This is a genomic window from Acinetobacter calcoaceticus, assembly GCF_051947995.1.
Classification (GTDB): domain Bacteria; phylum Pseudomonadota; class Gammaproteobacteria; order Pseudomonadales; family Moraxellaceae; genus Acinetobacter.
Genome location: NZ_JBLVVH010000010.1, coordinates 1 through 57,671 on the forward strand (window position 1 = coordinate 1; position 57,671 = coordinate 57,671).

Below are 57,671 nucleotides of genomic sequence, written 5' to 3' on the forward strand. Positions count from 1 at the left end.
ATAACCTTGCCAAGGTTGGGGTCGCGAGTTCGAGTCTCGTTTCCCGCTCCAAATTTAAAAGGCCCTTATCGAAAGATGAGGGCTTTTTTCTTTGTCTAAGGATTATGCTCCACGTGGAACATCAAAAATAATTAAGCGCTAATATTAGATTTTCCCACCTTGCATAAAAATTCTTAAAAAATAAAAAGGTGCCCCTCAGCACCGAGAAACACCTTTTTCCTTTCATTTTTGAATAAACCGCTATTCTGTCATCTTGGCTTGCAGTTTGACGCCTTGCTTGTTGTTCTCGGTTGCCAACGCCTGCTGACGGTGATCTCGTGGCATAAATGAAGTGGCAATAATGGCAACAACTGCCATCGAAGCAATATACAACATGATGAGATAAGGATTGCCGCCACCAACACTGAGTAGCTTCGTCGCAATCAGCGGTGCAAGACCACCACCGACGACACCTGCCAACTGAACCGAAATCGAGATACCGCTATAACGGATCTCTGCGGGAAACTGCCGTGCAAACAGTTGTGCCTGCGGTGCGTACATGAGCGGAAAGACCACACCGATTGCCAACACAATCGCCGTCCAGACCAGCACAGGATCTTTGGTATTGAGCATACTGAAGAAAGGATAACAATACAGTGCCAGCACACAGAGACCGAACATGAACATATTACGCTGTCCAACCTTATCGGACAGATGTCCACATAACGGCGTCATCACCATAATCACGGCGGCACCGCAAATGGTAGCAAATAGAATTTCCTGTCTGGCAATGCCCAGTTGTGTGGTGGTGTAGGCCAAAGTAAAGGTAGAGGCAATATAAAACCATGCATTCTCCGCCGCACGTGCCACAATAATGCTGATCAATTGCTTGGGATGCTGCTTGAATACCTGTAAGGCCGGCACTTTAACTTCTTCAGCCTGTTGTTTGACTTTTTCAAAGTCTGGCGACTCCGGCACTTTTACCCGAATGTACCAACCGACTGCCAGTAAAATAATGCTCGCCAGGAAGGGAATCCGCCAGCCCCAGCTAAACAGGGCCTGTTCAGGTAATAAAGACACCAGCCCCAAGGCAATCGAAGCCAGCATCAGCCCGCCGCCCGTGCTAGCCTGAGGAAGACTGCCCCAGAAGCCTTTTTTACCCTCTGGTGCATGTTCAACGGCCATGAGCACGGCACCGCCCCACTCACCACCCATCGCCAACCCTTGGATAAAGCGCAAGATCACCAAGCCAATGGCAGCCCAGTAACCAATTGATTCATAGGTCGGTAACAGACCGATCAGCACGGTGGGGATTCCCATCAGCATCAGGGTCAGCAACAGCATCGATTTACGGCCAATCTTGTCACCAAAATGGCCAAACACCAAGCCACCGAGTGGCCGTCCGATAAAGCCTACCGCGTAAGTGGCAAAGGCAGCGAGTACACCCGTCAACGGGTCAAGATTGGGGAAAAATAATTTATTGAAAATTAAGGCGGCTGCTGCGCCGTAGATAAAAAAGTCATACCACTCAATGGTGGTCCCCACCATACTGGAGATACCTGCCAGTCGATGAGATGACTTGTTAGGAGATGAACCGTTTCCATGTATTGTTTGCATCGTCATTTTCCTTGCTTGGATATTCTTGTTTTATATTTTTGTGCTGATGTTCAATCCTGATCACCAGCATGTTCAGAGGGTCGAGACTCCTTGCGATGTGTAGAGATGATAAAGCGCGAATTTAGCTTAGTTTTTCCAGTATTTGTTCCAGCTCTGGATTACGCTGTTGCCATTTGGGCTGTTTGTCTTTATCGACAATTAAGGCGCGCACACCTTCAATAAAATCACCATGTTCAAACCAGATATCCTGTAAATCCCGTTCCAGTTGCATACACTGCTGTAAAGACAGTCCACGCCCCAGATACTGTAATTTCAGGCTGGTTTGTTTGGCGATAAAGGAACGTTGCTGCAAAATATCCAGCAGCTTGCTGGCCCAAGTTTTGAACTTTTCCTCCTGTTCATGTGCAAGGCTATGCTCGATCTCATCCAGATGCTGAAAACCGAAATGTTTACGGATCGGCTCGACCAATTGCTGGAGTTCACTTTCAGCAGGACGGGTAATAAAGCGGGCAATGATCTGTTCAATATTGGCCTTGCTCAGGTTCGGTGCTGCAATCAACGCCGCCTGTAAGGCAGACAATTGCTCACTCGGCACATGGTAATCGATCAGATCAAGATAGAGCGCATCGCTGCTGCTGATCTGCTCTCCTGTGATCGCCATATACACGCCGATATCATCCAGCCGAGACAGGAAATGGGTTGCACCCACATCAGGGAAAAAGCCAATCGCGGTTTCAGGCATGGCGAATCTGGACTTTTCACTACTCACCACAATATGACACGCTTGCGCCAAGCCAAAACCGCCACCCAGCACATAGCCATCGAGGATGACAATCACGGGCTTTGGGTATTCGCGTAGCAGATTCAGCATTTTATATTCGGCGCTGAAATAGCCTTTATAATCAGCCGTTTCATTCTTATAGCTGTCATACAGATAACGGATATCGCCACCCGCACAAAAGGCTTTGGGACTATTCGATTTGAACAAAACCGCCTGAATGTCAGCATCACTGCGCCACAGTTGCAGTTGTGTGCAGATGCCCTCAATCATCTCCAGTGACAAGGCATTTAAATGCTTGACCCGATCCAAACTGATGACGCCTAAGCTGCCTTGTTGCTCAATCATTAAGTGATTTTCTGTATTCATTTTCTTGATCCCTTATTGATTTTTAAAGTTTGCCTGCCGTTTTTCCACAAAGGCCTGCATCCCCTCTTTTTGATCCGAAGTTGCAAAAATGGAATGGAACATACGACGTTCAAAACGCAAACCTTCGGTGAGATTGACCTCGAAGGCACGATTGATGGTTTCTTTTAGCATCATGTTGGCGGTTAAAGAGCGTGCTGCAATTTTTTCTGCGGCTTGCAAGGTGTGTTCAAGTAATTGTTCTTTGCCAAACACGCGTGCCACCAAACCACTTTGCTCTGCCTCGACCGCCCCCATTTGCCGTGCGGTAAAGCACATTTCCATGGCTTTGGCTTTCCCAATCGCGTGGGTTAAACGCTGTGTACCGCCAATGCCCGGTATGACACCTAAAGTCACTTCGGGTAAACCAAACTTGGCATTGTCGGCACAATAGATAAAGTCACACATCAGTGCCAGTTCACAACCACCACCCAGAGCATAGCCACTCACCGCTGCAATGAGCGGTTTACGGCGTTGTGCGATACGGTCTGCCAGATGGAAAAAGTCGTCGAAGTAGATATCTGGAAATGCCAGATCAGCCATTTCCTTAATATCGGCACCTGCGGCAAACGCCTTTTCCGAGCCTGCCAATACCATGCAGCCAATCTCACGATCTTTCTCTAACGCATCCAACGCCTGATTGATTTCACTAATCAATTCACTATTCAGCGCATTCAAGGCTTGCGGACGGTTCAGGGTAATCAGCCCAACCCCATGACGCTTTTCTAATAAAATACTGTTCCACTGCATGCTTCATTCCTTGCTTTGCTTTTATAGACTACGTGCGATCACTAAACGCTGGATATCGCTGGTGCCTTCATAAATCTGACAAATACGTGCATCACGGTAGATCCGTTCAATCGGGAAGTCTTTCAGATAGCCATAGCCACCAAATACCTGTAATGCATTTGAACAGACGCGCTCTGTCATTTCTGAGGCAAATAGCTTGGCCATTGAGGCTTCATTGAGACAGGGTTGCCCTGCTTCTTTGAGCCTTGCAGCGTAATGCACCAGTTGTCGGGCAGCTTCAATCTCGGTCGCCATACTGGCAAGACGGAATGCCAGTGCCTGATGCTCAAAAATTGGTTTACCAAAGGTCAGCCGTTCTTTGGCATAGCGGGTGGCTTCTTCCAGCGCCGCCCGTGCCAGACCGACTGCCTGTGCGGCAATGCCAATACGCCCCCCTTCCAGATTGGCAAGCGCGATTTTTAAACCTTCACCTTCTTTACCGAGCATCAGACTTTTATGAATACGCACATCTGTCAGGGCAATCTGGCAGGTATCCGAAGCATGTAAGCCAAGTTTTTCTTCCACCCGAATCACTTCATAACCCGCTGTCTCGCGTGGCACGAGAAAAGCGCTAATGCCCTTTTTACCCGCACTTGGATCAGTCACGGCAAACACGATAATCACGCCTGCATTATCACCCGAGGTAATAAATTGTTTGGCACCATTCAGAATGTAGTCATCGCCATCTTTTACTGCACGGGTCTTAATGGCTGCCGCATCTGAACCTGTATGCGGTTCAGTCAGGGCAAAAGCACCGATCATTTCACCTTGTGCCAAGGGTTTTAAAAAGCGTTCTTTCTGTTCATCGCTACCAAATTTTAAAATCGGCACACAGCCCACCGAGTTATGTACACTCATAATGGTTGAGGTCGCACCATCTGCCGCAGCGACTTCTTCAAGTGCCAACACATAGGCCAGATTACCTGTGTCAGAACCGCCCCATTGCTCAGGAATCAGCATGCCCATAAAACCGAGCTGCCCCATTTGTGCAAGGGCATCTTTGGGAAAGATACCATGTCGATCCCAATCACTGGCATTCGGTTTAATCTGTTCTTGGGCGAAACTTTTCGCCATATCACGAATTAAGACTTGTTCTTCGGTCAATTGCATCTTGTGTTCCTTACCCTGCCTTTGCTTGCTGTTTGGCAATTTCCTGATTACGTAATAAAAAGCGCTGAATCTTGCCACTTGGTGTTTTCGGCAGTTCAGTCACGAACTCGACCAGTCGTGGATAGGCATGTGCTGATAAGCGTTTTTTCACAAACTGGCTCAACTCTTCCGCCAATTGCTCCAGAGGTTGTATCCCCGCCGCCAGAATCACGAAAGCTTTCACCACCTCGGTACGGTCCGGATCGGGCACGCCGATGACTGCTGCTTCAACCACCGCATCATGCTCCAGCAAGGCACTTTCCACATCAAACGGCCCGATCCGGTAGCCCGAGGTCGTGATCACGTCATCACTACGCCCGACAAAGCTCATGCTGCCATCGGCATGTAACTCGGCGGTATCACCTGTGAGATAGTAGTGCCCGACAAACGGCGATTTACGACTTTCCTTATAGCCGCCAAACCACATCATCGGCGACTGACTGATATCCACGGCCAGAATTCCCGGCGTATCTGCGGGCAGTTCCTCGCCCTGTTCATTGACCACGGCAACGCGATAACCTGCGCTGGCAAAACCGGCTGAACCTGCACGAATGCTATGACTTAAACCATGATGATTACACACCACCATGCCGACTTCGGTCTGGCCATAATGGTCATAAATCGGGGCGTCCAGCACCTGCTTAAACCAACGAATCACTTCAGGATTCAATGGTTCCCCTGCACTGCTGACCACACGGAACTGGCCTTTTAACGGTGCCATCTGGGCAGGATCAGCCGCCATCATCATACGGTACGCTGTGGGTGCACCCGCCAAGTTGTTAATTTTATAATCTTTCACAATTTGGCACAGGCTATCGGTACTAAAACCGCCTTCATAGAACAAGGTGGCATGCCCCAAGAACAGTGGCCCGGTAATAGCATAGTACAAACCATAAGCCCAGCCTGGATCGGCAATATTCCAGAAGGAATCTTGTTCTCTCAGACCAATGGCATCTTGCATATAGCGACCAAACGCCAGCAAGGCTTTTAGCGGTACCTCCAATGGTTTGGCAGGCCCTGTGGTACCCGAGGTAAACATCAGCAAAAAAGGATCCTGAATGCTTCGCATCACCAGTTCACATTGATCAGGCTGCTGTTTGACTTCATCCCAAAAGTTAAAGTCACCTGACTTCAGCGGCGCACCTTGTGGATCAGCAACGGTGACAATTGCGGGACAATCTGCAATCTCATCCAGTTTGCTGCGGTTGGTCACATCGGTCACCACCAGCTTGCTTTGTGCCAGTTGCAGACGATGCTCGATTGCCTTTGGGCCAAAAGCCGTAAACAAAGGCTGATAGACAGCGCCAATACGCCAAGCCGCTAAAATCGTCACCAACAGTTCAGGCGTTCTCGGCAATAGACCTGAAATACGGTCACCCGCCTGCACCCCCTGCGACTTTAAAAAATTGGCAAATTGACTCGACCATTGTTGCAATTGACGAAAAGTATATTGTTGCTTACGACCGTCTTTACCTTGCCAGTACAACGCGATTTTGTCGCCTTGCGCATGTCGGTCACAACATTCATAACAGGCATTCAGTGCCTGCATTGAACCCGATAACATCTGTTTTGCGGTGCTTTCCAGATCAAAAGCCTGTACCATCTCTTTATAATTCAACATCGATATTCCCTCAGTCTGGTTTGATTGTTATTCATGACAGGGTTTGATTTTTTGATAAAAGCCATCCTTTGGCTTTCGTTTTTATGCCTCGGGCGGCAGGTATTGCTGGATAATGCTGGAAAAATCAAGGTGTGCATGACCACGCATGCACATTTGCTGATACAGCTGCTGCACCATTCCACCTAATACCACAGGTTGCTTCACCTGCCCGGCTGCCTCCACTGCCAAACCCAGATCTTTCAGCATTAACTGGGTGGCAAAACCATCCTGATAGCCCCGTGAAGCAGGGGCATTTTCACTGATATGTGGCCACGGGTTACAGACTTCCGAGCTCCAGCAACGACCGCTTGAGGTGTTGATCACGCCTGCCAAGGCTTGTGGATCAATACCGAGTTTGGCACCGAGTGCCATGCCTTCTGCCACCGCCGCCATGGAAATCCCGAGAATCAGGTTATTACAGATTTTGGCAATCTGCCCTGCGCCGACATCGCCACAATGCACCACGTTTTTGCCCATGTGACCGAGTACCGGTTTCACTTCATCAAAGGTCTGATCATTGGCACCGACCATAAAGGTTAGCGTACCCGCTTGTGCGCCAATGGTGCCGCCGGAAACTGGCGCATCGCAAATATGAATATTTTTACTTTGGGCAATGGCGGCAATGTCTTTGATGGTTTGCGGGTCAATGGTACTGCTGTCAATGCATAAGCTACCTGCTTTTAGCACTTCCAGAACCCCATTGTCACCTAAGTAAACGTCTTTAACATGCTTTGCTGCAGGTAACATGCTTATCACGACATCGGCTTGTTTCGCCGCTGCCTGCGGACTGTCGCAAACCACACCACCTGCCTCAGCAAAGTGCTGAATGGCTACGTCGCTGAGATCATAACCATAGACGGTGAGTCCGGCTTTGAGCAGGTTGTGGGCCATTCTGCCACCCATATTACCTAGACCGATAAAGGCGATATTCATCCGTGATCCCCTTAACGTAAACTGATGGTGGTATTAACAGCGCCAACTTCGTGGCTGTCTTCAAACCAGCGACTGGTAATGGTTTTGGTCTGGGTATAGAACTGCACTGCCTGTTTGCCATAAGGTCCCAAATCACCGAGCTTTGAACCACGGGAACCGGTGAAACTAAAGAACGGTACAGGCACTGGGATCGGAATGTTGATTCCCACCTGACCGATATCAATCAGGTTCTGGAAAGTCCGTGCAATCGCACCACTTTGCGTGAATAAACCTACGCCATTACCAAATGGGTTGGCATTGATCAGCGCAATCGCTTGTTCAAGCGTATCGACACAGATAATCGACAGTACAGGGCCAAAGATTTCCTCTTTATAAATGCGCATGTCGGTATTCACGCCACTAAAAATTGTCGCCCCGACAAAGTTACCTGCTTCATAACCTTGCACCTGAACCTCACGACCATCAAGCAGCAGTTCTGCGCCTTGCTCGACTCCGCTATTGATCAAGTCCAGTACACGGGCTTTGGCACGTTTTGAAATGACCGGGCCAATATCGGTATTCGGCTCATGCCCTGCATTCACTTTTAAAGTCTTGGCTTTTTCAACCAGTTCTGGAATCCAGTGCTTGCTGTCACCGACCATCACCGCCACTGACAATGCCATACAACGTTGTCCTGCTGCACCAAAAGCGGCACCCACCAAAGCATTCAGGGTTTGTTCCTTATTGGCATCAGGCATTACGGCGACATGGTTTTTGGCGCCCATCATCGACTGCACACGTTTGCCATGTTGTCCTGCAAGGTTATAGACATGCGTACCGACCGCAGTCGAACCGACAAATGAAATCGCTTTAATATCAGGATGGGTACATAGGCGATCCACCACTTCTTTACCGCCATGCACGACGTTGAGTACACCCGCTGGAATGCCTGCCTGAATCGCCAGTTCTACCAACATCATGGTCGACAATGGATCCTGTTCGGATGGTTTTAAAACAAAGGTATTGCCACAGACGATCGCCATCGGGAACATCCACAACGGAATCATGGCAGGGAAATTAAATGGGGTAATGCCCGCGCACACACCCAATGGTTGCTGCAAGGTATAGGTATCGACACCACGCGCCACACCTTCAACGTATTCACCCATTTGTAAGGTACCGACTGAGCAAGCATGCTCAACCACCTCCAAACCACGCTGGATGTCACCTTCCGCATCCGCCAGCGTTTTACCTTGTTCGGCAGTCAGTACCTGTGCAATTTCTTTCATGTTGGCACGAATCAGTTCTTGCAGTTTCAGCATGATACGCATACGCGCCTGAATCGGGGTTTGACGCCATGACGCAAAAGCGTCTTGTGCAGCCTGAATCGCAGCATCAACTTCCTGAGCCGTTGCAAAGGGTACACGACCAATCACTTGCTGCGTCGCAGGGTTGACAATATCTTGCCATTGCTGGGTTTCAGACTCGATAAAATTGCCGTTAATGAGTAATTTGGCGGTGTCCAACTGGATGTTCTGGATTGTATTCATAACCTCTCCATAGGTCGTATTTTTATTGTGTTAAATCATCGGAAATACACTTGGGTGGTACTTTCCTGATTGGGCTTTTATCTGAGACTAACAAAGAAAGCTTTGACCACCAATGCAAATTCATGCACGATTATTGTGCAAATATGCACAGGGAATACAATAACAATGAAAGTGGATTGGGATCATCTACAATTTTTTCTAGTTTTGGCAAGAACCAAGACCTTGACCAATGCAGCACGCGTGATAGGCGTCGAACATAGTACCGTCGCCAGACGGATTCAGGCCTTGGAGCAGACCTTAGGCACGACCCTGTTTAAGCGTGAAGCCACAGGTTATGAGCTGACGCTGGAAGGAATGGCGCTGGTCCCACGGGTCGAACAAATGGAACAGGCCTTTCTGCAAATTGAAAAGCCCGACCAGCCTTTGCAAGGACGTGTGCGAATTGGCACACCTGAAGGCTTTGGTACGGCGTTCTTAGCCCGCTTGCTGGCAGAGTTTTCGATCCAGTACCCCTTGCTCACCATCGACCTGATTCCGGTACCGAAAATGATCAAGCTGTCCCATCGCGAAGCAGATATTGTGGTGTCGATTGAGCGTCCAACCTCGGGGCCTTATATCATTACCCGACTCTCCGATTATTGTTTAAAAATTTATGGCAGCCAGCGCTATCTGGCACAAAACCCGCCGATTCGGGGTCTGGATGATTTAACCCAGCATCGTTTCGTCAATTATATTGATGATCTGGTGTATAGCCCGGAGCTGTATTGTCTGGAACGTTTACCTTTGAAGCTAACTGCCAACTTCCGGAGCAGCAGTATTCTGGCGCAACAGATTGCAGTCAGTGCAGGCGCAGGACTGGCCATTTTGCCCAAGTTCCTGGCCGACGATAAACCTGAGCTTGAAGCGGTATTACAACAACAGGTGCGCTTTACCCATACCTTCTGGATGCTGACCTTTGTCGATCTACAGCATGATCCGCGCATCAAACTGGTCTGGGATTATTTACGACAGCAGGCAGATCAATACCAACAGCTACTGGTGGACTAGCACGATTCAACCAGAGCATAAAAAAAGCCGATCGCTATAGATCGGCTTTCATCCACTCGGCAGGATTTATTGCATCACTTCACGACCGAGTTTTTTCATTCTTGGCTTATACAACAGCTGATAGGTTACCGCGAGCAGAATCACCCATAACGGACTGACATACAGTGCTTTTAAGGTATCCGGTTCCAACGCCAGAATCACCAGTGCAAATAGCAAGAAGGCAATCACCACATAAGACATGAAGACACCACCCGGCATCTTGAAGGTCGACTGCGCATGCAGTTCCGGACGTAACTTACGGTAGCGGATATAGCACACCATAATCAGGCTCCAGACACTGATGAACAGAATCACACACAGTGAACTGGCCAAGGTAAAGGCTTCAATGGTATTCGGTACAAAGTACTGCAGCACGGCTCCACCCATGATGAACACACAGGAAAAGATCAGACCGTTAGCAGGTACGGCGCTTTTGGATAAACGACCAAATGCATTCGGTGCCTGACCATCTTTAGACAGGCCAAATAGCATACGGCTGGTCGAGAATACGCCACTGTTCATCGATGACATCACCGAAGACAGGACCACCAGATTCATGATAATGGCTGAGGTGACAATCCCGGCATTCAGGAACAGTTCCACAAACGGACTCTTGTCCGCACGGATAATGTTCCATGGCGTGACCGACATCACCACCAGTAAAGCCAGTACATAGAACAGGATAATCCGGATTGGAATGGCATTAATCGCTTTTGGCAGGTTCTTATGCGGATCTTTGGTTTCCGCCGCTGTGGTCCCAATCAGTTCCACCCCGACAAAGGCAAAGACTGCGATCTGGAAACCTGCCAGAAAACCATCCAGTCCTTTAGGGAACATCCCGCCATGTGACCAGACATTACTGAGCGACGCAACCGCACCATGTGGAGCATGGAAATGGCTAAAGATCATATAGCCGCCGACACCAATCAGCCCGACAATGGCCAGAATCTTGATCAGGGCAAACCAGAATTCAATTTCGCCAAAGAGACGCACCGTCAGCAGATTCAGGAACAACACAAACAGAACACAACCGGCACTGATTGCAGCCTGCCCGATCGGGGTAAACATGGTCCCTTCGGGCAGCCAGAAGCTAAGATAATTGATCACGGCGGCCAGATCGGCGATCCCGACCAGTACCCAGCCCAGCCAATAAGTCCAGCCCATATAGTAGCCAGCCCATGGGCCAATCAGGTCATGGGCCATGTCGACAAAAGATTTATAGTGTAAATTTGCCAGCAACAACTCACCGAGTGCTCGCATCAAAAAGAAGAACATCCCGCCGATAATCATGTAAATAAACAGAATCGATGGGCCTGCCAGTGAAATGGTTTTTCCTGAGCCCATGAACAGGCCCGTACCGATGGCACCGCCAATTGCAATCAGTTGCAAATGGCGATTGGAGAGTTTGCGCTGCAAGTCATGGGGCGACTGTTCGCCTTCTGACTGTTGATGTGTAACCGTCATAACCAAAAGTTCCTTTTTACGTTTCCCTCATGAGCCAGCCTGTTATTGTTGTGCTATTGCTAGCCGTCCATTCCTGCGGGCTGACTCATTTTTAATTGCAAGAAAATACGTATCTCACTACGTTTTATCTACTGCAAATACGTTACTTTTCTTCTTTTTTTATATTTTTTAAGCAAAAATAAAGCGGATCGCTTTATTTTTGTGCTGCAACAACCGCAATTTCGATCAACCACTTTGGATTGACCAGATCTGCCTGAATGGTGGCACGTGAAGGCGCAACATGACCTTTTAACCAGTCAATCCAGATAGTATTCACCACAGGGAAATCTGAAAGATCCTTTAAAAACAGTTGCGCAGAGAGTAAGCGTGATTTATCGGTTCCTGCTGAAGCCAGTAACTGTTCGATGGTGGCAAGCACTTCACGGGTTTGACCTTCAATATCCAGATCGGCATTTTTAGGTACCTGACCGGACAAATACACCACTTTATTGAATACCGTTACCGCACTCATGACTTCGTTGGTGTTGATCTTTTGAATATCTGAATTTGACATGCTTATTTCCTTATTCCTGATAGATAAAATTGACACGTGCCGTCACACCGCACATCAGTTCATAACCAATGGTGCCTGAGGTCGCAGCGACATCGTCAATCGGTAAAATTGTTCCTGTGCTGGATTGGCCCCATAGCACCACTTCACTGCCCACCTGTGCATCATGGATCGGGGTCAGGTCCACCGCCAGCATATCCATGCTGACACGACCAATGGTTCGGGTTCGGATTCCGTTGACCAGTACCGGCGTACCTGTCGCTGAAATGCGTTGGTAACCATCGGCATAACCACACGCCACAATACCGATCCGGATTGGCTGTTCGGCCACATAGCTGGAGCCGTAACCGACACTTTCATTGGCATTGAGCTGTTGCACGGCAATGATTTCGCTGCGCAAGCTCATGGTTGGCGCAAGGCCCCAGTCCTGAATGCTATGTTTGGGATAATCAGGAGAACTGCCGTACAGCATAATACCGCCACGCACGTAATCCGATTGCAATTGCGTTTGATATCTTAAGATTGCAGCACTGTTACTGACCGATCTTTGGCCTGGTAAATCCTGAATCGTGGCTTCAAACTCGCTGAGCTGATAGTCAATGCCTTTCTGACCGAAACGATCACCATCGGCATCGGAAAAATGCATCATATGGGTCACTGAACTCACTTTCGCAGACGAGGACAATTGCTGCCAGATCTCACGATATTGCAGTGGCTTGAAACCTAAACGGTTCATACCACTGTTCATTTTCAGGAAAATATCAAACTGGGCAGGATACGGATGTTGCTGCAACCAGGCCAGCTGCTGCTCACTATGCACGGTAAAACTTAATTGATACTGCGCACAATCAAACAGGTCTTGCGGAGAGAAAATTCCTTCCAGCAATAAAATCGGGCCGGTCCAGCCTAAAGCACGCAGACGTTTTGCCTCCTCGAGATCAAGTAAGGCAAAACCATCGGCACTTTTAAACGCATCATAGACCCGTTCAATCCCATGCCCATACGCATTGGCTTTGACCACGGCAAAGACTTTGCTGTTAGGAACCGACTGCCTGACCACCGCCAGATTCTGGCGTAAGGCCTGGGCATGAATCACCGCAGTAATCGGGCGAGGCATACTAAACTTCCTTGTAAAGCGTGGTTATGCAGCGTGTGAATAACGCTGAATGGATAAACCGTCCGTACTGATCTCTGGACGATGGTTCATGACCAGATCACTGATCAACTTGCCAGAACCGCACGCCATGGTCCAACCAAGCGTTCCATGACCGGTATTCAGGAACAGATTTTTATATTTTGTAGCCCCAATAATCGGGGTACTGTCTGGTGTCATCGGACGTAAGCCTGTCCAGAATGAGGCCTGAGATAAGTCACCGCCCGGGAACAGGTCTTGCGTCACCATTTCCAGCGTGGCACGACGGTCTTGTTTCAGACCCAGATTAAAACCACTCAGTTCTGCCATACCACCAACACGGATACGCTGGTCAAAACGGGTCAGGGCAACCTTGTAGGTTTCATCCAGTACCGTTGATTGTGGTGCAAATTTTGGTTCCACAATTGGAATGGTCAGTGAATAGCCCTTAACCGGATATACAGGCAAATTCAGCTCAAGCGGTTTAAGGAAATCACGTGAATAACTACCAAAGGCCAGAACATAGCGATCCGCAGTCAGGACTTCGCCATTGACTACAACACCTTTGATCTGGTCGCCTTCAACAATCAGGTTTTCGACATTTTGATCAAACTTGAACTCTACGCCCAAGTCTTGCGCCAGTTTCGCCAAGGCATTGGTAAACAGATAACAATCGCCGGTTTCATCATTCGGTAAATGCAGACCACCGACCAGTTTATCGGTATGCGCTAAAGCAGGTTCAACACTCGCCAGTTCCTGGGCATTGAGTAAATCAAAATCAACGCCACATTCTTTCAGCACTTCAATATCACGTTGTACCGCTTCAAGCTGCGCTTCGCTACGGAACACCTGCAAGGTGCCTTTGGCGCGGTTTTCGTAGTTGATGCCCGTTTGCGCTCTTAAGTCACGTAAGCAGTCACGGCTATATTCTGCAACACGCATCATGCGCTCTTTATTGACTGCATAGCTTTGTGGATTACAGTTTTTCAGCATCTGTGCCATCCACTGCAACTGCCACATGCTGCCATCAATATTAATGGCTAAGGGCGCGTGATGCTGGAACATCCACTTGACCGCTTTAAACGGAATGCCAGGGGCTGCCCACGGCGTTGAATATCCTGGGGAGATTTGGCCTGCGTTACCAAAGCTGGTTTCTTTTGCAGGTCCTGATTGACGGTCAAGTACCGTCACTTGCGCACCTTGTTGTGCAAGATAATAGGCACTTGCCACACCAATGACGCCACTTCCTAAAACGATTACGCGCATCGTCGTTCCCTCACGCACACACTAGTTTATTTAACTAGTATATTTTTGGATCAATAGTTTTTTTCACTGATTTTATGGGTATAATCCAGGTAATTTGATGTTTTCGTCACGGAAAAATTAAAATAAAAGGGAATATATGATGCGTAAATTAGACCGTATTGATCGCCTGATTTTAGATATTCTGCAGCGGGAAGGACGTATTGCGATCAGTGAACTGGCTTCACGGGTCAACTTATCGACCACGCCCTGTTCAGAACGGGTCAAGCGTCTGGAGCGTGAAGGCATCATCATGGGCTACTACGCCCGCCTCAATCCGGAATACGTCGACCGAAACCTGTTGGTGTTTCTGGAAATCAAACTGTCGGCGAAATCGGGCGATGTCTTTGATCAGGTCGCACGTGATCTGGTGGATATTCCAGAGGTTCTGGAATGCCATCTGATTTCAGGGGAGTTTGATTATCTGGTGAAAGCACGTCTTAAAGAAATGAGTGCCTACCGTCGTCTGTTAGGGGATTTACTGAAAAAGCTACCTGCCTCGGCCTCTTCGCATAGCTATGTGGTGATGGAGGAAGTGAAAGAATCTTTATATCTGGATATGGGTGTCTAGCCTCCAAGCATACGCAATAAAAGCCCTTCGATCAGGGCTTTTATTCAGACAGCAATCCGATTAGTCATCTTCTTCGTCATAAATATAGCTCATACAGCCCCAGCCATCATATTCACCATTGAACTCCTGAGCAATCTTGGTCATCCATTCTTCCAGATCGGCAATATCTTCATATTCCAAGATCATATTCACATGGATATTCAGCACCCACAGATCCGACCCGTCTGAATGTTGCTCTTCTTGATAAAGGGAGATTTTTTGCTCTTGGTGTAAAAGGTGTAAGGCACATTTTTCAATTTGTTCCTGCGTCTCAAAAACAATCGAAAATTCAACTTCATGGGGTTCATTCAGGTCATTGCCATCTTCAACCATCTGCCACAGGACGTTGCCGTTATCATTATCTGGAAATTTGTCATAATCACGTGTCATATGCATATCCTTTGTTGTGTTTTGGACTTGATATTTGGCTATAGATTAACCGATTTTTATTTCAGTTTTTAGACGTGTTGATAACATTATTGTAGTGAAAAAATAAACAGCTTTCAGTGAATGATCTATTCGCTCACTCAAATACAATCGATAGCACCACCTGATCGAGGCAGCGAATCCCGTTTTCATAAATCGGCGCCGGATAATCTTTAAAAACATCCGCTTCAATATGTGACAGCCTAAAACCGCATTTTTGATACAGCGCCAACTGATCCAGACTGGAATTTCCGGTCTTGATCCATAAGGTATGAACCTTCAGCTGTTGAGCATACGCAATCGCATGCTGAATCAGTGTTTTAGCCAAACCCTGCCCTTGATAACCTGCATCTACAGCCAGATTTTTAATTTCAGCCTGAGCATCGTTTTTGCATAAACACAGCTGGGCAATGATCTGTGTCTGCTGATTGAGCAGCACAAACATATCTGAGTTAAATAGATAGGCCTCTATCGCCGCCCAATCCGGATCGGCCTCCAGCAACAAGGTTTTGAGTTGCCGTTGTTGTGTAGGCAGCAAGGTCTGCCAAAGCACCTGTTGAATCGAATACATCAGCTTGCCTGTTTTTTATGGTCTTTTAGAAGTTTACCTCAGAATGAATTTCAACCTGATGCTGCCTGAGTGGATGCTGAAAGGCCAGATAAGCGGCATGCAGTGCCATACGGGTTAAATGAAAGCGGGCAGGCTCAGGATGATACAGTTTATCGCCCATGATCGGATGGCCAATGTGCATCATGTGCACCCGCAATTGATGCGAACGCCCTGTTACCGGTTCCAGACGGACACGGCTTTGATCGGTTGCCGCATCATAATCGATACGCTGGAATAAGGTTTTGGCCTGCTTGCCGAGTTCAAAATGCACCATCTGGCGTGGACGGTTTTCCCAATCGGTAATCAGCGGAACGTCAACACTGCCCTCGGCCTGAATCTCGCCTTGTACCAGTGCTTGATAGTATTTCTTGACGGTTCGTGCCTGAAACATTTTACTGACGGCGACTTCTGCTTCTCGATGTTTGGCAAACATAAGTAAGCCCGAAGTTGCCATATCCAGACGATGCGTCACTTTGGCCGCAGGATGCTGTTGTAAAACCCGTAAATAGGCACTGTCCTGATGCTCGGGTAAACGTCCCATCACCGATAATAATCCCGCAGGCTTGTTCACCACAATCAGGTCCTCATCTTCATAGATGATTTCTAAGGGATGTTGTGGAGGAGCATATACAAAGTTGTCATTTAAAGGCATGAGAAAATAGCCAGGCAGGCACGAGGACGAAAACAGCAGCGATTATAGTGCTGCACAACAGTTTCGCAACAGGCTGATGTTATCAGCCAGAGCATTGAATGATTAAGAATGAACTTTGATACCTTTGCTTAAGTTATCTTTATATTTCTGTTCCAGCAAGGCAATGTCCCGGTTTAAAAAGGCGATCAGATAGTCTTTTGCCCGCGCCAGACTTAACTGTTTAAAGGCTATGCTCTCTTTGCTTTTACGGGTCACCAGTCCAAATAGGTCTTTTTTCGGCACAATCACCACAACATCGCTGTCCAGTTTAAATTCCAGTTGTTGTGATTTGGCATAGGCATCCAGCGTAATGGCAATAGTCTGACCGGTATCAAGATCGGTCACGATAAAACGGGTATCGGCACCGTTGAGCTGTAATTGACGAACCAGTTGCTGACGCCAGCTCATCTCGTCAAATTTAATTAAAATCGAGGCCAGGTCAAATGTCCCCATCGCATCGATTTCATTAGGATTGATCTGATGGGGATAGCGGATTTTAAGCTCAAACTGATTCATTCTTGTATTGACCTGTTCCTGTGATCATGTTTTGATTTTTAGGTATAAAGAAAATTATATCATTTTGTTTTTTAATATAAAAATATCGACTTATCTTCATAATGGCAGGATTACAGGATGGATATCACATTCGTTTTTGATTTTATTGATGCAGTTTTTATTATTTAGCGCTGATTATTATTTTCTATTTGGTTAAATTTTTTAGGGTATCAAGGGAAAACAGAGGTTGTTTACTTCAACACCTATGACTTTGTAAGCCATAACCTTTGCCTATAAACTTTTGATCTATAGCGTCCTAAGCCGAATCGAGACCTTTTGGGTACGTACACACTTGCTTTGTAAGCGTCGGTGCATGCTACTCTTTTCGATCCCTTTCACACCCTTGAGACATAGTTTAGGGAGATCACGGCGGGATTGTTTTCCTAAAAACTGCTATTTTTAACGCTCAATGAAATAATTTTGCATACTAAAAGATAAATCTTGAAATATTTCCCACTTCCAGTAAAAAACTACGATTTATATTCCGATAAATTCAAATTTACATGTGTATTTTTTCAAAAAGAGATTGTGATTTAGGCCCAAATCACCATAATCGCGGCCACAATCACTAGCCACAGACCTAAATGATCGGTTTTAGCGAGTTTCTCCTTAAAGAAAAAAGCCGAGATCAGCAAACTAAATAAGATTTCGACCTGCCCCAGCGTTTTGACAATGGCGACGGTCTGCATACTCATGGCACTAAACCAGCCGACCGAGGCCAGAAAACTACAAATACTCACTTTTAAGGTTAAGCCAACACGCTGCCACATTTGATACAGCGTCGGGCGGCTAAAAAATCCGAGATAGATCAGCAATACCATGCATTGAAAGCTGATCAGACTGCACAACACCCAAGCGGCACGATGCAGGAATGGCAACATGCTCAGTTCCAGACTGGCTTCACGCACTAATAAAGAGGTGATGGCAAAACAAAGCCCACTGCCCAGCCCAATCATCAGGGTTTTTAAGGACAGATCAGATTGTTGCTTACCTTTACTCAGTAAGAATACTGCAAGTGCCCCAATTACCACCCCGACCCAGCCCCATGTGCTGAGATGTTCCTGTAAGAACAGTACCCCGACCAAGGCGGCCAAGATCGCTTCACTTTTGGCGAGTCCGACACCAATGGCATAGTTCTTTTGCTGAAACAGTTTCACCATCAAGGCCGTGGCATAGATCTGGCTAATCCCTGCAATCACGATATAGAGCCAGAATTTATCGGAAAAATGCACCGATGCGATGACAGGCTGATGCAGATACAGAAAGGCCAAATAGCTAAAGGCAAAGATCGGTGAAAAGATAAAGCGAGCCAGTGTGGTGCCATAAACATCCACGCTGGTGCTGAGTTGTTTTTGAAATGCATTGCGCCAAGCCTGCATGAATGCAGCCATCAGGGTGAACAGAATCCAAGTGATCATCATAAGCTTGAACGCAATATTATCAGTGCCGCTAATTTACGCGGTTCTGACTGTTTTTTCGATAGTCGTCCGTGCTTAAAAACTTAAATCATTAAAGTCTTTTACTTTGGACAGATAGATCGGTGGCTGATTGATTTTGCTCCATGTTTCTTTAAATCTTGGATCTTCTTCTGGGTCTTGGCTTAAATTGTCACGAACAACTTTTTTACCCGTTAAAAAATTAATACTGGTTTGACTTTGAATCAGGGGGCCATGATTACTTGAATCATCATAACCAATCAGGCGTAGATCATTGCCTTCCAGACGGAACAGGTAACGCCAATAACCATAACGTCCATGCGAATAATAGACACTCAATAGATTATTTTTAATTTCAAACCATAGATCAGGTGGGAAATAGACCCCGCCATCTTCATTTTCCGAGCTAAAACAACTGAGGTTAGTCACAATCGGTTTGTATGTACCTTTTTGATTCAGCAATACAATCACACCACGGCGGTTGCGGTCTAAGCGCCCACGATATTCATCCTGTACAAAGGCTTTGGGATCGGTGGCTTTGACGATCAGTATCACATCCTTCAAACCATCTTTATTCAGGTCGCCTTCAATCGTTTCAAAGAGATGATATTTTGCAGGGAGATAGGCTTTATAGGTTACTTTATCTTTGCGCAGCTTCAGTTCTTCTGCTGTTGGCTGTGCTTGAGCAAACGTTGTTTGCGGCAATATGGATAGGCTTGAGCAAGCCAAGATCAGTGCAATACATTTCTTATTCATTGTTATTTCATCATTTAGGGCGTGATTACTGTTATGGCCTTTATAGGGAATGGCTGAGTTTCTGCTGGCGTTTTGCACGAATCCAGCGTGCCGTGACGATCACTAAAATGATCACTAAAACGGTAATCAGCACAGGCATGATAAAGGCGAGAATGGATAATAAGATCGAGCCAATCAGTTCACCGGTAGCCACCACAAAATTACCCAGCCCGCCTGTGGTTGCCGTCGAAACCCCACGTGCCGCTACGGTACTCATTTGCACCACACCTGCGGTTCCACCACCGACAATCAATGCAGCAGCCCAAGTGGCAAACTGCGACATTTCTCCACTGCTCACCGCCATCGTGGTCAGTGTACCTGCCACCACAGCCGCAGGTGTGGCAATGGTATCTAATAGGTTATCCACCCACGGCACATAGTAGGCTGCGATTTCACAAATGGTGGCAAAACCCAGTGCCATACACACCGATGGAAGTGCCAGCCATTCAAAGCCTTGGGCAGGTTGATACCATCCCATAAGGGTGGCAATACTCATCGCCAACAGCGGCACAAAGACACGAAAACCACAGGCTGCGCTGAGGCCCACGCCAATACAGAGTCCTAAAATTGTTTCCATCATGGATTACCTTTCTATGCCTATGACAGGTCTTGTTATTTAAATCTTATTTTTAAGGTAACAAAAAGCCCTATCAAGGGATAGGGCTTTTATTCAAACAGTGGGTAACTGTTTGGTATTTTGCGGCTTAGGCATTCTTACTGTTGAATTGATTGCCAAGGCATTTGGTACACGGAGGTAAACGATCAGTACCAATTTCTAAATAGGTGCGGTGTCCGCATTGAACACAAAAATAGAAGCCTGTTCCAGGTTTTTCGCCAGCAGTTACCATCTTTGCTCTCCATAGATTTTAGAAATGGTACATATACTATAGCTTGATAGTTTTGATTATTTATTGACCTTTCCGACGAGTGGTGATGGCGGAAAGGTGAAGGATGGAATGTGTACATTTTTTCTATACACGCGTTAGGAATTATGCGGATTGGCGACTTACCACTTTTTTCCTATGATGAGTTCATACAGGAACAGGATGTTCCGGAACATAAAATAATAATAGGTTCAAACATCAGATCGTGAGGTACGATGGGAGTCATATCTAGCAACCAAATATAGAAAAGCCCAACAGGATGTTGGGCTTTTCTATAATCATTTTAAGTAAAAATTTAAATCAATTGTTTTCTAATCTTTTATTACTTAAAGGGATATTTCCATTTTTTGTGGGGAGAGAGGGAAATTTAACTCGACCAACTGCTTCTAAAATAGATTTTCTACATTGTGTTGCAAATCTGGCATTCTTATTATCCTTTAAATATTTAGCCACTAAAAAAAGATCGGGGGTAAATACTAATGCAGTCGAGCCAACTAAGGCAGCAGAGCTACATTTATCAGTGAATGGATTAGGTCTTTCTTCTAAAGGAAGTAAGCGATAAGCATTTCCAAAGAGTACCGATTTAGCGGGTACTAAAACCTCTTCTCGTTGTAGATCTTCATGTATATTCAAAGATAATTGTCTCAACTTATCAATATTGATAGCCTTATTATCTTTTCCCTCAACCTCTCCAATTAGTCGCCCCTCTTCTGACTCAAAAACTGCATCAAATTCTGAATCAGCATCCTCATATTGAGACACAGAGAAGCCTAAAATTTCTAATGCATCTAATATTGCAAACTCTAAAGGTTTTCCTTTTTCAAATAATAAATTTCTTAATTTACTTAGCTGGTTTATTCTTTCTAAAACGGCTTCTTTTTCAGCAGATATTTTACTTAGTTTTTCCTCCAAAATAAGTAATTTATTATTTTCTATCTCTTCATTCTTTAATTTAAATTGATCAACCCTCGCCCAATCTGGTTCTACTGTTAAATCTCCGTCTTGCTTAACTGATTTTTCTAAGCTAACTATCTGTTTAATAAAATTATGAGAAAATTGTTGACCTATTACACTCCATTCTTCTTGTTCTTCATCAAAAAAGGAATCGTCTGAAAAATTTATATTAGGCAAACCTATTAAAGCTCCATTTGAATTACTTGCATTCAAAATAAAACCTACTGTTTTATCTCCATGTTTAGTTTGCAAACAAGGTACAACAGCTCCTTCAACTAATACTTGATATGAGGAATTGTCACCAAGGCTACTCCAATAGGTAGATACTACTTCTGATTTTTTAGGTGCTAATTTTATTTCTTTACCTTTCGAATTTGTAATTTTCAACTTAATAGGCAACATATCATAATTAGTATATGAAGTTACTATTCTAGTAGTTTGCCTATTTTTTCCAGTACCAGAATATTGTTTTTCTCCTGTTGCTATAAATACCTCTTGCAACTTATCTAAGAAAACAACAACTAACTTCCCATGATCCATTGCTGTTTTTATTTCTCTTTTCCAGTGCTCTGTTTTAGATTTAAGAGTAAAGGAATCATAATCCGAAAGGCTTTTTTTCCCTTGAAAATAATCTCCTCCCCTAAATAAGTAATCACTAATATCAGGCTGGATTAAAATTATATCCCAATCTAACAACGAAGTTTCTGAATTAAAATCACAATATTCAGCATCATCTCCATACAAAGAAAAGCCAATTGTTAAAATTTTCTTTTTAGCCATATTCTATATCTTTAAAAAAAACCCTACTCTAAAGTAGGGCTTTTATTAAAGATAATCAACAAGATTAGTACATTATCAAGCCACTTGACCTTCTAAAAAGTCTTGAGCAAAACGCTGTAATACCCCGCCCGCTTCATAAACAGAAACTTCTTCTTCTGTATCTAGGCGACATGTTACAGGTACTTCCAGAATCTCTTCCTTACCATCCGCTGTGGCACGTTCAATCACTAACGTTAACGTCGAACGCGGTGCAATATTACCAATTACGCTATACAGCTCAGTACCATCTAGCTTCAAAGTTTTGCGGTTTACACCCGGCTTAAACTCAAGCGGTAAAACCCCCATACCGACTAAGTTAGTACGGTGAATACGCTCAAAACCTTCGGCAACAATCGCTTCAACACCTGCAAGACGAACACCTTTAGCCGCCCAGTCACGGCTTGAACCCTGACCATAATCCGCACCCGCCACAATGATCAACGGTTGCTTACGGTTCATGTAGGTTTCAATCGCTTCCCACATCCGCATCACTTCGCCTTCAGGCTCTACACGCGCTTTTGAACCCTGCTTAATGGTTCCATCGGAACGAACCACCATTTCATTAAACAGTTTCGGGTTGGCAAAGGTCGCACGCTGTGCGGTCAAATGGTCACCACGATGGGTTGCGTATGAGTTAAAGTCTTCTTCAGGTACGCCCATTTTGTGCAGGTATTCACCCGCAGCCGAATCCATCAGGATCGCATTCGATGGCGACAAGTGATCGGTGGTGATGTTGTCACCCAAGATCGCCAACGGACGCATATTGGCTAAGGTACGCGGTGCCGCCAACGCCCCTTCCCAATATGGTGGACGGCGGATGTAAGTACTTTGCGGACGCCAGTCGTATAACGGACTTTCGGCTTGTTCAACTTCGCCCAAGTCAAACATTGGAATATAGACTTTACGGAACTGTTCAGGCTTCACCGCTTCTTTGACCAATGCATCAATTTCAGCATCCGACGGCCAGATATCTTTCAGGTAAATCGGGTTACCGTCTTTGTCATGACCTAACGCATCTTTTTCAATGTCAAAACGAATGGTTCCTGCAATTGCATAGGCCACAACCAAAGGCGGAGATGCAAGGAATGCCTGTTTTGCGTATGGATGGATACGGCCATCGAAGTTACGGTTACCCGAAAGTACCGCAGTTGCGTACAAGTCACGATCAATGATTTCTTGTTGAATCACGGGATCAAGTGCGCCTGACATACCATTACAGGTGGTACATGCATAAGCGACGATACCAAAACCAAGTTTCTCAAGATCTTTGAGTACGCCCGCTTCTTCAAGATATAGCGCAGCCGCTTTTGAACCCGGTGCAAATGAGGATTTCACCCAAGGCTTGCGTACCAAGCCCAGCTCATTGGCCTTACGTGCCAACAGACCTGCTGCCACGGTATTACGCGGGTTAGAGGTATTGGTACAAGAGGTAATGGCCGCAATAATGATTGCGCCATCAGGCATTAAGCCATCAGTACGGTTTTCAACTACACCGGCAATGCCTTTCTCTTTCAAGTCAGCCGTAGAGACACGTGCATGCGGGTTTGATGGGCCGGCAATATTACGAGTCACGGTTGAAAGGTCAAAACGCAGGACACGTGGGTACTCAGCTTGGGTCATATCCGATGCCCAAAGCCCGATTTCTTTGGCATATTGCTCAACCAAAGCCACTTGCGTATCTTCACGACCAGTCAGGCGTAAATAGTCGATGGTATTCTGGTCGATATAGAACATCGCAGCCGTAGCGCCATATTCTGGGGTCATATTCGAAATCGTAGCACGGTCGCCCACCGACATGCTGTCAGCACCTTCACCGAAAAACTCGAGGTAAGCACCAACAACACGCTCTTTACGCAAGAACTCAGTCAATGCCAAGACGATATCGGTTGCGGTAATCCCTGCCTGACGCTGACCGACAAACTCAACCCCGATGATGTCCGGCAGACGCATCCAAGATGCGCGACCAAGCATCACGTTTTCAGCTTCCAGACCACCGACACCGACTGAAATCACGCCAAGCGCGTCGGTATGCGGGGTATGAGAATCTGTACCCACACAGGTATCCGGGAATGCCAAACCATCACGGTTTTGGATCACTGGAGACATTTTTTCCAGGTTGATCTGATGCATGATACCGTTACCCGCAGGGATCACGTCGACATTTTTAAAGGCGGTCTTGGTCCACTCAATAAAATGGAAACGGTCTTCATTACGACGGTCTTCTACTGCACGGTTTTTCTCAAAGGCATCCGGATCAAAACCACCATATTCCACTGCCAATGAGTGGTCGACGATCAACTGGGTTGGCACTACTGGATTGACTTTAGAAGGATCACCGCCTTTATCGGCAATCGCATCACGCAAACCAGCCAAATCCACCAGTGCGGTTTGTCCCAAAATGTCGTGACAGACCACACGTGCCGGATACCACGGAAAATCGAAATCCTGGCGGCGTTCGATCAACTGAGTTAAATAGGCCGTTAAATTCTCGGCATCCGCTTTACGTACCAGCTGCTCAGCCAGTACTTTCGAGGTGTATGGCAGCTTTGCGTATGCGCCTGGCTGAATATCTTCAACGGCTTGACGCACGTCATAGTATTCGAGCTGGGTACCTGCCAGCGGTTTACGATATTTTGTGTTCATTAACCACGCTCCGCCAATGGTTTGAATTCAAGGTTTTCAGGGCCGGTATAGTTGGCGCTTGGACGAATGATCTTGCCGTCCTGACGTTGTTCAATAACGTGTGCAGACCAGCCCGCAGTACGTGCAATCACGAATAATGGCGTGAACATTGCCGTTGGTACGCCCATCAAGTGATAGCTTACTGCACTGAACCAGTCGAGGTTCGGGAACATGTTCTTCACTTCTTTCATCACCGCTTCTAAACGTTCAGCGATCAGATACATCTTGGTATTTTCTTGTGCTTCAGCCAGTTCACGCGCCACTTGCTTGATTACTTCGTTACGTGGATCAGACACGGTATACACCGGGTGACCAAAACCAATCACGACTTCTTTATTTTCAACACGTTTACGGATGTCGGCTTCGGCTTCATCGGCATTGTCATAGCGTTGTTGAATCACGAATGCCACTTCATTGGCACCACCATGTTTAGGGCCACGTAGCGCACCGATCCCGCCTGTAATGGCTGAATACATGTCTGAACCTGTCCCTGCCACCACACGTGAAGTAAAGGTAGATGCATTGAACTCATGCTCTGCATACAGAATCAAAGAGGTGTGCATGGCTTGAATCCACTCTTCCGATGGCGCTTCACCATGCAGGAGATGCAAGAAATGCGCAGCAATCGAGTCATCATCGGTTTCAACTTCGATACGACGACCGTTGTTGCTGAAGTGGTACCAGTACAACAACATTGAACCCAAGCTAGCCATCAATTTGTCGGCGATGTCTTTTGCGCCTGCTTCGTTGTGGTCTTCATGTTCAGGCGTTAAACAACCTAAAACTGATACACCGGTACGCATCACATCCATTGGGTGTGCAGATGGTGGTAGTTGCTCAAGTGCAGTTTTCAGTGCTGCAGGTAAGCCACGGAATGCCTTTAATTTTGCTTTATAGGCTTTGAGTTCGGCTTTGTTTGGCAATTTACCGTGTACCAACAGGTGTGCCACTTCTTCAAACTGGCTTCCTGCTGCAAGGTCGAGAATATCATAGCCACGGTAGTGTAAGTCGTTGCCGCTGCGGCCTACGGTACAGAGTGCGGTGTTGCCTGCCACTTGTCCGCTAAGGGCAACTGATTTTTTTGGTTTGAAGCCTGTTGTTGTTTCATTACTGCTCATAAGATTGTCCTTTTTATATCCTTAGGTGAATTTCGTAGCGGTGTCTTACCGAACTCTCATCTTATTTGAGGATAAGCCTTCGGCCGGACTTACTTTTGATGGATCAAAAGTAAGCAAAAATCCTTTGTTGGCCTGACGGTACTTCCTGAGCAATTTCAAAGGATCGCTTTGAAAGCAGCGTAAGGCAGCCCAACGTGGCGGCATCCATGCCGCCTTCACGATCATTAATACTTTCATGAAACTGATAAAAATACTTTTTTATCTCTACTAGAAAGTCTTAAATTCGTGAAATCCCTCTCCCTCTGGGGGAGGTTAGGAGGGGGTAAAATTATTTATTCTTCGCAAAAGTTCCATCAAGATATTGTTCAAATGCATGGTAATTAATGCGTTCATACAGTTCTTGGCGGGTTTGCATGGTATCGACCACATTCTTTTGCGTGCCTTCTTTACGCAAAGTCTCATAAACATTTTCTGCGGCCTTGTTCATGGCACGGAATGCAGAAAGTGGATACAGCGCAATGCTGACATCGGCAGAAGCCAGTTCTTCCGTGGTAAATAATGGCGTAGAACCAAATTCGGTGATATTGGCTAAAACAGGCACCTTGGTGGCATTTGCAAATTGCTTATACATCGCCAATTCCGTGATCGCTTCCGGGAACAGCATGTCTGCACCCGCTTCGATATACGCGCCGGCACGGTCAATCGCAGCCTGCAAGCCTTCAACTGCAAGTGCATCGGTACGCGCCATGATCACAAAGCTGTCATCGGTACGTGCATCAACTGCGGCTTTAATACGATCGACCATTTCTTGCTGGGTCACGATGGCTTTATTCGGACGATGACCGCAACGCTTAGCACCCACCTGGTCTTCGATATGCATGGCAGCAGCACCAAACTTGATCATCGACTTGGTAGTCCGTGCGATATTAAAGGCAGAAGCACCGAAACCAGTGTCAACATCGACCAATAATGGCAGGTCACAGACATCGGTAATGCGGCGTACATCGGTCAATACATCATCAAGGTTACTAATGCCTAAATCAGGTAGGCCCAAAGAACCCGCCGCAACACCACCACCAGACAAATAGATGGCCTTGTAGCCTGCGCGTTTTGCCAATAACGCATGGTTGGCATTGATCGCGCCCACCACCTGTAATGGTTTTTCATTTGCGACCGCGTCGCGGAATAGCTGACCAGCTGACTGTTTAGCCATGTTGTTGTTCTCCTTGATTTTGCAGCAATGTTTGCTCAACAATTTTGTAGGATGCATTGATGTGACGGTGCATCAGCATTTCAGCCAGCTCACCATCACCTTCGGCAATCGCATCTAAAATGCGGATATGTTCGTCCCAAGCTTTGCTCGGGCGATCTGGGGTATTTGAAAACTGGATTCGATACATGCGGATGAGATGATACAACTCATCACATAACATTTTTTCTAGGGTTTTATTGCCACTGCTTTTGATAATGCAGTAATGGAAATCGTCCTGACCTTCTTGCAGATAATAGCCTTTACCTGCTTTAAAGTTTTCATCTTCGGCATGCATTCGCAATACATCACGCAAGGCCAGAATCTGTTTTTTATCAATATGCTGCGCGGCCAGTTTACAGGCCAAACCTTCTAATGACGCACGAATTTGATAGAGCTCTTGAAACTGTTGCAGTGACAATGACACTACACGGGCACCGACATGGGCCGTTCGTTCCACCAGTTTCTGCCCTTCCAGCCGATGAATCGCCTCACGCAATGGACCTCGACTGATGCCATACATCCGTGCCAGCTCAGGCTCTGAAATCTTGCTGCCCGCAGGAATCTGTCCCAATACAATCGCCGACTGAATTTGCTTGAATACGTGTTCCGTCAGGGTCATTCCCTGACTGGTGCTGAGGGCTTGAGGAACAAGGATATCTTGCATATTGTCGACAATCTCTACGGTTTTGATGATTTTATAACGAGGTAAAAGAAAAAATGCAATAGGATTGTCGACAATAAATTAGACTGATGCTTTCAATCCTACTGTATTAGCCTGATTTAACGGCGCATCAATGCATTGCCAAAAAACCCATATAAAAACAGATAAAACAATAACTTAAACTCAACTCTATGCCTCATTTAGCCCTGCAAGCCAATCGACTGGGCAGCCTTAGACTGTTCATGCTACGACCATGGTATGACAGCCTGATTGTAGACAATCTTTATAATGTTCACATGGCGACAAATTTTGTAAGTAAATACTGCACCAAAATGTAAATAACAGCGTGCTTCATGCAGTCTTTATTGATACATTATTGGGCATCGAAGGTTCCGCTTCTGAAGCCGACCTCCCCAGACATCTATGCACTTTGTTGAAGAAAAGGACATTGTTAATGTTTCAACATATCCCACCTTATGCAGGCGATCCGATCCTATCACTCATGGAACAGTTCAATGCTGATTCGCGTGCTGAAAAGGTAAACCTCAGTATTGGTTTGTACTATAACGAAGACAGTATCGTTCCTCAGCTTGATACCATTATCGAAGCGCAGAAACGTATTGCTCCTAAAAACACCCAAACCAAGCTTTATTTACCAATGGAAGGTTTCAAGCCTTACCGCGATGCGATTCAAGCCTTATTGTTTGGTGCAAATAGCCCTGCAATTCAACAAGGTCGTGTTGCAACGATTCAAACGCTTGGTGGTTCAGGTGCATTAAAAGTCGGTGCAGACTTCTTGAAAACCTACTTCCCGAATTCAGAAGTTTGGGTGAGCCAGCCAACTTGGGATAACCACGTTGCCATCTTCAATGGTGCAGGCATCAAGAGCAACTTCTACCCGTACTTCGATGCTGAAACACGTGGCGTTGATTTTGACGGGATGTTGTCTACGTTAAAAACATTGCCAGAGCAAAGCATTGTGTTATTACACCCATGCTGCCACAACCCAACAGGTGCAGACTTGAACCCGGCACAATGGGATCAAGTGATTGTGGTATTAAAAGAACGTAACCTGATTCCGTTCCTCGACATCGCCTATCAAGGTTTTGGCGATGGTATGGAACAGGATGCTTATGCCATCCGTGCTTTAGACCAAGCCGGTCTGAACTTTATTGTCAGCAACTCGTTCTCTAAAATTTTCTCACTTTACGGTGAGCGCGTTGGTGGTTTGACTTTCGTATGTGACGATGCTGAAGCAGCAAAATGCACATTTGGTCAGTTGAAAGCAACAGTACGTCGTATCTACTCTAGCCCACCAACAACAGGTGCGTGGTTGGTTGATCAAGTGTTAAATGACGCTGATCTCAATCAACAATGGCAAGGCGAAGTCAAAGAGATGCGTGAGCGTATTATCAAAATGCGTAGCATCTTGAAAGATGAATTGACTAAAGCGTTACCAGACCGTGACTTTAGCTACCTTGTGAACCAAAAAGGCATGTTTAGCTATACAGGTTTAACGGCTGAGCAAGTAGACATTCTTCGTGAAGAATATGCAATCTACCTGGTACGTAGTGGTCGTATCTGTGTTGCTGGTCTGAACATGAATAACGTGTACAAAGTTGCCAAAGCAGTGGCTGAAGTTTTAGCAAAATCTGCTGCAACCGCTTAAGTTGTAACACCTAAAAAAGGCGCTTCAAGCGCCTTTTTTATTGCCTGTTTTATTTCCTGTTTTATTTAAAGTCAGGACTTGGCCTTGCCCCAATACTTCAATTTAGAGGTCTGTCCAATCCCGACATTAAAACAATTATTCGGATCAAGTTTCTGGTAGAAATTGGCCAGTGCAGGCTTGGCAATATACATATGACCGACATTATGCTCGGCAGGATATTCCGCACGGCGGGCATCGAGTAAATGCCACATTTGATGTTCCATCGCTAAAGGATCATTGCCCTTTTTCAGAATGTAATCCTGATGAAACACGTGACAGAAAAAGTGTCCATAATAGAGCTTATGAATAATCTGCTGCTCCATCTGCGCAGGCAATTGCTCGACCCATTCACGATCGTTACGACGTAATGCAATATCTAGCGCCACAATATCTTCCACTTCATCCCGATGGGTATCACGATAACGAATCGCTGCACCAGCCACCGCAAAGCGATGCAAAAAGGCTTTACGTCCTTCCTCAGCATCACAAAGGAAGAAATTGCCTGATGAATGCACTGCAAAATAGTCATGTAAAAATTGCTCGGTCTGGGCCTTGCAATTGTTTTCAACGCGCAACATCAAATGATGCTCATAACGATCGCGATATTCCGTCATCCGCTTAGGTAGATGGCTCGGTAACAAGGACGTGAGCGCTTGTAGAATATGATCGGTCAGCCCTTTGATTTTAAACTTTTCTAAAAAGCCATCGATCTTATCCTTGAGCGCAAAGGCTTTGGGTACATTGGCGGTGCCGAATTTCTCAATAAACAGGAAGGTATCTTTACCGTATTTTTCACCAATATGATACGCATCACGATGAATATATTCGCCTGCAATTGGCAAGCTTGGCAATGAAGTCAGTAAATAACGGCGAATTGCAGTCAGGTCATCAGCATCATTGCTGCCAATATAAAACACACTGCTTTCTACCTTTTCATAGGTATCCAGACGCACCGCAAATACACAGACTTTGCCTGCCGAACCCGAGGCTTCAAACAGACGTGAAGGATCGGCATTAAAACGTGCCGGACTGTCGGCATCGACTTGAGTGACGTCTTGCGCATAGCGTTGATCGGATGCCTGCTTTTCAGCATCATCCAGAATATCTGTGGCTTGATAGCGTTGCTGTTCTAAACGGGTCAGGATTTCTTCAGGAGTTGAGCCCAAGTTGACGCCCAGATGATTTACCAATTCCAGCTGACCTTGGGCATTGACCTGTGCATACAGCGCCAGTTCGGTATAGGCAGGGCCACGACGAACCAAGGCACCGCCTGAATTATTACAGACACCGCCCAATACCGAAGCACCGATGCAGGAAGAACCAATCACCGAATGCGGCTCACGATCATAGCCTTTCAGCAGTCGTTCCAGATTGTCCAAAGTCGCCCCCGGCAAACAGATCACCTGCTTACCCTCATGAATCACCTGAATGCCTTTTAAACGACGGGTACTCATCACCAACACAGGTCGGTCATAATCATCACCATAAGGTGTTGAGCCACCGGTCAGCCCCGTATTGGCAGCTTGCATGATGACAATACAGTCCGCTGCAATCGCCGCTTGCAGCACCTGCCACTGTTCCAGCAAGGTCCCCGGGATGACCACTGCAAATACTTTGCCTTCACCAAAACGACGGCCCTGACGATACTGGCGAGTACTTTGATCATCACTCAGTACATGCTGACGTCCAACAATCTGCTGTAAACGATCAATCACCACTTTGGGAGAAAATGTTTGCATGGTGGCTCCTTTGGATCATCCATATAAAATCTAGCTATATCTTATGCATGCTCAAACTAGATCAGCACGGCAGGGTCTTAATGTTTATAAGTAATTATTTAAGTAGCTCATTCTTCAATACGAATCAGCCCTTTATTTACTATCGCGGAAGGCGGCAAGGATGCCGCCTATTCCGATTGCCTTGCGCTGCTTTCAAAGCCATGCTTTGAAATTGCTCAGGAAGTACCGTCATCGGAATAGAGGATTTTTGGTTACTTTTGATCCTTCAAAAGTGACAAATGCCTATACATCTGACATAAGCAAGTCACCCAATGAGGAGGCAGTGCCTACTGCATCACTGAGCAAATTATTCTTAAAAACCTTGTTTAATGGCTTGTACTAAACAATGTGCATTAATCTCCTGAATCGACTTGGCACCCGTCAATGTCATTGCCACCCGCATTTCCTTATCAATCAAATCCAGCAAGTTCGACACCCCTTGCCCACCCGCAGCAGCCAAGGCATACACAAAGGCGCGACCCAATAACACCGTATCCGCACCCAAGGCCAACATACGTACCACATCCAGACCATTACGGATGCCTGAATCTGCCAGAATCGCCAGATCGCCTTTCACTGCATCCGCAATCGCAGGTAAAGCGCGTGCAGAGGACATCACCCCATCCAGTTGACGTCCACCATGATTGGAGACTACGATGCCATCCGCACCAAAACGTACCGCATCCTTGGCATCTTCTGGGTCCAGAATGCCCTTGATCACCATCGGACCATCCCAGAACTCACGAATCCACTCCAGATCTTTCCATGAGATTGACGGATCAAAGTTAGACCCCAACCAGCCGATATAGTCTTCAAGCCCAGTCGGTTTGCCCAGATATTTGGAAATATTGCCCAAGTCATGCGGACGGCCACACATCCCGACATTCCATGCCCAATGCGGATGTAACATCGACTGCAGATAACGGCGCATCGCCGCATTTGGGCCACTCATGCCTGAATGCGCATCACGATAGCGTGCACCCGGCACCGGCATATCTACAGTAAACACCAGTGTTGAACAACCTGCTGCCTTGGCACGTTCCAAGGCATTGCGCATAAAGCCACGATCTCGCAACACATACAGCTGAAACCACATTGGACGCTGAATGGCAGGTGCCACTTCTTCGATCGGACAAACCGACACCGTCGACAAGGTAAATGGAATACCTTTTTTATCCGCTGCCACCGCCGCTTGCACTTCACCACGACGTGCATACATACCGGTTAAACCGACAGGTGCCAAAGCCACTGGCATGGACAAGGTTTCGTTAAACAGTCTGGTTTCCAGACTCAATGCCGACATGTCATTCAGCACCCGCTGACGTAAGGCAATTTCAGATAGGTCCTGTACATTGCGTTTTAAGGTGTATTCCGAGTAGGCACCCCCATCGATGTAGTGAAATAAAAATGGCGGTAACCGACGTTGTGCCGCAGCACGATAATCATTGCCAGAAGAAATAATCATTTTGAGTCAACTCTACTTAAACGTGTTGCACGTTTCTGGCGAGCTTCATCTTCATCCAGAGCACGTACATGATTAATCACAAATTCAATATGACCACACACCGCCTGGCGTGCAGCTTCGGGATCTTTACGATCAATCGCATCCATCACCTGAAAATGCTGCTCACTGAGCAAGTCGCCATTGACAGGATCGTTATAAACTTTCTTGCGTCCCAGTAAGACGTTGTATTGCAACAGGTCAAACAAGCCACGCATCATCTGGATCAGCACAATATTGTGCGAAGCCTCAGCAATCGCTAAGTGGAATTCAGCATCCGCCACAGCAGCCTGAGCCGAATCGCCTGCATTTTGATGGCGGCTAATCTCATCAAAATAATGATGGATTTTGGCGCGATCTTCAGCGGTTGAGCGTAATGCCGCATACCATGCGGTGCCGCCTTCCAGCAACAAACGGGCTTCTTGCACATCAAAACGGTACAATGGATCTTCTTCAATCAGGTTACTGATCGGATTCACAATCAACTGTTGTGACCATTGCTCTGGTAACTGTTGAATGTAAGTCCCGTCACCACGGCGGCTACTGAGCACGCCCTGACTATTCAATTGCTGGATCGCTTCACGTAAGGATGGACGAGAGACCCCCAAACTGGTCGCAAGCTGACGCTCGGCGGGCAAACGATCACCTTGTTTCATCTGGCGTTGCTCAATGAGTGCCTGTAATTTCATGACCACTTGATCGGAGATTCTCATCACATTTCCTTGAGTAGAGTTATGGAATCATCCACGGCAGCAGATAAGCCTGAACCGTGACGATGATGCCAACAAAGACTGTAAATATGATGCTATGTTTTACCGTGAAACGGAACAGGTCTGATTCTTTCCCCACCAGGCCCACTGCGGCACAGGCAATCGCAATCGATTGTGGTGAAATCATCTTGCCTGTTACCCCACCACTGGTATTGGCCGCCACCAGCAATACTTCCGGAATGCCGATTTGCTGAGCGGTAGTCGCTTGCAAGGCAGAAAACAAGGCATTGGATGAGGTATCCGAACCCGTCAGGAAGACACCAAGCCAGCCCAGGAAGGGTGAAAAGAAGGTAAAGGCATGACCGGTATGCGATAACGCCAAAGCCAGCGTCGCAGACAGACCGGAGTAATTGGCAATAAAGGCAAAGGCCAACACCATACCAATCGAATAAATCGGGGTTTTTAATTCATTCAAGGTTTCAGCAAAGGTGCTGACTGCTTCACGGGTTTTCATTTTCAGGAAAATGATGGTGATGAGGGCGGCAATGAAAATCGCGGTACCTGTGGCAGAGAACCAATCAAATTTATAGATCGCTTCATAGGCCGTGGTTTCAGGCACAATCGGCGCCATTTTTTCTACCAGCTTATGCAGATAAGGCACTTCGATTTTAACCATCCAGTCCGCCAAGGCTCCATCTTTGGCAAATAAGGCTTTAAACGGTTGCACACTCCAGATCGTCACCATCACGGTTAAAATCATAAACGGCGACCATGCTTTGGCAATCTGCGCAATGCTATAGCGTTGTGGCGTATGCGCTGCTGAGCTTGTATTTTGTGGCTCTACACCCTCAAAACGGAAAATATGCTTTGGCTTCCAGACGCGGAACAGTAAGGTCAGGCTGACCAGTGAAGCAATTGATGCCGTAATATCCGGTAGCTCGGGCCCCAGAAAATTAGAGGTTAGATATTGCGCGATTGCAAAAGCGCTACCCCCGACCAGCACCGCCGGCCAAGTCTCTTTCACCCCACGCCAGCCATCCATAATCGCCATGATCCAGAACAGCACAATAAGGGTTAAGAAAGGTAACTGGCGACCAACCATCTGGCTGATTTCCATAGTCTCGACACCCGAGACCTGCCCCGCCACAATAATCGGAATGCCCATTGCACCAAAAGCCACAGGCGCAGTATTGACGATCAGGCAGAGTCCCGCAGCATAAAGCGGTTTAAAACCTAGTCCGACTAATAATGCTGCGGTAATTGCAACAGGCGCACCAAAACCTGCAGCACCTTCCAGAAAGGTCCCAAAGGCAAAACCGACCAAGAGCATTTGTAAGCGCTGGTCTTCGGTAATCGATAAAATACTGAAACGAATGACATCAAACTGCCCGGTTTTGACGGAAATTTTATACAGAAACACCGCACCGATAATAATCCAGGAAATCGGCCATAAGCCGTAAAAAAAGCCATAAATCACCGAAGCAAATGCCATTTCAGCGGGCATCTGATAAAAGAATAACGCAATCAGCAGGGCAATGATGACGGTACAGGTCCCTGCCACACTGCCTTTTAAACGAAATACCGCCAAAGCCAAAAAGAAGAAAATAATCGGGATCAGCGCCACCGCACTGGATAGCCAGATATTATTGAAAGGATCATAAATTTGTTGCCACACATTTAGCATTCTCATCTCCTTGAAATGCTGGGCGTCATTTTGTTTTCACTTCGATCTTGAACGAATCTTTTTTATATTGGTATGACCAATATTCACTAAACCGGCAAATATCATCCATTTGCAATCTTTATGCATCTTAATTATATGAATTATCAGGATCAAGTCTACTAAAACAATAATAATTGGTATGACCAATAATAATTAAATTAAATCAACCTGTTTAGCTTGCACGCATTATTCCCCATTCGACTAAAGTCTGATAAATGATTTGTCTTTACGATCTCTATTCGAAAGCATACTCAACTTAAACCAGCCTACTCAGAACTATAAATATGACTTGCTGGCGATATCTGTATAATGTGTTCACAACTCAAATCACATCACCATGAATTGAACAATATGACTCAACTGACTTGCTTTAAAGCCTACGATATTCGCGGCAAACTCGGTACCGAACTGAATGAAGAGATTGCCTATAACATTGGTCGTGCCTATGGACAGATCTATCAGCCCAAAACCGTCGTGATTGGCTGTGATATCCGTTTAAGCAGTGAGAGTCTAAAACAAGCCACCATTCGGGGCCTGAATGATGCAGGCGTCAATGTGCTTGATCTGGGCATGACCGGCACCGAAGAAGTGTATTTCGCAGCATTCCATCTCGATGTACAAGGCGGGATTGAAGTCACTGCCAGCCATAACCCGATGGATTACAACGGCATGAAACTGGTACGTGAAAATGCACGCCCGATCAGTGCGGAAACAGGCTTAAAAGAAATTCAGGCACTGGCGGAATCAGGGCAATTCATTGAAGTTACAAATAAAGGTACTACGCAAAACTATAATATTTTGCCTGAGTTCGTTGAACATCTGCTCACTTATATTGACCCGCAAAAAATCAAAGCACTTAAACTGGTAGTGAATGCCGGCAATGGCGCAGCAGGTCATGTGATTGATGCGATTGAACAAAAATTCCAGCAACTCAACATCCCTGTGGAATTTATTAAAATCCACCATGAAGCAGATGGTACCTTCCCGAATGGTATTCCTAACCCAATTTTAATTGAAAATCGTGACAGCACCCGCGATGCTGTACTGCAGCATCAGGCCGATATGGGCATTGCCTGGGATGGTGACTTTGACCGTTGCTTCCTGTTTGATGAAAAAGGCCAATTCATCGAAGGTTATTACATTGTCGGTTTATTGGCACAAGCCTTCCTGATCAAACAGGCTGGCGAGAAAATCGTACATGACCCACGTCTGGTCTGGAATACCTTTGATATCGTCGATCAATATCAAGGTATCGCGGTGCAGTCGAAATCAGGCCATGCCTTCATTAAAGATGTGATGCGTGAACACAATGCGGTGTACGGCGGCGAAATGAGCGCCCATCACTATTTCCGTGATTTTGCTTATTGTGATAGCGGGATGATTCCGTGGCTACTCACCATTGCGCTACTGTCAGAAACAGGTCAATCGCTTTCCACGCTAGTTGAAAACATGATTGCCAAATTCCCATGTAGTGGTGAAATCAATTTTAAAGTCGCAGATACCCAAGCAACGGTACAAAAAATCTTTGACCATTATGCCGATCAAAACCCACGGGTAGACCGTACCGATGGCGTGAGTCTGGATTTCGGCGCGTGGCGCCTAAATGTCCGTGCCTCCAATACAGAGCCATTATTGCGCTTGAATATCGAAAGCCGTGCAGACAAAAATCCGCAACCGATGCAGCACTATGTCGATGAATTAACCGCGTTGATTCAGGGCTAATTTAGTCTAAATAAAAAAAAGGAGCTTTATGCTCCTTTTTTATTGCTGCCGAGAATCAGTTAAAGCCATTTGGATTTTGCTTTTGCCAGTTCCAGCTGTCCGCCAACATATCTTCCAGCGTATATTGCGGCTGCCAACCGAGCTCAGCTTGCGCTCGCGAAGCATCTGCATAAAATGCTGGCAAATCCCCGACTCTGCGCTCCGCAAATTCGGTTGGAATCTGAATCCCGTTCACTTTTTCAAAAGTTTCTTTAATTTGTAGAACCGAAATTGGTGTACCTGTTCCAATATTCCAGGCCCGGCAACCGTGATTGTTTAGCCGATTGGTGACCGCGAGCACATGGGCTTTCGCTAAATCCACTACATGGATAAAGTCCCGCTCACAAGTGCCGTCTTTGGTTGGATAATCATGACCAAAAATAGATAGTTTTTCACGACGTCCCACAGCGACTTGAGTCACATACGGCATCAGGTTATTCGGAATGCCTTGCGGGTCTTCCCCAATCTGTCCACTTTTATGTGCACCGACCGGATTAAAATAACGCAGTAAGGCAATCGACCATTTTGTATCTGCCAGCGCCATTTTTTCCAGCATCTGCTCAATGATCAGTTTGGTATAACCATAATTATTATTCGGCAAACTCAGCGGCATGTCTTCTTGATAGGGCGAAGGATTTAACTCACCATATACCGTTGCAGAGGAACTAAAGACCAAACGCAATACACCCGCTTTTTGCATCGATTTAAACAGTTGTATACTTCCCGCAATATTATGATCAAAATATACCAAAGGAATTTGCTGGCTCTCTCCCACTGCTTTTAAGCCCGCAAAATGAATTACGGCATCAATCTGATGATTTTGAAAAACAGGGTCCAGTTCATGGGGATGGCGAATATCACCCTGTATAAATACTAGGTTTTTATGGGCCAGTTTTTCGACACGGCGTAAAGCCTCTTCCGAGCTATTGGATAGATTATCGAATACCACTACCTCATGGCCTGCATCCAATAATTCTACACAGGTATGCGAACCGATATAGCCCGCCCCCCCGGTGACTAAAATCTTAGCCATCTGTTTTTCCTATCAATATTTTAAGCAAGCCTTGGGTTGATGCATCAAAACTAGAGAGGTCTTCCTGCTCACGGTTAAGAATCGGTAACAGCTGATTGGCAATTTCCTTGCCTTTTTCAACGCCCCATTGATCAAAGGGATTGATATTCCACAATACCGACTGCACAAACACTTTATGTTCATACATCGCAATCAGCATCCCCAAGCTATATGGATTCAACTCTTTGAGTAAAATGGTTGAACTCGGCTGATTGCCTTCATATTGCTTATAGGCAGGTAGCCCTTGCAGTTCATCTGCCGCCAGGGCCTGATTACCAAAAGCCAGCAGGCGTGACTGGGCCAGACAGTTAGATAAGGCCAGATGATGTTGCTCGACCAAGGCTTCGGCACTTTCTGCATAGGTAAACTGATTGGCGTTATAACGTTTGACCGGAGCAATAAAGTCACAACTAACCGAATGCGTGCCTTGATGCAACAATTGATAGAAGGCATGCTGTGCATTCGGCCCCACTTCGCCCCAAACGATTGGACATGTCACTGAACTGACCTTTTCACCATTGCGCTGGATGGATTTGCCGTTCGATTCCATTTCCAGTTGCTGCAAATAAGCGGCAAAATATTTGAGGCGTCCGTCATAAGGCAGCACGGCGTGGGTCTGGATATCGAGAAAATTATTATTCCACGCCCCTAACAGGCCCATTAATACCGGAATATTCTGTTCAAACGGCGCTGTCTGGAAATGTTGGTCTATGGCGTATGCCCCAGCCAAGAATTGCTTAAAGCCTTCCACGCCAATGGTCAGTGCAATCGGCAGGCCAATACATGACCATAATGAATAACGGCCACCGACCCAATCCCAAAGCAAAAGTTGCTTATCTGGTGCAATGCCCCATTCGGTCATTTTATCCGGTTTGGTCGACACCCCCACAAAATGATTCTTGAGGATTTTTTCATTATTGCCTAAGGCTTTCTCTAGCCATTGACGTACGGTCTGTGCATTGGAAAGTGTATCAATGGTCCCGAACGACTTGGAGGAAATAATGAATAAGGTGGTTTCAGGGCGCAGCTGATGCAACAACCCGGAGAGCTGGCTGCCATCCATGGTTGAAACAAAATGAATATCTAAGGGCTTTGCCGTTTTAACCTTAAAATCTGAAAGTGCATGCGTGACCATGAGTGGACCAAGATCTGATCCACCGACTCCAATATTCACCACATCCTGGATCACTTCACCCGTTGCGCCACGACATTGGCCGGCATGAATTTTTTCAACCAGTGCATACATTTGCTCAAGTTGCGCTTGGACCGCCTGATTCACGACGGGCAGCGTTGGACTGGATTTAGGCAGACGTAAGGCCCAGTGCATCGCAGCACGTTGTTCCGTGTAGTTAATCTGCTCACATGAAAATAGACGTTTAATCCATCCATCCAGATCTTGTGCATGTGCCAGATCCACCAGCTGGCTTAAAACCTGCTGATCAATCCGATGTTTACTAAAATCAAAAACAATCTGGTCATACTCAGTTGAAAAACGTTTAAAACGTGCCTCATCTGCTGCAAACAGGGTATTAAGATGCAAGTCTTTAAATTGTTTTTGTAAAACCGCTAATTGTTCTACCACCGAAGTCTGTTCCTTGACCGGAAAAGGATGCATCTGCTTTGTCATCTTTAACGCCCCACTCCCATATAGGCAAAACCTTGTGCTTTTACATAGTGCGGGTCATAAATATTGCGACCATCTAAAATTAAGGGATGTTGCATCAATTGATTCAACTGTTTGAAATCCGGACTCCAGTATTGTTTCCAGGCCGTTAAAACACATAACCCATGTACGTTGTGTACAGCTTCATATTGATCATGATGCAATACCAGATCACTGCGCTGTCCGTACATCATCTCGATTTCATCCAGTGCCTGCGGATCATGCAGATGAACGGTGACACCCTGTGCCCACAAGGCGGCAAGCATTTGATGGATTGGAGAATGTTGAATGCTGGAGGTATTCTCCTTAAAAGAAGCCCCCCAGATTGCAACGGATTTTGCTTGTAAAGCGCCGTGATAGTAATTCCACAACTTACGGAACAGGATCTCTTTTTGTTGCTCATTGATCTCCCAGACCTGGGCAAGCAACTGGCTTTTCACCCCGGTATTGGCAACCGTATTGGCAAGGGTCAAAATATCATGCGAAAAGTTTTCCCCACCAAAACCGGCACCAGGTGCCAGATACGCCGAGCCGATACGACTGTCTGCGGACATGCCCTGTCGCACCGAGGCAATATCAATCCCGAGTTTTTCAGCCACCACGGCCAAATCATTAATATAACTAATGCGGGTCGCCAACATGCCGGAAATACTCAGTTTGGTAAACTCGGCATCCAGTATCGGCATAAACAGATATTGCTGTTCTAAGGGAAAAAAGGGTCTGAGCAACTCTTTGACCTTGACCTGCACTGCACTGCGTGTGCAGCCCACAATCAACTGCTTCGCCTGGGTCAAGCTCTGTAAGGCATTACCTTCCTGCATGGTATCGGGCAAGTACACCCAGTCATCATCCGACAAGATCTGCTGGAACTTTTCGGTTCCGCGTAAACCAAAGGTTGAGGCATTGATCATCAGTTTTGGATGTATGATCGGACGTTGTTTCAGGGAATGTAACAGCTGAAAAACCTGCTGTTCCTGCGTCTGGTTAAAACTGAACAGATAGGCATCGATATCCAGCGGGATACTGGCTAAATCGCTATAACGCAGAAAACCCGTGGTCAGCTGTTTTTCGAGTAAATGACTGACATTTTCATCATGAAAGGAATATTGCTGATCATCCGCTTTGGTATCGAGCTGTGAGCACCAATACACCAGATGCCCCGTTTCAGACAATAATGCAGACATCACGCCTGCATATAAGGTATTGCCAAAGATTGCAACTTTCATAACATGCTTGCCCTCAATGATTACAGGGCCAATTCCTTAATCAGGCCCTTAAACTCTGCGCCCAGTTTTGGATGCTCAATCCCATAATGTAACACAGCTTTTAGATAACCCAACTTGCTACCACAATCGAAGGTCTGACCTTTCATGCGGTATGCCTCAACAGTTTGTGACTGCTGTAAAGTGGCAATCGCGTCCGTCAACTGAATTTCATTGCCAGCGCCACGTGGAGTATTTTCCAGCAATCCCATAATCTGGGCAGGCAGAATATAACGGCCAACCACCGATAAATTCGAAGGGGCTGTACCGACTGCCGGTTTCTCTACAATGCCTTGCATCACGATACTCTCACCTTCATTCGGTGAAACCGCAACATCCACAATCCCATACTGATCAACCAGATGATCCGGTACAGCCTCCACCATGATTTGTGCAGCTTGAGATGCTTCAAAGCGCTGAATCATCAAGGACAGATCATTTTCAGCGCTGTGGTTTTTGACCAGCACGTCCGGTAATAACACTGCAAAAGCTTCATCACCGACAATATCTTTTGCGCAGAGTACCGCATGCCCAAGGCCCAATGGCTGTGGCTGACGCACACTCACCACGCTGACATGTTTTGGCAGAATGTCGGTGATTTCTTTGAGCAAGTCGAATTTCTTTTTTTGCTCTAAAGTCGTTTCCAGCTCAAAATTACGATCAAAATAGTTTTCAATTGAGGCTTTTGAGGAATGGGTGACCAAAATAATTTGTTCAATCCCCGCTTCAACCGCTTCACGCACCACATATTCAATCGCAGGGCGATCAACAACGGTCACCATTTCCTTGGGAATCGACTTGCTTGCAGGTAAAAAACGTGTCCCTAGACCTGCAACAGGTAAAATTGCTTTTTTGATCATTACTTTCTCAGATTAATTCACTCTAACTTCGCCACTGCGTTTATAGCCATCTACATAATGTTCAAGCTGGGTCAAGGCCCAGTCAACATCATGATCGATTGCTGTCATCTGGCTGATTTTACCAAAGACTTCCTGAATTTCATCCAATGGGAAATGTTTCTCAAAGGAACGCAGAATACGGGTATGTTCAGTATATTCGGTATTGTCCTGATCAATCAGCAGTTCTTCATACAGTTTCTCGCCTGGACGCAAGCCACTATAGGCAATTTCAATATCACCGTCCAGAGAATCTGTTTCTCGCACTTTTAAACCGCTGAGTTTGATCATTTGGCGTGCCAGATCCTGAATTCTGACCGGTTCACCCATATCCAGCAGGAATACGTCTCCACCAGATCCCAATGCCCCCGCCTGAATCACCAGTTGCGAAGCTTCTGGAATGGTCATAAAGTAACGGGTCACTTCAGGATGAGTCACGGTAATCGGACCACCTTTGGCAATCTGTTGCTTAAACAGTGGAACAACCGAACCGGAAGAGCCCAATACATTCCCAAAACGGACAATGCTGATTTGGGTAGCAGGTTTGCTTTCAGCCACGGCCTGACAATACAGCTCAGCCATACGCTTTGATGCCCCCATCACATTGGTTGGTCGGACCGCTTTATCGGTTGAGATCAACACAAAGGTTTCCACACCTTTTTTCACGGCAGCATTCAAGCTGTTTGCGGTACCAATGCTATTGTTCTTCAATCCCGCAATCGGATTACATTCAACCAAAGGAACATGCTTATAGGCCGCAGCATGATAAACCGTCTGGATCTGGTATTGTTCAATAATCCGTTCAAGTTTTTGCTGGTCCTGTACCGTTCCCAAAATTGGAACAATTTCACAAGTGGCTGTTTGTCTTAACTCTTTATCAATGTCATATAACGCAAATTCTGTTAGCTCATATAACACTAACATTTTAGGTTTATTTTTAATAATTTGACGGCATAGTTCAGAACCGATTGAACCACCCGCACCTGTCACCATGACAACCTTATTCTGGATATTTTTGGCAATCAGATGTGAAATCGGTGGCACTGGATCACGCCCCAATAAGTCGATAATATCCACTTCCTGGATATCCGAAACCTGGATTTCGCCATCAACCAGACGGGTCAACCCAGGAAGTTCGGTAATTTTTAAACGTGCGCTTTCAAACTGATGGATAATTTCTGTTTTGCGCACCCGCCCCACTGAAGGCAGCGCCAGTAAAATTTCATCGATACGGTCTTTCTTAAAGCGTTGTAAGGCTTTTTCAACCGAATAGACCTTTAAACCACCAACCGTCTGCCCTTGTAAAGAAGTATAATCATCAATAAAGAATACCGGTAAATGGTCATCTGAACGGTGCAATGCCGCAGCAATTTGCTGACCTGCATCCCCTGCGCCATAAATCGCAATGCGTTTACGTCCAATTTCGGAATAGTAAGATGCCTTAATCATAAAGCGAATCACTGCACGGCTGAGCCATACCCAAGCAAACATCATAAAACCATACATAAATGGAATCGACATCGGGATATAGGCTGGCGTAATCACATTCAGGACGTACAAGGTGGCCATGGTCAAGGCAACCGCAATCGCCAGCTTTACGATAAAGACTTCGTTAAATGTCCGTACAATAAAATGATAAACGCCGGTGAGTGCCAAACTTAAGACCGTAATCAGGCTGACCAGAATCATCCCGTGATCAATACCTGGAATAACATGGGCACCTAAGTCAAATAAACGGATGACATAGCACAACCATAGAATCACGGGAAAAGCTAATGCATCCAGAAAAATCAGGAAAAATTGTTTATATAATCTTGGCGCTGAGGCGAATTGATGAATAATCTTTTTCACAGTGATCTTCTAATGACCCATTTTACAGTTTGATCTTTATACGCATTTCTGACAGAACTAGAAATGACTTTTACATATTGATTACACAATCATAAGCAGCAAGAGCCTGACCTTGGATCACCCTCTTGCCACCTTCTTTCATATTAGGCAGATTGCATGATCTGCTTCACGTTTTTGATCGCATCAATCGTTTGATCAATACTTTTTTGACTTAACGTCGGATGGACCAAGAACATCAAACTGGTTTCACCGAGTTGCTGGGCATTTTGCAAGCGCTGTTCAGGGCGCCATGGTGTGCTATCAAAAGCATGTTCCAGATAGACTTCCGAACAAGAACCACTAAAACACGGTACATTTTGCATATTAATCTCCTGCATGATCCGGTCACGTGACCAGCCCTCAGGCAATGCGGCTAAATTGACTTGGACATAACATTTATAGTGAGCATGTACATAGTCATCCGAAGGCAAATGAACGTTAAAATAAGGAGAGCCTTCAAATGCCTTTAAAATTTTCTCTGCATTTTCAGTTCGTTGTTCTGTCCACTCTGCCATACGTGTTAACTGGATACGACCAATTACCGCCTGCATTTCCATCATACGCCAGTTTGTACCAAATGAATCATGCAACCATCGGAAACCTGGCGGATGTTGCTTGTTATAAACGCTATCATAACTTTTGCCATGATCTTTATAAGACCACATTTTCTTCCATAGCGTTTCATCGTTGGTGGTGACCATACCGCCTTCACCACCGGTGGTCATGATCTTGTCCTGACAGAAGGACCAGGCCGCAATATGTCCAATCGAACCGGCCGGTTTGCCTTTGTATTTGGCACCATGCGCTTGGGCACAGTCTTCAATGACATACAGTCCCTTTTCATCAGCAAGCTGCATGATCGGTTCCATATCACACATCCAGCCTGCCAGATGCACACAAATAATCGCTTTGGTATTTGGCGTAAGTACTGCTTCAATGGTACGACGTGAAATATTCTGTGAATCCAGTTCTACATCGGCAAATATAGGATTGGCACCAGCCGTGACAATTGAGCTGGCTGAAGCCAGGAAGGTACGTGAAGTGACGATGACATCGTCACCGGGACCAATCCCCAAGGCCTTTAAAGCGACATCCAGCGCAACGGTACCATTGGTTAAAGCCACTGCATATTGAGTACCGGCAAATCTTGCAAACTCTTTTTCAAACTCCCGGCATTCTTGCCCTGTCCAGTAATTTACTTTATTGGAAAGTAAGACATTTTTAACTGCGTCCGCTTCTTGTTGGGTAAAACTTGGCCATGGTTCGAATGCTGTGTTCAACATTGTAATTTCCTGATCTATAAAATAATACGGCTTACTTCTTTTCTAAAATTCTTGCAGGGTTACCAATTACGGTTACACCTGGCGGCACGCTTTTGGTGACTACCGCACCCATCCCCACAACCGCACCTTTACCAATCACTAATGGCTTATCGGGGGTGCCCTGCTTAATCACAGCACCTGTCCCAATATAGGCATGGTCTTCAATATGAATATTGCCATTACATTTCACACCTGGTGCAAAAGTAACATAGTCACCAATCACGCAATCATGAGCAACATAACTATAAATATTAGCGTGGAAAAACTTGCCAATTTTAATATTTGACGTCAAACAGGTGAATGGACAAAGTAAACTTCCTTCACCAATCTCTACCTCATCTAAAATTACTGTATTGCCTGCTTGTACAGCTAAATGTTGGACGCCGTCTTCATTGAGACGAGCAACCAGTTTTTCCCGTACAATACTATTTGCGATCGCAATCGTTACAGCTTTATGAGTAGCAGAATTGTTAATGAAATCTGTATAGGTGAGAACAGAATACCCATTTAGACTTGCACCCGCCTGACCGTCATCAATAAAAACAAATTGTTCTTTGTGCAAAGTAGGAAATTTTTGGCGGACTAATGGCATCACTTCCTTACCAAAACCACTTGCGCCGTAAACACCAATAAATTCTGTCATTTATCTAAATCCTTATTATTCGTTCCTGTAAATTTACTCATAGTTGCTTCACCAGCTTCACTGATATCATCTTTGGCTATGACTTTTTTCACCGTCTGCAGCATGATCTTAAAATCTAACCATAGCGAACGATTTTCCACATACCAGGTATCCAGTTTAAACTTCTGTTCCCAGCTAATCGCATTCCGGCCATTGACCTGAGCATATCCCGTCATACCCGGACGGACCTCATGGCGTTTGGCTTGTTCTTCATTATATAAAGGTAAATACTCCATCAAGAGTGGACGTGGGCCCACAACGCTCATATCACCTTTAATTACATTCCAGAGTTCAGGCATCTCATCCAGACTGGTCGAACGTAACATCTTGCCAAAAGGGGTTAAACGCTCACTATCCGGTAACGGATTACCCTGCTCATCGATTGCGTCTTTCATGGTTCGAAACTTGATCATTTCAAAAGGTTTACCATGCAGGCCTGGACGAATCTGACGAAACAATACAGGTGAACCCAGATTCTTTTTCACTTTATAAGCAACGTAGGCATATAAAGGTGATAGCAGAATCAGTGCAGTTGAAGCGATAATGATATCCAGTAATCGTTTCATAACTTATCCATTATTTAAAAACAATATTTTCGAGTTTTTCTGCAATCATGGCATATTCAAGATGTTGTAATACAAACTGTTTACCATTTGAACCTAACTGTTGGCGCTGGTCAGCAGTTAAATTATATAACTGTTGTACAGCTCCTACGATTGCTTCAGGATCTTCGGCCTCAATGGTGATACCAGCTTGAGCTTGTTGAACAATATCCCCCTTACCAGAAAAAGCATGAATAATAGGTTTACCTGCATATAGATATTCAGGTAGTTTATTCGGTGCTATTCCAAAACGATAAAGTGAATTTTTCTGCCAGCCAATATAACAAATGTCGAACTGCTCAAGCATGGATTGAATTTGTTTCTTTGGAATTGCATCAATGAATGTAATATTTCGTAAATCCAAAGATTGAACTTTTCTTATTAAACTTTCTTTTTCCTTTCCTGAACCAACAAGAACAAAATGTAACTGCGGATTACTAGAAAGAATCTTTGCTGCTTCAATAAGGTCATCTATAGCATTAGCGACCCCAATAGTTCCTGTATATCCAATGATAAATTTATTTTGAGGTAATTGACTGAGTGTCTCCGCATTTAAAGGTTGCTTTTGAGAGACCTCTTCTAAAGATACACCATTTGGTATCCAGTGAAACTTACTACTATCCAGACCTCGGGTTTGCATATGTTCAACGGCATTATATAAATTTGAAAATACGTAATCAGCTTTTTTATAAGCCCGATCCTCAACCCATTGCATGAACTTTATAAATGGATGTTTTGATGAATGTCCACCTAATTCCATTAAAGTTAAAGGCCAAATATCTCTTACTTCAAAAATAAAAGGAACCCTAAATTTGTTTGCGAGGTACTTAGCACCCAGATAACCAATAAGAGAAGGAGATGAATATAAAATTACATCAGGCTTGGTTGGAATTACGTTTGACATATTACGTAAAAGCCAAGAGAACTTAAACCAATTTAGTACACGCTGTTTGCTATGCGCTTCCTGATATTCAGGTAAATTGACCCATACAAATGAGAAGTTAGGAATAATTTCCTCAATAAAATACGGCTCGTCAAACTGCTTTGGATTACGTAACAGATGACTATATCGACCAGCAATTACATAAACTTGATGGCCTTTCTTTGCGAGCTCTTGGGCCAGATAATAATGTCGACCACCCATCGCTGTTTCTGGCGTTGAGCTATATTGATTAATAAACCAGAATGTTTTTTTATTTTCGATCATTTCAAATATCCAAAATACTTGAATAGAGGTTCAATAGCTTCTTCTCTTCAATGCTCCAATTATACTTCTCTAAAACTGCTGCACGCCCTTGCTGCCCCATCAATCTAGCCTCAGTAGGATTTTTTAGAAAATATTCTATAGCATCAGCAATCTCTTTAGGCTTTAAAGGATCGACACAAATTCCACATTTTGCAGCATCTACAATAGAACGCCACAAGGGAAAATCCGAAGCAATGACAGGTATACCTGCACACATATATTCAAACATTTTTACCGGCAATGAGTCTAAATAGCTTCTTGTTGGATGTAAAACAACTAATCCAGCAACAGATGAGGCTAAAGTATTCCTTATTTCACTCCGTCCCACATAACCTAAAAAGTTAACCTTATTCCAACCATTAGTTTCCTTCACTGTTTGTTCTAGATTTTTATCTGCAAAATCTCCAGCAAGGACTAATTCAGCTTTAAGTTTTACTAAGTCTATTGCTTGAACCATTTCAACGATTCCACGTACATCAGCTAACCCACCGATATAACAAACTTGATTTTCTTTTAAAAAATTTGTATCAATTGAACTAAACTCTTCTAATTTTGGATAGTTATTAATATCAATTGTGTTTTTATTGATTTTGAGAAACTTATCACGAATAAATGGTGTAGCAGCGACAATCCCATCTAATTTAGCACAAGCATATTTCTCGTAAGATTTAACTAAAAAAGCAATCAACTTTTTAGATAATAGATTCAAATAATGTTTCGACATAATCTGATTAGGTAAATCTTCATGAGCATCGAAAAAAACCTTTTTTCCATTTTTCTTTAATTTTAAACCGATAGGAATAAGTTCAGGATCATGTAGATGATAAATATCAGCATCTAATGCTAGTGCTTTCTCAAATACAGCATTAGACGCATTAAGCATACGATTTATACGACCACTAAACTTACCAACATCTAAAATAGAGACCCGATTTTTAATCTCATTTCCTTTTCCATCTGCCACCACCAAATATGTTTCATAAAACTGAGCTAGAGAACAACATTGTTTCACAAAAATTCGGGTATCAAACCTAGGATGAGCTGAAGTTAAATGTGCAATACGTGACATGGTATTTACCTAATATTTTTAACTGGTCCAAAAAACAAATATGTAATCGACAAAAGAAAGAAAAAAGAAAGAGGTTTAAATGGATTATCTAATTCGACCTCAAAGAATTGATGAACTAGAATCGCAACAATACAAGAAGAAAATATTAACATAATTTTATCAGCTCTATAAAAAACAACTCGGTCAATTAGTTTTTTTAAGAAACAGAGAACAACTAAAATAAAGCCAGTGACACCTACTATACCCAATGACACTAAGAAGAATAAATATAAATTATGAGTACTATAGACCTGCCCACCACTAACAAACTGATAGTTCCCTAAACCAACACCAAAAAATAAGTTCTGATCAAACTTTTCAAGCGCATCAGCCCAAATAATATCTCTATATGACAATCCAGCAGAATCTAATTTTGCTACAAACATCTCACCATATTGAGAAACAAAAATTAACACCCAAATCAGCAGAGAAAATAAAGCTAAAACAGCTGCTTTAAAGTAAATTTTAACATTAGAAAAAATATAAAAAAATACACTACCTATTAAAACGGAAAAAATGGCTGCCCTAGCTAAAGTTAGAAAAAGTAAAACTGATATAAATAGCAACATTAAGCTACTTATAGTTTTCTGTATTTTCGTTTTACACCCAACAAAAAAACAAAGAAATGCAAAAAAACCAATTAACATTATAGAAGCAAAAGAATTCTGATTTAAATATATACCATTTATCGCCAACAAGCGATCTCTAGAGTAGACATCTGCATAATAATCTAAAGTGCTTTCATCAGAACCATAAAACTCGAAATCAACAATACTCAAACTAGATAAAATAGATAAAATACAAATTATTCCTATTGATATCAATACTGGCAACAAAAATTCTTCAACTTTAAATCTAGAGACAATATACTTCAATATAAAAAAAATAATAGGGTAAAAAAATATTATTAAAACAAATCTAGCAAAATTAGGTCCATCATTAATATTAAAAAACTGACTAAAAAAAACTGGCAGAATAAAAAACAGAATACATATTACATCTTTATAACTAAAGAATTTTTTTAGAATTAAAAACAAGAAAAAGAAACTACTCAATAATAAACTCAGCCCCAAAAAAGCATAATGTAAGCTAATAGGAATGATATCTACAGTAGAAAAAAATATACAAAAAACCAAAATAAAATACATTTTATACGTAATATTATTTAGTTTAAATTTTTCTATATTACTCATATATTACACACCCAGAAGACAACAGGAGTTAGAGAAATACATAAACTTAAGAAAGAAACAATATAAGTTTTTCTTAAATCACAATTAATCCAAATATAATTTGAAAAAATAGTCCGTATGAGAAAAAATACATAAAAAGATATTGCACCTGCTATAGCGGCCCCCATAGCTCCTAATTCAGGAATTAGTAATAAGCTTAGAATTATGTGAACTATAATAGCTAAAAAACAACTCCACAATGTATACTTTGTTTTTTTCATTAAATTTATACCAATCCCTGTAACCTCGGATAAAGTATATAACAAGGGTGATATCGCGCATAAAGGTATGATCAAATAAATATCGTTATAATTGAAAGGTAAAACCTTAACAATTAATTTTGAGGAAAAAACTAAGAAAACTATCACCGCTAAAATACATAGTGAAACCTTATACGAAATTACACCAACTTTTTTTGAAATAGAATCATCATAAATATCTGTATCATTAACCCACTTATAAACAAGAGGTGACCAAATCGTATTAAATATACCAGAAAATATTGCAACCCCACTTGCAATACTAATTGCCATAGCATATAAACCGAGTTGCTTAAGGTCAGAAAAAATTTTCAAATAAAATCTATCCGCCAACTTTAGCCCCCAAATTACAGCTCCAGTTAAAATTAAAGGAAATCCGAATGCATAATATTTTTTTATATTACTAGTATTAATATTACTTCTTATTGATTCTTTAAAGCTACGCCAATTTATCACCAGAAAATAAACAAAAACAAAAAAAACAGATAAAAACTGTGCCCATAATATATTTTCAAATTTTGCCGACCCCATTTTCAAAAAGATCAATATTAATAATAAAAAAATAACTTTTGGTAACAACTGACTCAGCGAAAATAATAAAGCTTGTTCTTGTACTCGCTGTATAGCACTTATCATTTTTATTGCAAGAGTAAAAAAACACGAAAAAATAGTTAAAAGGTAAAGTTTGATTGAATATTCATCATATAAAAATAATAAAATTGTCTCACGAAAGAATACGAATGTAATTGATAAAAAGAGCAAGGAGGGTAACAATGCACCTATGAAAATATTTTTTAATAATGATGCTTTATCATTCGAATCATAATATTCACGTATAAACGCCTGATCTAAACCTAAGCATAAAACTAAAGAATATAAAATAATAATTGATTGAAAAATAGAAAATTTAGCTACATCATCAACACTATAAAACCATGCAATCAAAGGAATAGTGATTAAAGATATAATCGCCGCTCCCAATGGGCCAACACTATAACGTATAATTTTTTGCTTAATATTCATACAACAAATTTCTGATAAATTTGGCTTAATTTCATAGTGATGGCTTCCTGACTATAATGCTCGTAACAGTTCATCCTTATTTTATTCTTATCATAATTAGTATTAAGCATCACTAACATAGCTTCAGCTAACTCTTCTATATTATCCTTTTCAACTAATAAACCATTTTCTTTATCCAAAATATCTTCTGGGCCTCCACATTTAGTAGATATTACCGGAAGCCCACTAGCTAGACTTTCAATAATTACAACTCCAAACGTTTCAAAATCGCTCGACAGTATAAAACAATCACTTTTACTCATAGCATCAGCAATAAAATGTCTATCCCGTAAACCTAAAAAATTTACATTCAAAATTTTATTATCTTTGACATAATTCTCTAACTCAATTTTTTCTTCGCCATCCCCAATTAAATTCAATTCAATATTTAAAAAACCTTGTTTAATTAGCTCATGGTATGCTTTAACAATATTAATTTGTTTTTTATTTTTATTCATAAATGCCACATTAATAAATTTAAATTTTTTATTAAAAAAATTTTCTTTTTCGATGGAGTTTTCAAAAAAAATAGGATTAACAATATTAGGAACCACCTCCCATTTTTTTTTGATTTCAAATTTATTCTGGAAAAATTTTGCCATTTGAGTTGAGACAGCAATATTACATGAACTATTATATAAAATTCTTTCTGCCACTTCTAATTGATATGGAGAATATAAATCCCTTACAAAGCCACTACTATGCTCTGTAACAATATAGTTGATTTGATATTTTGTTTTTATATATCTTGCAATTTCCCCCATATACAAACAAGAATGCACATGTACAATATCGGGTTTACCATATTTTTCTATGTATTTTTCGACGGCCTGTTTGCCATACATAGTACTAAAGATATTTATTAAAAATGGCATCTTGTGAAACCATAACATGGTCTTAAATCTAATAGTATTAATTCCATTGTCGTTTTCATAGAAAAAACCATGTTTATTACTAAAAATTGTTTTCCAATTTTTTAGAGATCTAAATTCATTCGTTACGACACCCACATGGTTCCCAGCCTTCACTAGAGCTAGAGCTTGGTCCCTAAAAAAACAACCTCTAATATCTTCTGGATAAGCGGGATACCATGAGGGAAGAATTAAAATATGCAAAAATCTTCTCCAATATAACTACAAAGTAGAAATAATCTTTGCAGGTATCCCAGCTATTATCAAGTTACTATCAAATGACTTTGTAACAACTGAATTAGCACCAACAATTATATTATCCCCCAATACCACTCCCTCACGAATAAATACATTATCACCTATCCAACAATTATTTCCTATTTTGATGTCTTTTTCGATATGCTCAATATTCCCCTCCCCATTATTAGTCGGTTTTAATTTTGAATGAGTAATAGCTTTTATTGATACATTATATCCAATCGCGCAACTATCTCCGATAATAACCTTTGAGTTATTTCCACTAGATAAGTGAGCCCCATTCAGATACGTTTTTTCACCGATAAATAAATTTTCATGTGGCAAGCTTAAAATACATTTAGTTCCTATACTCGCACTAGAAGAAATCCCTTTAAATTTAGATACATTATATAAATGTGTTTTCTTAACTGCCCAATTCATAATTTTTGTAATCAAGCGCGCTAATAATACGTTCATATGATTCCCTCTATCATTTTTATAATAAATTCCTGTGATTTCTGTTCTAAATATGGATGCATTGGCAAGCTCATAACTCTTTCCGCAATTTCATCACCGACAGGTAAACTCACACTTGCATCAGCCACTGCAGGTTGCTTATTCAAAGGGATCGGATAATGTACAGCTGTTGGAATCCCTTGAGCTTTTAGTTTTTCCTGAACATCTGCACGATTATCGACCTGAATTGTATATTGTGCCCATGCACTAGTGTTATCTGGCTCGATATATGGCGTTGTCTGGATACCTGCCTGATTAAATAACTGGTTATAAACTTCAGCTACTTTTTGACGTGCCTGCATTTCATCATCCAAGATTTCTAGTTTTGGTAACAAAATCGCAGCCTGAATGGTATCTAAACGACTATTCACGCCGACACGGATATGATGGTAACGCTTATCTTGCCCATGGCGTGCGATCTGGCGAATCACCTTAGCCAACTCATCATCGCTGGTAAAAATAGCCCCGCCATCGCCATAGCAACCCAATGGCTTACTTGGGAAAAAGCTGGTACAGGCAACTGTACTTAAATTACAACTTTTACGACCTTTGTAAGTTGCACCAAAGCTTTGTGCCGCATCTTCAATTACCGGAATACCGTACTTTGCAGCAATCGCGTTGATTGCATCAAAGTCAGCACACTGACCATATAGGCTCACCGGAATAATAGCTTTCGTGCGAGGAGTAATGGCAGCTTCTAGTTTTTCCGCATCCAGATTGTAGGTTTTAGGGTTAACATCCACGTAGACTGGCTTCGCACCTAATAAAGCCACTGTTTCCGCGGTCGCAATATAAGTGAAGCCTGGTGTGATTACCTCATCACCTGGGCCTATACCAAATGCCATTTGTGCAATTTGCAAGGCATCGGTTCCATTGGCACAGGTAATACAGTACTTCGCACCGACATAGGCTGCTAACTTTTCTTCCAGTTCAGTCACTTCTGGACCTAGAATGTATTGACCATGCGTCAATACATTCTGAATGCCGGCATCAATTTTATCTTTAATTCGATGTTGCTGTGCTTTTAAATCAATAAAGTCAATCATATTAACCTTGCTTTGTCAGTGTCGTTCCATCAAGTTGGTAAATTGCGCCCGTATGCGAGCAGGTCACTTGTGCCTGTCCTTGCAAAGGAAGATCCAGCTGCTCACCAAACTCACTCATCCAGCCAATTTGTTTTGCAGGTACACCCACCATCAGTGCATAAGCAGGGACATCTTTATTCACGACTGCACCCGCCCCAACAAAAGCATATGCGCCGATTGTCACACCACAGACAATGGTACAGTTCGCGCCTAATGTGGCACCCTTTTTCACCAGCGTGTCACGATATTGGTCTTTACGCTCTATCAGCGAACGCGGGTTATATACATTGGTAAAGACCATGCTCGGCCCACAAAATACGCCTTCTTCCAGAACGACATTATCGTAAACCGACACATTGTTCTGGACTTTACAATGGTCACCAATAATGACGCGGTTACCCACAAATACGTTCTGACCCAGAGACACGCCTTTACCGATTTTGGCGCCGCCACAGACATGCACAAAGTGCCAGACCCGTGAATCTTCGCCAATTTGTGCGCCATCATCCACTATGGCCGTTTCATGTTGATAAAAGCTCATGCTTTTTTCACCTTTGCCAATAATGGATGTGGATTTTCCGGATTTTCAACAATTGGAGAAACACGGATCACTTCAACAGTCTCAATTGCTGCACGGTTTTCTTCAACCCCGTAACCTTTACCTTCCAGTACACGCTGGTAGCTTTGGGTATGAAGATCGGTAAAGCCGCCTGAAAACTCAAGTTCTTCATTTTCAATGGTAATACTGCGATAAGTCAGTTTCTCACCTTGTACTGCATTGTCCGGAAGGTTATTGGCATCAATTGACAGGAACCAGCGTACACGCGCACGTTCGTATTCCAGATAACCTGAAGCCGTTTTTTCATCGCGGAAATGCACTTCATTTTTAACAATCTTGCCAAAAATAAAATGCAGCATGTCATAGAAATGCACGCCGATATTGGTCGCAACCCCACCCGATTTGTTGTCTACCCCTTTCCAGGATTTTAAATACCATTTACCACGAGAAGTAAGATAAGTCAGGTCAACATCAAATACTTTATCTGCCGGTGCAGCTTGAACTTTATCGCGCAGGGCAATAATAGACGGATGTAAACGTAACTGTAAAATTGAGTTTACCTTGGCACCATATTGCTTTTCATATTCAGAAAGCATATTTAAATCTTCTGAATTCAGTACCAATGGTTTTTCACAAATCACTTCAATACCGTTTTTTAACGCATATTTCATGTGAGGGGCATGGAGATAGTTGGGTGAGCAGATCGCAACATAATCCAGCTTTTCACCTTTTAATTTTTGGTCTTCTACATAGGCTTCAAATTCTTCAAATTCAGTAAAGAATTCTGCTTCAGGGAAGTGACTGTCCATAATTCCGACAGAGTCATTTACATCCATGGCTACAGCCAAAGTATTGCCTGTTTCCTTGATTGCTTTCAGGTGGCGAGGTGCGATATATCCAGCCGCACCGATAAGAGCAAATTTTTTCATCGTTTCACTTCTTTTCAATTTTTAAATTATAGACGGAAGACTGTAAAGCCCTGTTCAGTCATGCTGATACGGTCAAATAAACCTTTGACATCGGCAAGAACAGGTTGATTAGTGCGCACATAGCTTTTTAGCTCGGCTGCAGACAAGTTTCGGAATTCATTATGTCCCACTGCAACAACCAGTGCATCGACCGGATGTTCTGCATTGACCTGACCTAATTCAACTCCATACTCATGCTTGACTTCGTCAGCATCTGCCCACGGGTCCGCAACGACCACTTGAGCACCCCAGGCTTCGAATTCTCTAATCAAGTCCGCGACTTTACTGTTACGGATATCCGGGCAGTTTTCTTTAAAGGTAACGCCGAGTACGCCTACTTTTGCACGAGGTACATCAATACCATTTTGTAGCATACGCTTGATGGTATTACGCGCGACATAGCGTGCCATATTGTCATTAATACGACGACCGGCCAGAATAACCTGTGGATGGTAGCCCACTTCTTCCGCTTTATGGGTTAAATAGTATGGATCGACACCAATACAATGCCCTCCTACCAGACCTGGGCGGAATGGCAAGAAGTTCCACTTACTACCAGCAGCTTCAAGCACATCTATGGTATCAATACCCAGACGATCAAAAATCACGGATAGTTCATTTACCAAGGCAATGTTTAAGTCACGCTGTGTGTTTTCGATGACCTTGGCTGCTTCTGCAACTTTAATACTTGATGCTTTATGGGTACCCGCAGTAATAATACTGGCATAAACCGCATCTACTTTATCTGCAACTTCAGGTGTACTACCACTGGTGATTTTTTTAATCTTGGTTAAGGTATTTACTTTATCGCCAGGATTGATCCGTTCTGGACTATAGCCCGCAAAGAAATCCTGGTTAAACTTCAGGCCTGAAATTTTTTCGAGCACGGGAATACAGACTTCTTCGGTAGCGCCCGGATAAACCGTGGATTCGTAAACAACGATATCGCCTTTTTTAATCACCTTACCTAAGGTTTCGCTCGCTTTTCGTAAAGGTGTCAAGTCTGGACGATTCACCTCGTCAACCGGAGTCGGTACAGTCACAATAAAAAAGTTACAGCTTTTTAAGTCTTCTAAATTTGCGCTATAACTTAAGTTGGTGGCTTGACTTAATTCTTCTGGTGAAACTTCCAACGTATGGTCTTGACCACTTTTAAGTTCATCTATACGTTTTTGGTGGATATCGAAGCCCACTACAGGAGTTTTTTTGCCAAATTCTACTGCCAATGGCAAACCTACATACCCTAAACCAATAATTGCTATTTTCAATTCGGCAAGTTGCATCACAATCAGCCTATTCCTTTATAAAGTTTACATCAGTATCAAATGATTTTTTCAGGCCTAATGCTTCACATTAAACGTCGTGCGTACTATAGCAAATTTTTTAAGACTCCCTCATTTCAATTGTATGATTGTGTTTACTGAAACTTATCAATCATTCTTATCGCTTTATAAATGAAATCAAGAAAATTTATAAAGCTCAACTACTCACCAGTTTCTTTATCATGAGACTTGAAGCAAAAACTGAATAATCTGCTGACAGGCCGTACCATCGCCATAAGGATTATGTGCTGCAGCCATTTCAGCATAAACATCAGGATTTTCAAGCAATTCTGCTACCGACTGTTCAATCGCAGCAATCTCTGTTCCTACTAAACGCACAGTACCAGCCTGTACAGCTTCAGGTCTTTCGGTGGTATCTCGCATTACCAACACCGGTTTACCTAAAGAAGGTGCTTCTTCCTGAATCCCGCCAGAGTCGGTCAGAATCAGGTAACTACAATTCATTAAATAGACGAAAGGTAAGTAGTCTTGAGGCGCAATCAGATACACATTGTCAATATCGGCCAAAAGCGCGTTCACCGGTTGCTGTACATTGGGATTTAAGTGCACCGGATACACAATCTGGATGTCTGGATATTTTTTTGCCAGATTCGCTAAGGCCTGACAAATATTTAAAAAACCCTGCCCAAAGTTCTCGCGACGATGACCCGTCACCAGAATCAGTTTCTTATCTCTCTCGAGAAATGAAAACTGCTGTTGAAATTGTTC

The 57,671-nt window shown here is 44.0% G+C and carries 51 protein-coding genes (1 of these 51 running past the window's edge); 4 read left to right on the forward strand and 47 right to left on the reverse strand.

Annotation, left to right across the window (positions count from 1 at the left end; translation table 11 throughout):
• Positions 1-240: 240 nt before the first annotated feature.
• The 7 genes from ACNQO6_RS15745 to ACNQO6_RS15775 all read right to left on the reverse strand — a co-directional run bounded on the left by ACNQO6_RS15745 (position 241) and on the right by ACNQO6_RS15775 (position 8,839).
• On the reverse strand, positions 241-1,596 hold the full coding sequence (locus ACNQO6_RS15745) for an MFS transporter (RefSeq protein ID WP_440209587.1): 1,356 nt from the start codon (positions 1,594-1,596) through the stop codon (positions 241-243).
• 121 nt (positions 1,597-1,717) lie between these two features.
• The gene (locus ACNQO6_RS15750; protein WP_440209588.1) at positions 1,718-2,743 is read right to left on the reverse strand and encodes an enoyl-CoA hydratase/isomerase family protein; all 1,026 of its coding nucleotides are present in this window, start codon (positions 2,741-2,743) and stop codon (positions 1,718-1,720) included.
• Between the two features lie 12 nt (positions 2,744-2,755).
• On the reverse strand, positions 2,756-3,529 hold the full coding sequence (locus ACNQO6_RS15755) for an enoyl-CoA hydratase (RefSeq protein WP_440209589.1): 774 nt from the start codon (positions 3,527-3,529) through the stop codon (positions 2,756-2,758).
• Positions 3,530-3,550: 21 nt separating this feature from the next.
• The gene (locus ACNQO6_RS15760; protein WP_440209590.1) at positions 3,551-4,678 is read right to left on the reverse strand and encodes an acyl-CoA dehydrogenase family protein; all 1,128 of its coding nucleotides are present in this window, start codon (positions 4,676-4,678) and stop codon (positions 3,551-3,553) included.
• A 10-nt stretch (positions 4,679-4,688) separates the two neighbouring features.
• The gene (locus ACNQO6_RS15765) at positions 4,689-6,338 is read right to left on the reverse strand and encodes an AMP-binding protein (RefSeq protein WP_440209591.1); all 1,650 of its coding nucleotides are present in this window, start codon (positions 6,336-6,338) and stop codon (positions 4,689-4,691) included.
• 81 nt (positions 6,339-6,419) lie between these two features.
• Positions 6,420-7,310 carry a 3-hydroxyisobutyrate dehydrogenase gene (gene mmsB, locus ACNQO6_RS15770; protein WP_440209592.1) on the reverse strand — a complete coding sequence of 297 codons (891 nt, stop codon included), beginning with the start codon at positions 7,308-7,310 and terminating at the stop codon, positions 6,420-6,422.
• Between the two features lie 11 nt (positions 7,311-7,321).
• A complete protein-coding gene (locus ACNQO6_RS15775; protein ID WP_440209593.1) occupies positions 7,322-8,839 on the reverse strand; it encodes a CoA-acylating methylmalonate-semialdehyde dehydrogenase in 1,518 nt (505 codons plus the stop codon).
• 165 nt (positions 8,840-9,004) lie between these two features.
• Between ACNQO6_RS15775 and ACNQO6_RS15780 the strand changes: the two genes are divergently transcribed.
• Positions 9,005-9,886, forward strand: coding sequence for a LysR family transcriptional regulator (locus ACNQO6_RS15780; RefSeq protein ID WP_440209594.1), 882 nt, complete (start codon positions 9,005-9,007; stop codon positions 9,884-9,886).
• Between the two features lie 66 nt (positions 9,887-9,952).
• Here the strand turns inward: ACNQO6_RS15780 and ACNQO6_RS15785 are convergent, their stop codons facing one another.
• The 4 genes from ACNQO6_RS15785 to ACNQO6_RS15800 form a co-directional block, all read right to left on the reverse strand.
• A complete protein-coding gene (locus ACNQO6_RS15785) occupies positions 9,953-11,389 on the reverse strand; it encodes an amino acid permease (RefSeq protein ID WP_343578430.1) in 1,437 nt (478 codons plus the stop codon).
• Between the two features lie 193 nt (positions 11,390-11,582).
• Positions 11,583-11,942 carry a RidA family protein gene (locus tag ACNQO6_RS15790; RefSeq protein WP_004773310.1) on the reverse strand — a complete coding sequence of 120 codons (360 nt, stop codon included), beginning with the start codon at positions 11,940-11,942 and terminating at the stop codon, positions 11,583-11,585.
• Positions 11,943-11,952: 10 nt separating this feature from the next.
• A complete protein-coding gene (gene alr, locus ACNQO6_RS15795; RefSeq protein WP_440209595.1) occupies positions 11,953-13,056 on the reverse strand; it encodes an alanine racemase in 1,104 nt (367 codons plus the stop codon).
• A 24-nt stretch (positions 13,057-13,080) separates the two neighbouring features.
• A complete protein-coding gene (locus ACNQO6_RS15800) occupies positions 13,081-14,337 on the reverse strand; it encodes a D-amino acid dehydrogenase (protein WP_005281316.1) in 1,257 nt (418 codons plus the stop codon).
• Between the two features lie 139 nt (positions 14,338-14,476).
• Between ACNQO6_RS15800 and ACNQO6_RS15805 the strand changes: the two genes are divergently transcribed.
• Complete coding sequence (locus ACNQO6_RS15805; RefSeq protein WP_004773316.1) at positions 14,477-14,944, forward strand: Lrp/AsnC ligand binding domain-containing protein; 468 nt, start codon at positions 14,477-14,479, stop codon at positions 14,942-14,944.
• Positions 14,945-15,004: 60 nt separating this feature from the next.
• On the opposite strand, the gene ACNQO6_RS15810 is transcribed toward ACNQO6_RS15805, so the two are convergent.
• From ACNQO6_RS15810 to ACNQO6_RS15870, 13 genes are all read right to left on the reverse strand, one after another.
• On the reverse strand, positions 15,005-15,373 hold the full coding sequence (locus tag ACNQO6_RS15810) for a ribonuclease E inhibitor RraB (protein WP_440209596.1): 369 nt from the start codon (positions 15,371-15,373) through the stop codon (positions 15,005-15,007).
• A 133-nt stretch (positions 15,374-15,506) separates the two neighbouring features.
• Positions 15,507-15,980: a GNAT family N-acetyltransferase gene (locus tag ACNQO6_RS15815; RefSeq protein WP_440209597.1), complete on the reverse strand. Its 474-nt coding sequence runs from the start codon at positions 15,978-15,980 to the stop codon at positions 15,507-15,509.
• Between the two features lie 25 nt (positions 15,981-16,005).
• On the reverse strand, positions 16,006-16,671 hold the full coding sequence (locus ACNQO6_RS15820) for a pseudouridine synthase (protein WP_150956828.1): 666 nt from the start codon (positions 16,669-16,671) through the stop codon (positions 16,006-16,008).
• Positions 16,672-16,773: 102 nt separating this feature from the next.
• A complete protein-coding gene (locus ACNQO6_RS15825; RefSeq protein ID WP_440209598.1) occupies positions 16,774-17,226 on the reverse strand; it encodes a hypothetical protein in 453 nt (150 codons plus the stop codon).
• Between the two features lie 572 nt (positions 17,227-17,798).
• Positions 17,799-18,686, reverse strand: a complete 888-nt coding sequence (locus ACNQO6_RS15830; RefSeq protein ID WP_440209599.1) for a DMT family transporter — start codon at positions 18,684-18,686, stop codon at positions 17,799-17,801.
• A 72-nt stretch (positions 18,687-18,758) separates the two neighbouring features.
• Positions 18,759-19,457, reverse strand: coding sequence for a hypothetical protein (locus tag ACNQO6_RS15835; RefSeq protein ID WP_440209600.1), 699 nt, complete (start codon positions 19,455-19,457; stop codon positions 18,759-18,761).
• Positions 19,458-19,497: 40 nt separating this feature from the next.
• Entirely contained in the window at positions 19,498-20,073 is a 576-nt protein-coding gene (locus ACNQO6_RS15840) for a DUF4126 domain-containing protein (protein ID WP_199950048.1), read from the reverse strand.
• Positions 20,074-20,200: 127 nt separating this feature from the next.
• The gene (locus tag ACNQO6_RS15845; RefSeq protein ID WP_004637424.1) at positions 20,201-20,344 is read right to left on the reverse strand and encodes a zinc ribbon-containing protein; all 144 of its coding nucleotides are present in this window, start codon (positions 20,342-20,344) and stop codon (positions 20,201-20,203) included.
• A 336-nt stretch (positions 20,345-20,680) separates the two neighbouring features.
• Positions 20,681-22,114: a hypothetical protein gene (locus tag ACNQO6_RS15850; RefSeq protein WP_440209601.1), complete on the reverse strand. Its 1,434-nt coding sequence runs from the start codon at positions 22,112-22,114 to the stop codon at positions 20,681-20,683.
• 75 nt (positions 22,115-22,189) lie between these two features.
• Positions 22,190-24,796 carry a Fe/S-dependent 2-methylisocitrate dehydratase AcnD gene (gene acnD / locus ACNQO6_RS15855; RefSeq protein WP_440209602.1) on the reverse strand — a complete coding sequence of 869 codons (2,607 nt, stop codon included), beginning with the start codon at positions 24,794-24,796 and terminating at the stop codon, positions 22,190-22,192.
• On the reverse strand, positions 24,796-25,953 hold the full coding sequence (gene prpC, locus ACNQO6_RS15860) for a bifunctional 2-methylcitrate synthase/citrate synthase (RefSeq protein WP_440209603.1): 1,158 nt from the start codon (positions 25,951-25,953) through the stop codon (positions 24,796-24,798). Before prpC ends, acnD begins: the two co-directional genes overlap by 1 nt.
• 328 nt (positions 25,954-26,281) lie before the next feature.
• On the reverse strand, positions 26,282-27,166 hold the full coding sequence (prpB, locus tag ACNQO6_RS15865) for a methylisocitrate lyase (protein ID WP_004773358.1): 885 nt from the start codon (positions 27,164-27,166) through the stop codon (positions 26,282-26,284).
• Positions 27,159-27,869, reverse strand: coding sequence for a GntR family transcriptional regulator (locus ACNQO6_RS15870; protein WP_440209604.1), 711 nt, complete (start codon positions 27,867-27,869; stop codon positions 27,159-27,161). The genes prpB and ACNQO6_RS15870 overlap by 8 nt, the downstream gene beginning before the upstream one ends.
• Before the next feature lie 451 nt (positions 27,870-28,320).
• On the opposite strand from ACNQO6_RS15870, the gene ACNQO6_RS15875 reads away from it, so the two are divergent.
• Positions 28,321-29,535: an amino acid aminotransferase gene (locus ACNQO6_RS15875; protein WP_005228320.1), complete on the forward strand. Its 1,215-nt coding sequence runs from the start codon at positions 28,321-28,323 to the stop codon at positions 29,533-29,535.
• 71 nt (positions 29,536-29,606) lie between these two features.
• Here the strand turns inward: ACNQO6_RS15875 and dld are convergent, their stop codons facing one another.
• The 4 genes from dld to lldP all read right to left on the reverse strand — a co-directional run bounded on the left by dld (position 29,607) and on the right by lldP (position 35,253).
• Positions 29,607-31,313, reverse strand: coding sequence for a D-lactate dehydrogenase (gene dld, locus ACNQO6_RS15880; RefSeq protein WP_440209605.1), 1,707 nt, complete (start codon positions 31,311-31,313; stop codon positions 29,607-29,609).
• Between the two features lie 352 nt (positions 31,314-31,665).
• The gene (gene lldD / locus ACNQO6_RS15885) at positions 31,666-32,817 is read right to left on the reverse strand and encodes an FMN-dependent L-lactate dehydrogenase LldD (RefSeq protein WP_440209606.1); all 1,152 of its coding nucleotides are present in this window, start codon (positions 32,815-32,817) and stop codon (positions 31,666-31,668) included.
• Positions 32,814-33,566, reverse strand: a complete 753-nt coding sequence (gene lldR, locus ACNQO6_RS15890; RefSeq protein ID WP_005228317.1) for a transcriptional regulator LldR — start codon at positions 33,564-33,566, stop codon at positions 32,814-32,816. The genes lldD and lldR overlap by 4 nt, the downstream gene beginning before the upstream one ends.
• 19 nt (positions 33,567-33,585) lie before the next feature.
• Complete coding sequence (lldP, locus tag ACNQO6_RS15895) at positions 33,586-35,253, reverse strand: L-lactate permease (RefSeq protein ID WP_440209607.1); 1,668 nt, start codon at positions 35,251-35,253, stop codon at positions 33,586-33,588.
• 384 nt (positions 35,254-35,637) lie between these two features.
• Between lldP and ACNQO6_RS15900 the strand changes: the two genes are divergently transcribed.
• Positions 35,638-37,008, forward strand: coding sequence for a phosphomannomutase CpsG (locus ACNQO6_RS15900; protein ID WP_440209608.1), 1,371 nt, complete (start codon positions 35,638-35,640; stop codon positions 37,006-37,008).
• Positions 37,009-37,063: 55 nt separating this feature from the next.
• Here the strand turns inward: ACNQO6_RS15900 and galE are convergent, their stop codons facing one another.
• The 19 genes from galE to wecB all read right to left on the reverse strand — a co-directional run.
• Positions 37,064-38,080: a UDP-glucose 4-epimerase GalE gene (galE, locus tag ACNQO6_RS15905; RefSeq protein ID WP_440209609.1), complete on the reverse strand. Its 1,017-nt coding sequence runs from the start codon at positions 38,078-38,080 to the stop codon at positions 37,064-37,066.
• Positions 38,073-39,746, reverse strand: a complete 1,674-nt coding sequence (pgi, locus tag ACNQO6_RS15910) for a glucose-6-phosphate isomerase (protein ID WP_440209610.1) — start codon at positions 39,744-39,746, stop codon at positions 38,073-38,075. Before pgi ends, galE begins: the two co-directional genes overlap by 8 nt.
• A gap of 2 nt (positions 39,747-39,748) precedes the next feature.
• Complete coding sequence (locus ACNQO6_RS15915; protein ID WP_343578451.1) at positions 39,749-41,008, reverse strand: nucleotide sugar dehydrogenase; 1,260 nt, start codon at positions 41,006-41,008, stop codon at positions 39,749-39,751.
• Between the two features lie 20 nt (positions 41,009-41,028).
• Complete coding sequence (gene galU / locus ACNQO6_RS15920) at positions 41,029-41,904, reverse strand: UTP--glucose-1-phosphate uridylyltransferase GalU (protein ID WP_440209611.1); 876 nt, start codon at positions 41,902-41,904, stop codon at positions 41,029-41,031.
• 12 nt (positions 41,905-41,916) lie between these two features.
• Positions 41,917-43,791 (reverse strand): polysaccharide biosynthesis protein, encoded by a 1,875-nt coding sequence (locus ACNQO6_RS15925; protein ID WP_440209612.1) that lies wholly within the window; start codon positions 43,789-43,791, stop codon positions 41,917-41,919.
• 143 nt (positions 43,792-43,934) lie between these two features.
• Positions 43,935-45,113, reverse strand: a complete 1,179-nt coding sequence (locus ACNQO6_RS15930; RefSeq protein WP_440209613.1) for a DegT/DnrJ/EryC1/StrS family aminotransferase — start codon at positions 45,111-45,113, stop codon at positions 43,935-43,937.
• A gap of 31 nt (positions 45,114-45,144) precedes the next feature.
• Complete coding sequence (locus ACNQO6_RS15935; RefSeq protein WP_440209614.1) at positions 45,145-45,795, reverse strand: NeuD/PglB/VioB family sugar acetyltransferase; 651 nt, start codon at positions 45,793-45,795, stop codon at positions 45,145-45,147.
• Entirely contained in the window at positions 45,792-46,400 is a 609-nt protein-coding gene (locus tag ACNQO6_RS15940) for a sugar transferase (RefSeq protein ID WP_440209615.1), read from the reverse strand. Before ACNQO6_RS15940 ends, ACNQO6_RS15935 begins: the two co-directional genes overlap by 4 nt.
• Positions 46,401-46,410: 10 nt before the next feature.
• Positions 46,411-47,643, reverse strand: coding sequence for a glycosyltransferase family 4 protein (locus ACNQO6_RS15945; RefSeq protein WP_440209616.1), 1,233 nt, complete (start codon positions 47,641-47,643; stop codon positions 46,411-46,413).
• A 1-nt stretch (position 47,644) separates the two neighbouring features.
• Entirely contained in the window at positions 47,645-48,751 is a 1,107-nt protein-coding gene (locus ACNQO6_RS15950) for a glycosyltransferase family 4 protein (protein WP_440209617.1), read from the reverse strand.
• Between the two features lie 5 nt (positions 48,752-48,756).
• On the reverse strand, positions 48,757-49,983 hold the full coding sequence (locus tag ACNQO6_RS15955) for an O-antigen ligase family protein (RefSeq protein WP_440209618.1): 1,227 nt from the start codon (positions 49,981-49,983) through the stop codon (positions 48,757-48,759).
• Positions 49,980-51,305, reverse strand: coding sequence for a lipopolysaccharide biosynthesis protein (locus tag ACNQO6_RS15960; protein ID WP_440209619.1), 1,326 nt, complete (start codon positions 51,303-51,305; stop codon positions 49,980-49,982). The genes ACNQO6_RS15955 and ACNQO6_RS15960 overlap by 4 nt, the downstream gene beginning before the upstream one ends.
• Positions 51,302-52,459, reverse strand: a complete 1,158-nt coding sequence (locus ACNQO6_RS15965) for a glycosyltransferase (RefSeq protein WP_440209620.1) — start codon at positions 52,457-52,459, stop codon at positions 51,302-51,304. Before ACNQO6_RS15965 ends, ACNQO6_RS15960 begins: the two co-directional genes overlap by 4 nt.
• Positions 52,460-52,477: 18 nt before the next feature.
• Positions 52,478-52,969: an acyltransferase gene (locus ACNQO6_RS15970; protein ID WP_440209621.1), complete on the reverse strand. Its 492-nt coding sequence runs from the start codon at positions 52,967-52,969 to the stop codon at positions 52,478-52,480.
• Positions 52,966-54,054 (reverse strand): DegT/DnrJ/EryC1/StrS family aminotransferase, encoded by a 1,089-nt coding sequence (locus ACNQO6_RS15975; protein ID WP_440209622.1) that lies wholly within the window; start codon positions 54,052-54,054, stop codon positions 52,966-52,968. Before ACNQO6_RS15975 ends, ACNQO6_RS15970 begins: the two co-directional genes overlap by 4 nt.
• 1 nt (position 54,055) lies before the next feature.
• Positions 54,056-54,634 carry a UDP-2-acetamido-3-amino-2,3-dideoxy-D-glucuronate N-acetyltransferase gene (wbpD, locus tag ACNQO6_RS15980; RefSeq protein WP_440209623.1) on the reverse strand — a complete coding sequence of 193 codons (579 nt, stop codon included), beginning with the start codon at positions 54,632-54,634 and terminating at the stop codon, positions 54,056-54,058.
• Positions 54,631-55,581 (reverse strand): Gfo/Idh/MocA family protein, encoded by a 951-nt coding sequence (locus ACNQO6_RS15985; RefSeq protein ID WP_005228287.1) that lies wholly within the window; start codon positions 55,579-55,581, stop codon positions 54,631-54,633. The genes wbpD and ACNQO6_RS15985 overlap by 4 nt, the downstream gene beginning before the upstream one ends.
• A gap of 26 nt (positions 55,582-55,607) precedes the next feature.
• Positions 55,608-56,903, reverse strand: coding sequence for a Vi polysaccharide biosynthesis UDP-N-acetylglucosamine C-6 dehydrogenase TviB (tviB, locus tag ACNQO6_RS15990; protein WP_005228285.1), 1,296 nt, complete (start codon positions 56,901-56,903; stop codon positions 55,608-55,610).
• Positions 56,904-57,122: 219 nt separating this feature from the next.
• Positions 57,123-57,671: the 3' portion of a non-hydrolyzing UDP-N-acetylglucosamine 2-epimerase gene (wecB, locus tag ACNQO6_RS15995; RefSeq protein WP_440209624.1), read on the reverse strand. The gene runs 579 nt beyond the window's last position; 549 of the gene's 1,128 nt are visible here — the last part of the coding sequence; its start codon lies beyond the right edge, outside the window; it ends in the stop codon at positions 57,123-57,125.

Excerpts from the sequence above, each read along its gene's own strand:
- ACNQO6_RS15745 (WP_440209587.1), bottom strand. The coding sequence starts at position 1,596 with ATGCAAACAATACATGGAAACGGTTCATCTCCTAACAAGTCATCTCAT.
- ACNQO6_RS15750 (WP_440209588.1), bottom strand. The coding sequence starts at position 2,743 with ATGAATACAGAAAATCACTTAATGATTGAGCAACAAGGCAGCTTAGGC.
- ACNQO6_RS15755 (WP_440209589.1), bottom strand. The coding sequence starts at position 3,529 with ATGCAGTGGAACAGTATTTTATTAGAAAAGCGTCATGGGGTTGGGCTG.
- ACNQO6_RS15760 (WP_440209590.1), bottom strand. The coding sequence starts at position 4,678 with ATGCAATTGACCGAAGAACAAGTCTTAATTCGTGATATGGCGAAAAGT.
- ACNQO6_RS15765 (WP_440209591.1), bottom strand. The coding sequence starts at position 6,338 with ATGTTGAATTATAAAGAGATGGTACAGGCTTTTGATCTGGAAAGCACC.
- mmsB (WP_440209592.1), bottom strand. The coding sequence starts at position 7,310 with ATGAATATCGCCTTTATCGGTCTAGGTAATATGGGTGGCAGAATGGCC.
- ACNQO6_RS15775 (WP_440209593.1), bottom strand. The coding sequence starts at position 8,839 with ATGAATACAATCCAGAACATCCAGTTGGACACCGCCAAATTACTCATT.
- ACNQO6_RS15780 (WP_440209594.1), top strand. The coding sequence starts at position 9,005 with ATGAAAGTGGATTGGGATCATCTACAATTTTTTCTAGTTTTGGCAAGA.
- ACNQO6_RS15785 (WP_343578430.1), bottom strand. The coding sequence starts at position 11,389 with ATGACGGTTACACATCAACAGTCAGAAGGCGAACAGTCGCCCCATGAC.
- ACNQO6_RS15790 (WP_004773310.1), bottom strand. The coding sequence starts at position 11,942 with ATGTCAAATTCAGATATTCAAAAGATCAACACCAACGAAGTCATGAGT.
- alr (WP_440209595.1), bottom strand. The coding sequence starts at position 13,056 with ATGCCTCGCCCGATTACTGCGGTGATTCATGCCCAGGCCTTACGCCAG.
- ACNQO6_RS15800 (WP_005281316.1), bottom strand. The coding sequence starts at position 14,337 with ATGCGCGTAATCGTTTTAGGAAGTGGCGTCATTGGTGTGGCAAGTGCC.
- ACNQO6_RS15805 (WP_004773316.1), top strand. The coding sequence starts at position 14,477 with ATGCGTAAATTAGACCGTATTGATCGCCTGATTTTAGATATTCTGCAG.
- ACNQO6_RS15810 (WP_440209596.1), bottom strand. The coding sequence starts at position 15,373 with ATGACACGTGATTATGACAAATTTCCAGATAATGATAACGGCAACGTC.
- ACNQO6_RS15815 (WP_440209597.1), bottom strand. The coding sequence starts at position 15,980 with ATGTATTCGATTCAACAGGTGCTTTGGCAGACCTTGCTGCCTACACAA.
- ACNQO6_RS15820 (WP_150956828.1), bottom strand. The coding sequence starts at position 16,671 with ATGCCTTTAAATGACAACTTTGTATATGCTCCTCCACAACATCCCTTA.
- ACNQO6_RS15825 (WP_440209598.1), bottom strand. The coding sequence starts at position 17,226 with ATGAATCAGTTTGAGCTTAAAATCCGCTATCCCCATCAGATCAATCCT.
- ACNQO6_RS15830 (WP_440209599.1), bottom strand. The coding sequence starts at position 18,686 with ATGATGATCACTTGGATTCTGTTCACCCTGATGGCTGCATTCATGCAG.
- ACNQO6_RS15835 (WP_440209600.1), bottom strand. The coding sequence starts at position 19,457 with ATGAATAAGAAATGTATTGCACTGATCTTGGCTTGCTCAAGCCTATCC.
- ACNQO6_RS15840 (WP_199950048.1), bottom strand. The coding sequence starts at position 20,073 with ATGGAAACAATTTTAGGACTCTGTATTGGCGTGGGCCTCAGCGCAGCC.
- ACNQO6_RS15845 (WP_004637424.1), bottom strand. The coding sequence starts at position 20,344 with ATGGTAACTGCTGGCGAAAAACCTGGAACAGGCTTCTATTTTTGTGTT.
- ACNQO6_RS15850 (WP_440209601.1), bottom strand. The coding sequence starts at position 22,114 with ATGGCTAAAAAGAAAATTTTAACAATTGGCTTTTCTTTGTATGGAGAT.
- acnD (WP_440209602.1), bottom strand. The coding sequence starts at position 24,796 with ATGAACACAAAATATCGTAAACCGCTGGCAGGTACCCAGCTCGAATAC.
- prpC (WP_440209603.1), bottom strand. The coding sequence starts at position 25,953 with ATGAGCAGTAATGAAACAACAACAGGCTTCAAACCAAAAAAATCAGTT.
- prpB (WP_004773358.1), bottom strand. The coding sequence starts at position 27,166 with ATGGCTAAACAGTCAGCTGGTCAGCTATTCCGCGACGCGGTCGCAAAT.
- ACNQO6_RS15870 (WP_440209604.1), bottom strand. The coding sequence starts at position 27,869 with ATGCAAGATATCCTTGTTCCTCAAGCCCTCAGCACCAGTCAGGGAATG.
- ACNQO6_RS15875 (WP_005228320.1), top strand. The coding sequence starts at position 28,321 with ATGTTTCAACATATCCCACCTTATGCAGGCGATCCGATCCTATCACTC.
- dld (WP_440209605.1), bottom strand. The coding sequence starts at position 31,313 with ATGCAAACATTTTCTCCCAAAGTGGTGATTGATCGTTTACAGCAGATT.
- lldD (WP_440209606.1), bottom strand. The coding sequence starts at position 32,817 with ATGATTATTTCTTCTGGCAATGATTATCGTGCTGCGGCACAACGTCGG.
- lldR (WP_005228317.1), bottom strand. The coding sequence starts at position 33,566 with ATGAGAATCTCCGATCAAGTGGTCATGAAATTACAGGCACTCATTGAG.
- lldP (WP_440209607.1), bottom strand. The coding sequence starts at position 35,253 with ATGAGAATGCTAAATGTGTGGCAACAAATTTATGATCCTTTCAATAAT.
- ACNQO6_RS15900 (WP_440209608.1), top strand. The coding sequence starts at position 35,638 with ATGACTCAACTGACTTGCTTTAAAGCCTACGATATTCGCGGCAAACTC.
- galE (WP_440209609.1), bottom strand. The coding sequence starts at position 38,080 with ATGGCTAAGATTTTAGTCACCGGGGGGGCGGGCTATATCGGTTCGCAT.
- pgi (WP_440209610.1), bottom strand. The coding sequence starts at position 39,746 with ATGACAAAGCAGATGCATCCTTTTCCGGTCAAGGAACAGACTTCGGTG.
- ACNQO6_RS15915 (WP_343578451.1), bottom strand. The coding sequence starts at position 41,008 with ATGAAAGTTGCAATCTTTGGCAATACCTTATATGCAGGCGTGATGTCT.
- galU (WP_440209611.1), bottom strand. The coding sequence starts at position 41,904 with ATGATCAAAAAAGCAATTTTACCTGTTGCAGGTCTAGGGACACGTTTT.
- ACNQO6_RS15930 (WP_440209613.1), bottom strand. The coding sequence starts at position 45,113 with ATGTTGAACACAGCATTCGAACCATGGCCAAGTTTTACCCAACAAGAA.
- ACNQO6_RS15935 (WP_440209614.1), bottom strand. The coding sequence starts at position 45,795 with ATGACAGAATTTATTGGTGTTTACGGCGCAAGTGGTTTTGGTAAGGAA.
- ACNQO6_RS15940 (WP_440209615.1), bottom strand. The coding sequence starts at position 46,400 with ATGAAACGATTACTGGATATCATTATCGCTTCAACTGCACTGATTCTG.
- ACNQO6_RS15945 (WP_440209616.1), bottom strand. The coding sequence starts at position 47,643 with ATGATCGAAAATAAAAAAACATTCTGGTTTATTAATCAATATAGCTCA.
- ACNQO6_RS15950 (WP_440209617.1), bottom strand. The coding sequence starts at position 48,751 with ATGTCACGTATTGCACATTTAACTTCAGCTCATCCTAGGTTTGATACC.
- ACNQO6_RS15955 (WP_440209618.1), bottom strand. The coding sequence starts at position 49,983 with ATGAGTAATATAGAAAAATTTAAACTAAATAATATTACGTATAAAATG.
- ACNQO6_RS15960 (WP_440209619.1), bottom strand. The coding sequence starts at position 51,305 with ATGAATATTAAGCAAAAAATTATACGTTATAGTGTTGGCCCATTGGGA.
- ACNQO6_RS15970 (WP_440209621.1), bottom strand. The coding sequence starts at position 52,969 with ATGAACGTATTATTAGCGCGCTTGATTACAAAAATTATGAATTGGGCA.
- ACNQO6_RS15975 (WP_440209622.1), bottom strand. The coding sequence starts at position 54,054 with ATGATTGACTTTATTGATTTAAAAGCACAGCAACATCGAATTAAAGAT.
- wbpD (WP_440209623.1), bottom strand. The coding sequence starts at position 54,634 with ATGAGCTTTTATCAACATGAAACGGCCATAGTGGATGATGGCGCACAA.
- ACNQO6_RS15985 (WP_005228287.1), bottom strand. The coding sequence starts at position 55,581 with ATGAAAAAATTTGCTCTTATCGGTGCGGCTGGATATATCGCACCTCGC.
- tviB (WP_005228285.1), bottom strand. The coding sequence starts at position 56,903 with ATGCAACTTGCCGAATTGAAAATAGCAATTATTGGTTTAGGGTATGTA.